The organism is Sphingomonas folli, assembly GCF_019429525.1.
GTDB classification, from domain to species: Bacteria; Pseudomonadota; Alphaproteobacteria; order Sphingomonadales; family Sphingomonadaceae; genus Sphingomonas; species Sphingomonas folii.
Genome location: NZ_JAHXZL010000012.1, coordinates 113,714 through 170,551 on the forward strand (window position 1 = coordinate 113,714; position 56,838 = coordinate 170,551).

General features: G+C 72.7%; 50 protein-coding genes and 1 tRNA gene (2 of these 51 only partly in view). 22 read left to right on the forward strand and 29 right to left on the reverse strand.

Annotated elements, in window-relative coordinates:
• Together KZ813_RS17160 and coaBC are read left to right on the forward strand one after the other, a co-directional pair.
• Positions 1-705: the 3' portion of a hypothetical protein gene (locus KZ813_RS17160; RefSeq protein ID WP_219756206.1), read on the forward strand. The gene continues 342 nt to the left of window position 1, outside the view; the window shows 705 of its 1,047 coding nt (coding positions 343-1,047); its start codon lies off the left edge, out of view; the stop codon is at positions 703-705.
• Positions 702-1,889: a bifunctional phosphopantothenoylcysteine decarboxylase/phosphopantothenate--cysteine ligase CoaBC gene (gene coaBC, locus KZ813_RS17165; RefSeq protein ID WP_219756207.1), complete on the forward strand. Its 1,188-nt coding sequence runs from the start codon at positions 702-704 to the stop codon at positions 1,887-1,889. Before KZ813_RS17160 ends, coaBC begins: the two co-directional genes overlap by 4 nt.
• A gap of 13 nt (positions 1,890-1,902) precedes the next feature.
• Here coaBC and KZ813_RS17170 read toward each other — a convergent pair whose 3' ends face one another.
• Both KZ813_RS17170 and KZ813_RS17175 read right to left on the reverse strand, forming a co-directional pair.
• The gene (locus KZ813_RS17170) at positions 1,903-3,504 is read right to left on the reverse strand and encodes a glycoside hydrolase family 43 protein (protein WP_219756208.1); all 1,602 of its coding nucleotides are present in this window, start codon (positions 3,502-3,504) and stop codon (positions 1,903-1,905) included.
• Positions 3,501-4,742 (reverse strand): MFS transporter, encoded by a 1,242-nt coding sequence (locus KZ813_RS17175; protein ID WP_219756209.1) that lies wholly within the window; start codon positions 4,740-4,742, stop codon positions 3,501-3,503. Before KZ813_RS17175 ends, KZ813_RS17170 begins: the two co-directional genes overlap by 4 nt.
• 218 nt (positions 4,743-4,960) lie before the next feature.
• Here KZ813_RS17175 and KZ813_RS17180 point away from each other — a divergent pair, with 218 nt between their 5' ends.
• The 4 genes from KZ813_RS17180 to KZ813_RS17195 all read left to right on the forward strand — a co-directional run bounded on the left by KZ813_RS17180 (position 4,961) and on the right by KZ813_RS17195 (position 7,998).
• Entirely contained in the window at positions 4,961-5,980 is a 1,020-nt protein-coding gene (locus KZ813_RS17180; protein WP_308461925.1) for a LacI family DNA-binding transcriptional regulator, read from the forward strand.
• Between the two features lie 260 nt (positions 5,981-6,240).
• Positions 6,241-6,756, forward strand: coding sequence for a dUTP diphosphatase (gene dut / locus KZ813_RS17185; RefSeq protein ID WP_219756210.1), 516 nt, complete (start codon positions 6,241-6,243; stop codon positions 6,754-6,756).
• Between the two features lie 121 nt (positions 6,757-6,877).
• Positions 6,878-7,240: a hypothetical protein gene (locus tag KZ813_RS17190; RefSeq protein ID WP_308461926.1), complete on the forward strand. Its 363-nt coding sequence runs from the start codon at positions 6,878-6,880 to the stop codon at positions 7,238-7,240.
• Positions 7,237-7,998, forward strand: a complete 762-nt coding sequence (locus KZ813_RS17195; protein ID WP_219756211.1) for a HesA/MoeB/ThiF family protein — start codon at positions 7,237-7,239, stop codon at positions 7,996-7,998. Before KZ813_RS17190 ends, KZ813_RS17195 begins: the two co-directional genes overlap by 4 nt.
• Before the next feature lie 84 nt (positions 7,999-8,082).
• Here KZ813_RS17195 and galU read toward each other — a convergent pair whose 3' ends face one another.
• Positions 8,083-8,952 carry a UTP--glucose-1-phosphate uridylyltransferase GalU gene (gene galU / locus KZ813_RS17200; RefSeq protein ID WP_219756212.1) on the reverse strand — a complete coding sequence of 290 codons (870 nt, stop codon included), beginning with the start codon at positions 8,950-8,952 and terminating at the stop codon, positions 8,083-8,085.
• Positions 8,953-9,155: 203 nt separating this feature from the next.
• Here galU and KZ813_RS17205 point away from each other — a divergent pair, with 203 nt between their 5' ends.
• Together KZ813_RS17205 and KZ813_RS17210 are read left to right on the forward strand one after the other, a co-directional pair.
• On the forward strand, positions 9,156-9,914 hold the full coding sequence (locus KZ813_RS17205) for a metallophosphoesterase family protein (RefSeq protein ID WP_219756213.1): 759 nt from the start codon (positions 9,156-9,158) through the stop codon (positions 9,912-9,914).
• Between the two features lie 107 nt (positions 9,915-10,021).
• The gene (locus tag KZ813_RS17210; protein WP_219756214.1) at positions 10,022-10,267 is read left to right on the forward strand and encodes a hypothetical protein; all 246 of its coding nucleotides are present in this window, start codon (positions 10,022-10,024) and stop codon (positions 10,265-10,267) included.
• A 663-nt stretch (positions 10,268-10,930) separates the two neighbouring features.
• On the opposite strand, the gene KZ813_RS17215 is transcribed toward KZ813_RS17210, so the two are convergent.
• The 3 genes from KZ813_RS17215 to KZ813_RS17225 form a co-directional block, all read right to left on the reverse strand.
• Positions 10,931-11,482, reverse strand: coding sequence for an FKBP-type peptidyl-prolyl cis-trans isomerase (locus KZ813_RS17215; protein ID WP_219756215.1), 552 nt, complete (start codon positions 11,480-11,482; stop codon positions 10,931-10,933).
• Between the two features lie 128 nt (positions 11,483-11,610).
• Positions 11,611-11,817 carry a 30S ribosomal protein S21 gene (rpsU, locus tag KZ813_RS17220; protein WP_007404630.1) on the reverse strand — a complete coding sequence of 69 codons (207 nt, stop codon included), beginning with the start codon at positions 11,815-11,817 and terminating at the stop codon, positions 11,611-11,613.
• Between the two features lie 105 nt (positions 11,818-11,922).
• The gene (locus tag KZ813_RS17225) at positions 11,923-12,750 is read right to left on the reverse strand and encodes a carbon-nitrogen hydrolase family protein (RefSeq protein WP_219756216.1); all 828 of its coding nucleotides are present in this window, start codon (positions 12,748-12,750) and stop codon (positions 11,923-11,925) included.
• A 138-nt stretch (positions 12,751-12,888) separates the two neighbouring features.
• On the opposite strand from KZ813_RS17225, the gene KZ813_RS17230 reads away from it, so the two are divergent.
• The 7 genes from KZ813_RS17230 to KZ813_RS17260 all read left to right on the forward strand — a co-directional run bounded on the left by KZ813_RS17230 (position 12,889) and on the right by KZ813_RS17260 (position 20,120).
• Positions 12,889-13,653 carry a response regulator gene (locus KZ813_RS17230; protein WP_219756269.1) on the forward strand — a complete coding sequence of 255 codons (765 nt, stop codon included), beginning with the start codon at positions 12,889-12,891 and terminating at the stop codon, positions 13,651-13,653.
• 10 nt (positions 13,654-13,663) lie between these two features.
• Positions 13,664-15,001 carry a sensor histidine kinase gene (locus KZ813_RS17235; protein WP_219756217.1) on the forward strand — a complete coding sequence of 446 codons (1,338 nt, stop codon included), beginning with the start codon at positions 13,664-13,666 and terminating at the stop codon, positions 14,999-15,001.
• Positions 15,002-15,231: 230 nt separating this feature from the next.
• Complete coding sequence (locus tag KZ813_RS17240; RefSeq protein ID WP_219756218.1) at positions 15,232-16,137, forward strand: dioxygenase family protein; 906 nt, start codon at positions 15,232-15,234, stop codon at positions 16,135-16,137.
• A 24-nt stretch (positions 16,138-16,161) separates the two neighbouring features.
• The gene (gene cysS, locus KZ813_RS17245; protein ID WP_219756219.1) at positions 16,162-17,592 is read left to right on the forward strand and encodes a cysteine--tRNA ligase; all 1,431 of its coding nucleotides are present in this window, start codon (positions 16,162-16,164) and stop codon (positions 17,590-17,592) included.
• Between the two features lie 103 nt (positions 17,593-17,695).
• Entirely contained in the window at positions 17,696-18,478 is a 783-nt protein-coding gene (locus tag KZ813_RS17250; protein WP_219756220.1) for an SDR family oxidoreductase, read from the forward strand.
• Between the two features lie 79 nt (positions 18,479-18,557).
• On the forward strand, positions 18,558-19,928 hold the full coding sequence (locus KZ813_RS17255) for a class II 3-deoxy-7-phosphoheptulonate synthase (protein ID WP_219756221.1): 1,371 nt from the start codon (positions 18,558-18,560) through the stop codon (positions 19,926-19,928).
• A 116-nt stretch (positions 19,929-20,044) separates the two neighbouring features.
• Positions 20,045-20,120: transfer RNA gene (locus KZ813_RS17260), tRNA-Glu, on the forward strand.
• 207 nt (positions 20,121-20,327) lie between these two features.
• Here KZ813_RS17260 and KZ813_RS17265 read toward each other — a convergent pair.
• From KZ813_RS17265 to KZ813_RS17300, 8 genes are all read right to left on the reverse strand, one after another.
• A complete protein-coding gene (locus KZ813_RS17265; protein WP_219756222.1) occupies positions 20,328-20,498 on the reverse strand; it encodes a hypothetical protein in 171 nt (56 codons plus the stop codon).
• Positions 20,499-20,625: 127 nt separating this feature from the next.
• A complete protein-coding gene (locus KZ813_RS17270) occupies positions 20,626-21,276 on the reverse strand; it encodes an HAD family hydrolase (protein ID WP_258046904.1) in 651 nt (216 codons plus the stop codon).
• A gap of 34 nt (positions 21,277-21,310) precedes the next feature.
• The gene (locus KZ813_RS17275) at positions 21,311-22,270 is read right to left on the reverse strand and encodes an ATP-grasp domain-containing protein (protein WP_258046905.1); all 960 of its coding nucleotides are present in this window, start codon (positions 22,268-22,270) and stop codon (positions 21,311-21,313) included.
• On the reverse strand, positions 22,270-22,947 hold the full coding sequence (locus KZ813_RS17280) for a PIG-L deacetylase family protein (protein ID WP_258046906.1): 678 nt from the start codon (positions 22,945-22,947) through the stop codon (positions 22,270-22,272). Before KZ813_RS17280 ends, KZ813_RS17275 begins: the two co-directional genes overlap by 1 nt.
• Positions 22,948-22,961: 14 nt before the next feature.
• Positions 22,962-23,876, reverse strand: a complete 915-nt coding sequence (locus KZ813_RS17285) for a methionyl-tRNA formyltransferase (protein ID WP_219756225.1) — start codon at positions 23,874-23,876, stop codon at positions 22,962-22,964.
• On the reverse strand, positions 23,848-24,453 hold the full coding sequence (locus KZ813_RS17290; protein ID WP_219756226.1) for a sugar transferase: 606 nt from the start codon (positions 24,451-24,453) through the stop codon (positions 23,848-23,850). Before KZ813_RS17290 ends, KZ813_RS17285 begins: the two co-directional genes overlap by 29 nt.
• A complete protein-coding gene (locus tag KZ813_RS17295) occupies positions 24,450-25,616 on the reverse strand; it encodes a glycosyltransferase family 4 protein (protein WP_219756227.1) in 1,167 nt (388 codons plus the stop codon). The genes KZ813_RS17290 and KZ813_RS17295 overlap by 4 nt, the downstream gene beginning before the upstream one ends.
• Positions 25,613-26,791 (reverse strand): glycosyltransferase, encoded by a 1,179-nt coding sequence (locus KZ813_RS17300; RefSeq protein ID WP_219756228.1) that lies wholly within the window; start codon positions 26,789-26,791, stop codon positions 25,613-25,615. Before KZ813_RS17300 ends, KZ813_RS17295 begins: the two co-directional genes overlap by 4 nt.
• Positions 26,792-27,092: 301 nt before the next feature.
• Between KZ813_RS17300 and KZ813_RS17305 the strand changes: the two genes are divergently transcribed.
• Genes KZ813_RS17305 through KZ813_RS17325 form a run of 5 tightly spaced genes read left to right on the forward strand, consistent with a single transcriptional unit; the run spans position 27,093 to position 33,046 of the window.
• Positions 27,093-29,102, forward strand: coding sequence for a polysaccharide biosynthesis protein (locus KZ813_RS17305; RefSeq protein ID WP_219756229.1), 2,010 nt, complete (start codon positions 27,093-27,095; stop codon positions 29,100-29,102).
• A complete protein-coding gene (locus KZ813_RS17310) occupies positions 29,099-30,343 on the forward strand; it encodes a DegT/DnrJ/EryC1/StrS family aminotransferase (RefSeq protein WP_219756230.1) in 1,245 nt (414 codons plus the stop codon). The genes KZ813_RS17305 and KZ813_RS17310 overlap by 4 nt, the downstream gene beginning before the upstream one ends.
• Positions 30,336-31,202, forward strand: coding sequence for a sulfotransferase family protein (locus tag KZ813_RS17315; protein WP_219756231.1), 867 nt, complete (start codon positions 30,336-30,338; stop codon positions 31,200-31,202). The genes KZ813_RS17310 and KZ813_RS17315 overlap by 8 nt, the downstream gene beginning before the upstream one ends.
• A gap of 37 nt (positions 31,203-31,239) precedes the next feature.
• Positions 31,240-31,788: a polysaccharide biosynthesis/export family protein gene (locus tag KZ813_RS17320; RefSeq protein WP_219756232.1), complete on the forward strand. Its 549-nt coding sequence runs from the start codon at positions 31,240-31,242 to the stop codon at positions 31,786-31,788.
• A gap of 28 nt (positions 31,789-31,816) precedes the next feature.
• Entirely contained in the window at positions 31,817-33,046 is a 1,230-nt protein-coding gene (locus KZ813_RS17325) for an outer membrane beta-barrel protein (RefSeq protein ID WP_219756233.1), read from the forward strand.
• Here the strand turns inward: KZ813_RS17325 and KZ813_RS20430 are convergent.
• The 8 genes from KZ813_RS20430 to KZ813_RS17365 form a co-directional block, all read right to left on the reverse strand.
• Positions 32,942-34,108 (reverse strand): glycosyltransferase family 4 protein, encoded by a 1,167-nt coding sequence (locus KZ813_RS20430; RefSeq protein ID WP_308461927.1) that lies wholly within the window; start codon positions 34,106-34,108, stop codon positions 32,942-32,944. The genes KZ813_RS17325 and KZ813_RS20430 overlap by 105 nt on opposite strands.
• Before the next feature lie 19 nt (positions 34,109-34,127).
• The gene (locus KZ813_RS17335; RefSeq protein WP_219756235.1) at positions 34,128-38,654 is read right to left on the reverse strand and encodes a beta strand repeat-containing protein; all 4,527 of its coding nucleotides are present in this window, start codon (positions 38,652-38,654) and stop codon (positions 34,128-34,130) included.
• A gap of 271 nt (positions 38,655-38,925) precedes the next feature.
• On the reverse strand, positions 38,926-40,656 hold the full coding sequence (locus KZ813_RS17340) for a hypothetical protein (protein ID WP_219756236.1): 1,731 nt from the start codon (positions 40,654-40,656) through the stop codon (positions 38,926-38,928).
• A 1-nt stretch (position 40,657) separates the two neighbouring features.
• A complete protein-coding gene (locus KZ813_RS20435; protein WP_219756237.1) occupies positions 40,658-41,938 on the reverse strand; it encodes an O-antigen ligase family protein in 1,281 nt (426 codons plus the stop codon).
• Positions 41,935-43,056: an acyltransferase family protein gene (locus KZ813_RS17350; protein ID WP_219756238.1), complete on the reverse strand. Its 1,122-nt coding sequence runs from the start codon at positions 43,054-43,056 to the stop codon at positions 41,935-41,937. The genes KZ813_RS20435 and KZ813_RS17350 overlap by 4 nt, the downstream gene beginning before the upstream one ends.
• Positions 43,057-43,066: 10 nt before the next feature.
• Positions 43,067-44,092: an NAD-dependent epimerase/dehydratase family protein gene (locus KZ813_RS17355; RefSeq protein WP_219756239.1), complete on the reverse strand. Its 1,026-nt coding sequence runs from the start codon at positions 44,090-44,092 to the stop codon at positions 43,067-43,069.
• Positions 44,089-44,457 carry a DMT family transporter gene (locus KZ813_RS17360; RefSeq protein WP_183920954.1) on the reverse strand — a complete coding sequence of 123 codons (369 nt, stop codon included), beginning with the start codon at positions 44,455-44,457 and terminating at the stop codon, positions 44,089-44,091. The genes KZ813_RS17355 and KZ813_RS17360 overlap by 4 nt, the downstream gene beginning before the upstream one ends.
• Positions 44,454-45,935 carry a UbiA family prenyltransferase gene (locus tag KZ813_RS17365; protein WP_219756240.1) on the reverse strand — a complete coding sequence of 494 codons (1,482 nt, stop codon included), beginning with the start codon at positions 45,933-45,935 and terminating at the stop codon, positions 44,454-44,456. Before KZ813_RS17365 ends, KZ813_RS17360 begins: the two co-directional genes overlap by 4 nt.
• Before the next feature lie 371 nt (positions 45,936-46,306).
• Between KZ813_RS17365 and KZ813_RS17370 the strand changes: the two genes are divergently transcribed.
• Positions 46,307-47,905: a hypothetical protein gene (locus KZ813_RS17370; protein WP_219756241.1), complete on the forward strand. Its 1,599-nt coding sequence runs from the start codon at positions 46,307-46,309 to the stop codon at positions 47,903-47,905.
• Here KZ813_RS17370 and KZ813_RS17375 read toward each other — a convergent pair.
• A complete protein-coding gene (locus KZ813_RS17375; protein WP_219756242.1) occupies positions 47,872-49,017 on the reverse strand; it encodes a glycosyltransferase family 4 protein in 1,146 nt (381 codons plus the stop codon). The genes KZ813_RS17370 and KZ813_RS17375 overlap by 34 nt on opposite strands.
• Positions 49,018-49,887, reverse strand: a complete 870-nt coding sequence (locus KZ813_RS17380; RefSeq protein WP_219756243.1) for a hypothetical protein — start codon at positions 49,885-49,887, stop codon at positions 49,018-49,020.
• Positions 49,888-50,025: 138 nt separating this feature from the next.
• Between KZ813_RS17380 and KZ813_RS17385 the strand changes: the two genes are divergently transcribed.
• The gene (locus KZ813_RS17385; RefSeq protein ID WP_308461928.1) at positions 50,026-51,393 is read left to right on the forward strand and encodes a lipopolysaccharide biosynthesis protein; all 1,368 of its coding nucleotides are present in this window, start codon (positions 50,026-50,028) and stop codon (positions 51,391-51,393) included.
• Positions 51,394-51,837: 444 nt separating this feature from the next.
• Here KZ813_RS17385 and KZ813_RS17390 read toward each other — a convergent pair whose 3' ends face one another.
• The 5 genes from KZ813_RS17390 to dhbA form a co-directional block, all read right to left on the reverse strand.
• Positions 51,838-54,150 (reverse strand): GumC family protein, encoded by a 2,313-nt coding sequence (locus KZ813_RS17390; protein ID WP_219756244.1) that lies wholly within the window; start codon positions 54,148-54,150, stop codon positions 51,838-51,840.
• A 20-nt stretch (positions 54,151-54,170) separates the two neighbouring features.
• Positions 54,171-54,899 (reverse strand): LuxR C-terminal-related transcriptional regulator, encoded by a 729-nt coding sequence (locus tag KZ813_RS17395; RefSeq protein WP_219756245.1) that lies wholly within the window; start codon positions 54,897-54,899, stop codon positions 54,171-54,173.
• Positions 54,900-55,215: 316 nt separating this feature from the next.
• The gene (locus KZ813_RS17400; RefSeq protein ID WP_219756246.1) at positions 55,216-55,527 is read right to left on the reverse strand and encodes a hypothetical protein; all 312 of its coding nucleotides are present in this window, start codon (positions 55,525-55,527) and stop codon (positions 55,216-55,218) included.
• A gap of 222 nt (positions 55,528-55,749) precedes the next feature.
• Entirely contained in the window at positions 55,750-56,490 is a 741-nt protein-coding gene (locus tag KZ813_RS17405; protein WP_219756247.1) for a 4'-phosphopantetheinyl transferase family protein, read from the reverse strand.
• On the reverse strand, positions 56,480-56,838 hold the 3' end of the coding sequence (gene dhbA / locus KZ813_RS17410; protein WP_219756248.1) for a 2,3-dihydro-2,3-dihydroxybenzoate dehydrogenase. Its footprint extends 403 nt past the window's final position; only the last 359 of its 762 coding nucleotides appear in the window; the start codon falls outside the window, past its right edge — the gene reads right to left on this strand; it ends in the stop codon at positions 56,480-56,482. The genes KZ813_RS17405 and dhbA overlap by 11 nt, the downstream gene beginning before the upstream one ends.

Sequence of the window (56,838 nt, forward strand, 5' to 3'; positions counted from 1 at the left end):
GTCGGGGTGCAGCGGCTCGCCGCGCTCCTCGCGGGTGCCGCGGGGCAGGTGCTCGCCGCGCTGCTGCTCGTCGCCGGCACCGCCGCCGCCGCGCTGCTGTGGGAGCAGGCGCCCCACGCGGGCTGGGCCGCGCTGCTCGCCGCCTATGCGCTGCTGCTGCGCCGGGCGGACCGCTGGGGCACCGCCGCCGCGCTCGGCTGCGCCGCCGCGGTGATCGATCCCGCCGCCTTGCTGGTGCCCGCGGTGATGGCGGTGCTGGCGCTCCACGACGGCAGCGCGCGCGAGGCGCTCGGCTGGCTCGTCGCCTGCGCGGTCGGCGCCGCGGTGCTGGCCTGCCACCTCTGGACGATCGCGGCGGTCGTGCCCCCGATGCTCGAACCGCTGCCCGAGCTGATCGCCCCGCCCGACGCGCTGGCGCGACTGCTCGGCGCCGCGCTGCCGGGTGTAGCGCCCGGCCCGGCCGCCGCGCTGCTGCTCCTCTCGCTGCTCGGTTGGGCGGCGCTGCCGCGCGCGCTGGGGACTCGCGTGGTCGCGCTCGCGGTGGTGGGCCTCGCCGCCGACGGGCGCGTCGCCGGCCTGCACAGCGCGACGCTCGCCGCCGCGCTGGTCGCCCCCGGGCTCGCCTTCGCGCCCGACGCGATCGCGGACCTGCTGCGCGGCGCACCGGGGCGGCGCCGGATCACGGTGACGAGGGTGACACGATGAGCCGCATCCTGCTGATCGTCGGGGGCGGCATCGCGGCCTACAAGTCGTGCGAGCTGGTGCGCGAGCTGCGCCGCCGCGGCCATCGGGTCCGCTGCGTGCTGACCGAGGGCGGCGCGCATTTCGTCACCGCGATGACGCTCGCCGCGCTCAGCGAGGACAAGGTCTACACCGACCTGTGGGACCTCAAGGACGAGGCCGAGATGGGGCATATCCAGCTCAGCCGAGAGGCCGATCTCGTCGTCGTCGCGCCCGCGACCGCGGACCTGCTCGCGCGCATGGCGGCGGGGCTGGCGAACGACCTCGCCACCACGTTGCTGCTCGCCACCGACAAGCCGGTGCTCGCCGCGCCCGCGATGAACGTGCGCATGTGGCTACACGCCGCGACCCGGCGCAACGTCGCCCAGCTGCGCGCCGACGGCGTCACCGTGATGGAGCCCGACGAGGGCGCGATGGCGTGCGGCGAGTTCGGCCCCGGGCGGCTGCCCGAGCCGCTGGCGATCGCCGAGCGGATCGAGCGCGCGCTCGCGCCCCGCGCCGGGGGGGCGCTGGCCGGGCGGCACGTGCTCGTCACCGCCGGGCCGACGCATGAGCCCATCGACCCGGTGCGCTACATCGCCAACCGTTCCTCGGGCAAACAGGGCTTCGCCGTCGCGGCGGCGCTCGCCGCACTCGGCGCGCGGGTGACGCTGGTGGCCGGGCCGGTCGCGCTCGCCACGCCCGCGGGGGTGGACCGGATCGACGTCGAGACCGCGGAGCAGATGGCGGCGGCGGTCGACGCCGCGCTGCCCGCGGACGCCGCGGTGATGGTCGCCGCGGTGGCCGACTGGCGGGTCGAGCGGGCCTCGGCGCAGAAGCTCAAGAAGGACGGTGCGGCGCCGGCGCCCCTACCGCTGGTGGCCAACCCCGACATCCTCACCGGGCTGGCGCGCGACCCGCGCCGCCCGCGGCTGGTGGTGGGCTTCGCCGCCGAGACCGAGGAGGTGCTCGCGCACGCCGCCGCGAAGCGCGAGCGCAAGGGCGTCGACTGGATCGTCGCCAACGACGTGTCGGGCGACGTGATGGGCGGGGACGACAATGCGGTGCATCTCGTCACCGCGGCGGGTATCGAGAGCTGGGAACGGCTGCCCAAGCTTGCGGTCGCGGATCGGCTGGCGGCGCGGATCGCCGCGGCGCTGGCGGACTGAGCGTCGAGGCGGATCACTCCTCCAGATAGTGGAAGTAGCGGAAGTCGGCCGGCAGCCCCGCACCCGACATGTCCTGGCATGCCATGCCGACGAACGTCCCCGTGAAATTGGGAAAGCCCGGCAGCGTGGCCTCGTCGGAGAGCAGGTCCGCCGCGAAGGTCTCCGACAGCCAGGTCCATTCGTCCTCGTCAGCCCCACGCACCGCGAATCGCAGGCGCTCGTGATCCACCTCGGCACGCAACGTCACGGGGCCGGCGCCGACCGCCACCGGCGCGCTCACCGCGCTCACGCCCTCTCCCAGCGGCAACACCGAGAGCACCTGCGCCAGTCGCTCGCCCGTGTCACCTACGGTGAGATGGAGGAAGTGGAACTTGGTCGCGTTATAATAGCATACCAGCCCCGCCGCCTGCTGGAAGTTGGCGGGCACATAGTCGAGCAGCGTCTCCGCCGCGTAGCGGAAGGCGAGCGGGCGGCGCGCGACCAGCGCCTGAGTGAAGTGGCTGCCGATCGTCTCGCGCCCGTGGAGTCGCAGCCAGCCCGGCCGCTCGACGAGGCTGAAGACCTGCTCCGGATGGGGCGTCCGCAGCCATTGGAACGCGGGTGGCAGCGCGGGGCCGGCGAACTCGTCGCGCTCGCACACCGGCGCCTCCTCACCGGCGGGCGTGCCGACCTCGGCGACGGGTAGCGCGTCGCCCGCGAGCGTCCGCAGCCAGCCGTCCTCACCCCAGCGCATCGGCTGGATCGCGGTCTCGCGGCCCAGCACGCAGCGGTCGCTCGCGGGCAGCGGGCGGCCGCACAGGTAGGTGAGCCAGGTGGTGCCGTCCGGCGCCTCGACCAGGTCGCCGTGGCCGGTCCGCTGCAGCGGCGCGTCCGGCCGATCCTTGGCGGTCAGGACCGGCCCGTCGGGGTGAGTCTCATACGGGCCGAACAGGTCGCGCGACCGCGCCATCACCACCGCGTGGTTGCGCTCGGTGCCGCCCTCCGCGACGAGGAGGTGATACCAGCCGCCGCGCCTGTAGAGGTGCGGCCCCTCGGTGAAGCCCAGCGCCGTGCCCTGGAAGATGACGCGGCGCTCGCCGACCAGGCGGCCGGCGCCGCGGTCCAGCTCCTGCGCGACGATGCCGCCGAAGCGGCCGCGCCCGGGGCGATGGTCCCACAGCATGTTGAGCAGCCAGCTGCGCCCGTCGTCGTCGTGGAACAGCGCGGGATCGAAGCCGCTGCTGTTGAGACGAACCGGATCGGACCAGTCGCCGTCGATCCGATCGCACCACACCCAGTAATTGTGGAAGTCGCGCAGCGACACGCCCGCCGCGCCGCCGACCGTGGTGCGGCCGTAGCGCTTCACGTCGGTGTAGACGAGGTGGAAGCGGCCGTCGGCGTAGCTGAGGTCGGCGGCCCAGACGCCGCAGGAATCCGGGTCGCCGCGCAGGTCGATCTGGCTCGGGCGGTTCAGCGGGCGAGTCACCAGCCGCCAGTCGGCGAGATCGCGCGAGTGGTGGATCTGCACGCCGGGGAACCACTCGAAGGTCGAGGTGGCGAGGTAATAATCCTCGCCGACCCGCACGATGGAGGGGTCGGGATTGAACCCGCGCAGGATGGGGTTGCGGATGGTCATGACGGCTTTCGGATGTTCGTCCAGAGCAGCGCGGCGCCGGCGAGGTCGAGCAGGCCGAGCAGGATGAAGAAGGGCTGGTAGCCGACCTGGTCGACCATCGATCCCAGCACCAGCGTGAAGATGAGCACGCCCAGATTGGCCGCGGTGCCCGAGATCCCGGTCGCGGTCGCCACCTGGTCCTGCGGGAACAGATCGGACACCATCGTGATCACCGTCACCGAGAGCGTCTGATGCGCGAAGCCGCCGAGACACAGCAGCGCCACCGCGGCCACCGGGCTGGTCACGCTGCCGACGAAGATCATGCCCGTCATCAGCACCGCGCCGAGCGTGAAGGCGCCGCGCCGCGCGTCGATCAGCTCCACGCCGCGCCGCTGCAGCCAGGCGACCACCGCCGGCCCGAAGAGGCAGCCGAGGTCGGCGGCGAGGAAAGGCAGCCAGGCGAACAGCGCGATCTGCTTGAGATCGAAGTGGCGCGCCTGGACGAGGTACAAGGGCATCCACAGCGAGAGCATGCCCCAGACCGGATCGGCGAGGAAGCGCGCGGCGGCGATCGCCCAGAGGTTGCGACGGCGCAGCAGCTCACCCAGCGGCGGCCGGCGGCGTCGCTGCGCCAGCGCCGCCTCCTGCCCGTCCGCGATCAGCTGTCGCTCGCGCGCCGAGACCAGCCGGTGGCGCGCGGGCGGCGCGTACCACAGCAGCCAGGCGACGACCCACAATAGCCCCAGCCCGCCCGCGACGAAGAAGGCGGCGCGCCAGCTGTGATGGAAGACCGCCCAGGCGACCAGCGGCGGCGCGAAGACCGCGCCGAAGGAGGCGCCGATCTGGTAGATGCCACCCGCCACGCCGCGCTCGCGCGCGGGGAACCACTCCGCCACCACCTTCATCCCGGCGGGCTGCGCCGAGCCCTCGACGAGCCCGAGCGCGCCGCGAAGGCCGGCGAAGCCGAGCCAACCGGTCGCCAGCCCGTGGCCGACGGTGATCAGCGACCACATCGCGACGAACAACGTGAAGCCGATCTTCAGCCCGATCACGTCGAGCAGATAGCCCGCCACGGGCTGGAACATGATGCCGAGCTGGAAGGCGCCAGTGATCCAGGAATATTGCGCCGAGGAGATCGCCTGCTCGGCCATGATCGCAGGGGCGGCGACGCCCAGCACGCTGCGCGCGAGATAGTTGATCACCATCGCGCCGACGAACAGCGCGATGATCGTCCAGCGCACATAGGGAAACCGCGTCACCCGCCCTCCTCGGTAACGTTACCAGCATCCTCGTACGCCGTCGGAGGCGAGGCTGACAAGCGCTCGCTAGCAGATCGCGGCGCGATCGACGCCATTGACGCGCCCGGCCACCGCGATGCACGTCTCTCGCCGAGAGGTGCCGACGGCGGTCGACGGCGCGGAGACACGGCGCGGAGACAGGTACCGACGTGCCCCAGCCGAGAGGACGTCGCCGCGGGGTGACGATCATCGACGTGGCCAAACAGGCCGGCGTGTCGCCGATGACGGTCTCGCGCGTGATCAACGGCGACCCGGGCGTGCGCGATGAGACCCGCGTGCTGGTCAACGCGACGGTCCGTGAGCTCAACTACACGCCCAATCTCTCGGCGCGCAGCCTCGTCACCTCGCGCGAGCTGCGCATCGGCGTGATCTACGCCAACCCCAGCGCTGCCTTCATGAGCGGCTTCCTCGCCGGCGTGTTCGAGGAGGCGTCGGCGCGCGCGGCGCAGCTGATCCTGCTCAAGGGCAAGCACGGCGGCGTCCCGACGCACGCCGAGATCGAGCAGCTGATCGGCTCCGGGATCGGCGGCGTGATCCTCACCCCGCCGCTCGGCGAGTCGGGGGCGGTGCGGCAGATCCTGCGCGATGCCGGGCTGCCGATGGCGGTGGTGGCGGGGCGCGCGGCCGATGCCATCTCGGTCGGGATCGACGACCGGCGCGCCGCGCACGACATGACGCGCCACCTGATCGCGCTGGGCCATCGGCGGATCGGCTTCATCACCGGCAATCCCGACCAGTCCGCCAGCGCCGAGCGGCTCGCCGGCTTCACCGACGCTTCGAACGACGCCGGGGTCGAGACCTGCGTCGCGCAGGGTGACTTCAGCTACGCCTCCGGGCTGATCGCGGGCGAGAGGTTGCTCGAGACCGCCGCCCCGCCCAGCGCGATCTTCGCGAGCAACGACGACATGGCCGCGGCGGTCGTCTCGGTGGCGCACCGCCGCCACCTCGACGTGCCGCGTGACCTGACGGTCGCGGGCATGGACGACAGCATCGCCGCGACCACCTTGTGGCCGCCGCTGACGACGATCCGCCAGCCAGTGCAGGAGCTGGCGGGCGAGGCGCTGCGGCTGCTGATCGACGAGATGCGCGCGGCGCAGGGGAAAGGCGCGCGCTGCGTCGCGCGCGTCCTCGACCATGTGCTGGTGGAGCGCGAGTCGACCGCGCCGCCGCTGCGGCAGGATCCGGCCAGCGACCGCTGACGCGGGCGCCTCGCTCGTGACCCTGGCCCCTTGCCCGCGCGAAGGCCCGGCCGCGGTCGACCGCACGATGCGGGTCCAGCCACGAGAACGTCAGCGCCCTGGCCGCGTCGGAGCAGCTGAACGACGACCAGCGACCGGCTGTTCAAACATGGTCGCCGCTCCAATCTCGCGGGCACGTCCCGCCCGACCGTCTCGGCCGGTGGCAGCACCGCGGCCGACGCGCTAAGGCGCGGTGAGGCGGACGAAGGATCACGGGGCTGATGACGGAACGGGATAAAACGCGGGCGGTGGAGCTGCGCGTCGTCGACGAGCGGCTTCACGACTGGGGGCTGCCGCGCTACCAGACCGACATGGCGGCGGGGATCGACCTGCACGCCTGCATCGACGCGCCGCTGACGCTCCAGCCGCAGGCGCCCGCGGTGCTGATCCCCTCGGGCATCGCGCTGCTGATGAACGACCCCTATATGGCCGCGATGCTGCTCGCGCGATCCGGTCTCGGTCACAAGAAGGGCCTGATCCTCGGTCAGTCGGTCGGGCTGATCGACGCCGACTACGCCGACCAGATCTACATCAGCGCGTGGCTGCGCACCCCGCCGGGTTCCGAGCCGCTGGTGATCGAGCCGGGCGACCGCGTCGCGCAGCTGGTGTTCGTGCCGATCCTCCGGCCGGCGCTGCGCGTGGTCGAGACCTTCTCGTCCGAAACGGGTCGTGGCCTTGGCGGGTTCGGCTCGACCGGTTACGGTAGCGCCTCGGCACGGTCGCCCGCGAGCGAGTGAAAGGAGCCCGGACGGACATCTCGATGATCGATGGCGACTTGTACCAGCGCCGCGCTCGCGACCTCGTCCGATCGGTCGGGCGGGAGCGTGCCTGTTTCCCGCCCCACGCGATGATCGGCCGGTGAGCGTCGCGCTCGCGCTGCTGCTGCAGGCGTCGCCGCTGGCGCCGCCGACCGACTGGGGCGCGCTCCAGCAGGTGCCTCTGCTGCGCCGCTGGGAACCGGGCGAGCAGGTCATCGCCTTCGTCCGCGGCGAGGTCCGCGCCGGGCGCTGCGCCACGCCCGACACCAACCGGGTCACGGTCGACTTCGTCGTCTTCCTCGGCGCCGAGGGGCAGGTGCGGCGGATCGTGCCGCGCGCGATCGACTGCCCGACGGTGGAGCAATATGCCTCGGGGCTGACACTGCGCGCGATGCGCGGCAACGTCGCCGACGTGCCCGCCGCCGGCTGGTATCGCAGCTCGATCACGTTCGACTGGTCGTGACCCTCACCCCCGACGAACTCGCGCGCTACGCGCGCCACATCGTGCTGCCCGAGGTGGGCGGGGTCGGCCAGCTGCGGCTGCGGCGCGCGCGCGTGGTGGTGATCGGTGCCGGTGGGATCGGCTCGCCCGTGCTCCACTATCTCGGCGCCGCCGGCGTGGGGCAGCTCGACGTGGTCGACGACGATCGGGTCGACGCCAGCAACCTCCAGCGCCAGACGCTCTACACCACCGCCGATCTGGGCGTGCACAAGGCCGAGGCAGCGGTCGCGGCGGTGGCGCGGCTCAACCCGCACGTGATGCTGCGCCCGCTGGTCTCGCGGGTCGACCGCGCCAGCGCGGCGGCGCTGCTCGACGGCGCCGACGCGGTGATCGACGGCAGCGACAATTTCGACACGCGGTTCGCGGTGGCCGACGCCGCGCTGGCGCTGCGCGTGCCGCTCGTCTCGGCCGCGGTCGGGCGGTTCGAGGGCCAGGTCGGCGTGTTCCGCGGCTGGGAGCCGGATCGGCCGTGCTACCGCTGCTTCGTCGGCGGCGCGCCGCAGCGCGACGGGCTCACCTGCGCCGAGGAGGGCGTGCTCGGGCCGGTCACCGGGGTGGTCGGCAGCCTCGCCGCGCTCGAGGTGATCCGCCAGCTGGCACCGTTCGGCGAGGACAGCGCGGGCAAGCTGGTGCTGATCGACCTGCTCGCCCTGCGCTTCCGCACGCTGGCGCTGCCCAAGGATCCCGGCTGCCCGGCGTGCGGGGCGCGCGCCGACTGACCGAGCGGCGTTGCCGCGGGCGCGGGCGCCGGAGGCGGCGCGCCGCGCTCACCGGCCTGTCGCCCGCGCCCGCGGGGCCGAGCCTTACCCCAGCCGCTGCTGCGCGAAGGCGCGCACCGCCGGGCCGATGTCGTCGCGCGCCAGCGCCAGCGCGAGATTGGCCATGATGAAGCCGGTCTTGTCGCCGCAGTCGAAACGCTCGCCGTCGAAGGTGAAGCCGTGGAACGGCTGCTGGCCGATCAGCTTGGCCATCGCGTCGGTGAGCTGGATCTCGCCGCCCGCGCCGGTCTCCTTGGCGTCGAGGATCTGCATCACCTCGGGCTGGAGGATGTAGCGCCCGGGGATCATCAGGTTGGACGGGGCGGAACCGGCGGCGGGCTTCTCGACGAGCGCGGTCACCTCGGTCAGCGCGCCATCGCGCTGCCCCGGCGAAATGATGCCGTATTTGTTGGTCTCCTCGGGGGCGACCTCGAGCGCGCCGATCACATTGCCGCCGACCTGCTGATAGGCGTCGACCATCTGCTTGAGGAAGTTGGGCGAGCCCACCATCAGCTCGTCGGGCAGCAGCACCGCGAACGGCTCGTCGCCGACGATCTCGCGCGCGCACCACACCGCGTGGCCGAGGCCGAGCGGCTCCTGCTGGCGGACATAGACCGGCGAGCCGGGCTGCTGGCGGATCGTCTCGATCACCGCGAGGCTCTTGCCGCGCGCGCGCATCGTCGTCTCGAGCTCGAACGAGACGTCGAAATGATCCTCCAGCGCGCCCTTGCCGCGCCCGGTGACGAAGATCAGCTGCTCGATGCCGGCCTCGAGCGCCTCCTCGACGGCATATTGGATCAGCGGCTTGTCGACGACCGTCAGCATCTCCTTCGGCATCGCCTTGGTCGCGGGGAGGAAGCGCGTCCCCAGTCCGGCGACGGGGAAAATGGCCTTGCGCACGGGCTTGATGGTCATTCGGTCCTCCTGATGGCGCCGGCTGTGTACCGGCCGCCGTGGTTCGCGGCAAACCGTTAGCGTGCGCGTAACGGTGCCTCTAGCCGATTCGTGTTGCGCTGCACCAAATCCGGGCCGTATGGGACGAGGAAGCGCGGTTGCCCCGTGCCGGCGCCGCGCCTATGGCGGCGCGTTTCCGCTCCCGTGCCGGCACTTCCGCGACCATGCTGTCCAAGTTCCTCCGCCCTTCCCGCCCGGCTCCCGCCGCGAGCTTCTCGGTCGCGCCCGGCGAGCGCCTCTACGCGATCGGCGACGTTCACGGCTGCCTCGACGAGTTGGAGCGACTGCTCACGCTGATCGACGCCGACGACGCCGCCCGCTCGCCCGCCCGCACATCGCTGATCTTCCTCGGCGATCTCGTCGATCGAGGGCCCGATTCGGCCGGCGTCGTGGCGCGCCTGCTCGACCGCGCGCGCGAGCGCCCGCCGATCCGCTTCCTCAAAGGGAATCACGAGGAGGTGTTCCTGCTGGCGCTCGCGGGCGATCGCGAGGCGCTGCGGCTGTTCTGCCGCGTCGGCGGCCGCGAGACGCTGATGAGCTACGGCCTGACCCGCAAGGAATATGACGCGCTCGGCTACGATGAGCTGTCGGAGCGCTTGCCCGACCTGGTGCCCCCGTCGCACCGCGATTTTCTCGAGAGCTTCGAGGACCTCATCGTCTCCGGCGACTATGCCTTCGTCCACGCGGGCGTCCGTCCCGAGGTGCCGCTGGAGGAGCAGGTGGCGTCGGACCTGCGCTGGATCCGCGGCAGCTTCCTCGACTATCGCCGCCCGCACCCGAAGATGATCGTCCACGGCCACACGATCACCGAGGATGTCGAGCGCCGCGCCAACCGCATCGGGATCGACACGGGCGCCTATGCCAGCGGCAAGCTCAGCGCGCTGGGGATCGAGGGCGCGGAGAGCTGGACGCTGCAGACCTGATCGCGCCGTGGCCAATATACCATGCGATGACCATAATCGCGCAATCGCCCCCTTGCTTTTCGCCTTCGCCTCGGTAAGTGACAGGCGGAATGCAAAGGGAGTTTGACATGCGTCTTGCCAAGTACATGCTCGCCGCTGCCGCCGCCACGATGGCGGTTGCTCCGGCGGTCGCCGCCCCGGCCAATCCGGCGGCCAGCCTGTCGGTCGCCAAGTCGGCTCGCGCCGGCTCGGCCTCGGCGAAGAAGAACGACGTCGCCGGCGGCGGCATCATCGTCGCGGTCCTCGCGGCCGCCGCGGTGGTCGCGGGTATCGTCGTCGTCGCCGACGAGGACGACAGCTCGGACAGCAACTGAGCTGAACCTTCTCCCTCGGGAGTGAGAGATAGCGGCCTTCGGGCCGCTATTTTTTTTGTGCGTCCGCCGGAGAGAGATGGTGAGACGGCGTCTTCCTCGCCGGGCCGTCGAGCGCATCTCTCCTCGGCACCGGCTGCCCCTCGTCCGCGGCCATGATGCTCCAGCTCCCGTTCCCGGGTCCGCGCGAACCCAGCGATGATCCTTACCGCTTGAACCGCCAGTGTGCTCCTGCACACGCAGGAGTCCAGGGCGACGAAGTCTGTCCTCGCGGCGCTGGGCTCCGGCGGCCACCGACCGGAGCACGGTTCGGCTTCGATGCATCGCATCCCAGCGCTGCGCCTGGATCGCCTAGAGTCTGATCCATCTGGTGTGATCCAGCGTGGTGCTCCTGCGGACGCAGAAGCCAAGAGCAACGGGCGTCACGCCTGCGGCCCTGGTCTCCGGCCTTCGCCGGAGCACGGATCAATGGAGGTGGATCAGCCTCTAGGTCCCGCGCGTGCGGGAACACGTGGTGGCGAAGACACCGGTCGACAGACCGTAGAACGCGCGCCGAGAGCCTCGGCCATGCGGCGTCGTCACCGACCGCCGCCTGAGGCGGCCCGCCAACGACAAAGGGCGACCTCTCGGCCGCCCCTTCATCTCACCCCATGATCGTCGCCGCGATCAGCGGCCGCCCGGTGCTCCGCCCGGCATCCCGGGCATACCGCCGCCGGGCATCCCGCCCATCATCTGCTGCTGCATCTGAAGCTGGCGCAGCGTCGCCTCGGGGATGAAGTCCTGCAGCTCGACGTCGAACACCAGGGTGGAATTGGGCGGGATCGGCCCCGTCGAGCGCTCGCCATAGCCCAGCTCGGGCTTGATCCACAGGCGGTACTTGCCGCCCTTGTGCATCAGCTTCAGCCCCTCGGAGAAGCCCGGCACCACGCCCGAGACCGGCAGCGGCGTCGGCTGCTGCGACTTGTCGAAGACGGTGCCGTCGAGCAGCCGGCCCTCGTAGTTCACCAGCGTGACGTCGGCGTTGGTCGGGCTCGGCCCCTTGGCGTCCCCCGCCTTGAGCACCTTGTAGCGCAGCCCCGACGGCGTGGTGACGATCCCGGTGTCGCCCGCGCGCGCCAGCGCGACGCCCGCGACGAGCGCGATCAGCAGGCCGGCGACCAGCCACAGCACATAGGCGCGCTTGACCGGCTGGAGCGGGACGGCGGTGACGGTCGACATCGGTTCAGGACACCCCGGTTGCGCCACCCCCCGGCGGCGATCAGCTTCGGCAGTCAGGTTCGGCTTCGTCGCGCGAGCGCCACGCGCCCGGCGCAGGTCCCCGCGCCCGAGAGCGCGGGACGAGCCGCTTACCGTGCCCCGTCGCGCTCGGCGCGCTTGCGCTCCAGCTTGCGCGCGCGACGCACCGCGGCGGCGCGCTCGCGCGCGCGCTTCTCCGACGGCTTCTCATAGTGGCGACGCAGCTTCATCTCGCGATACACGCCCTCGCGCTGCAGCTTCTTCTTGAGCGCGCGGAGGGCCTGGTCGACGTTGTTGTCGCGAACGATGATCTGCATAAAACCGATAAACTCCGGATCAAACGGCTAAAGCGGCAGCGGACGAGGTCCGCGCCGAACGCATCGCCCCTAGCAGCATGCGCCCTGCCCCGCAAGCACCGCGGCTCAGCCGATCACCATGGGTGCGGGGATGACGCGGCGATGCTGAAGGGCCGGAACGCGTGCGCGAACGTCGCGCTGTGCCGCCGGGTCGATCTCGGCATAGCCGACCCCCGGCGCCTCGCCCATGTCGAGCAGCACCTCACCCCAGGGATCGACCACCAGCGAGTGGCCGTAGGTGGCGCGCCCGTCCTCGTGCACCCCACTCTGCGCCGCGGCGACGACGTAGCAGGCCGCCTCGATCGCGCGCGCGCGCAGCAGCACGTGCCAGTGCGCCTCGCCGGTCGGCCGCGTGAACGAGGCGGGCACCGACAGGACCGTCGCGCCGGTGTCCGACAACGCGCGGTACAGATCGGGGAAGCGCATGTCGTAGCAGATCGACAGGCCCATGCGCCCCAGCGGCGTCGCCGCCAGCACCGGCCGGTCGCCCGCGGCGTAGGCGGCTGATTCGCGCCAGCTCTCGCCGCTCGGCAGGTCGACGTCGAACAGGTGCATCTTGTCGTACCGCGCGCGGATATTGCCCTGGGAGTCGATGACGAAGCTGCGATTGGCGTAGCGCGAGTCGTGTCGGCGCAGCGCGAGCGAGCCGAGCTGCACCCACACGCCCGCCCGCGCGGCGGCCTCCCGCACCGCGACCAGCACCTGATCCTCACCCTCGCGCACGATCGACTGCGCGGCACGCGCGCGATCGCGGTCGAGCACGCCCGACATCTCGGGCGTGAAGACCATCTCGGCGCCGCGCGCGCCGGCCTCCTCGATCGCCGCGGCCAGCGCGGCGGCGTTGCGCGCGGGATCGATCCCGCTGGTGGTCTGGACGACCGCGATCTTGCTCAAACCCTACTCCTTACCAGCTCCCCAAGAGCAACGCGGTGCCGCGCGCAAGTGTTGCACGCGCGCCACAACCGTGACGCGAAAGCGCTTTGTTGCAGCGGCGTCATCCGCGCGATACGCGTGGTGATCAGTCGGGTGGGCATGCCCGACGCCTCGCTCGCCCTCGCTCCGGACCCCGCCGTGGACCTCGCCACTCGCATCCTCATCGTCGACGACGATCCCGGCATCCGCGAGCTCACCGCCGCTTTCCTGAGCGGCCACGGCTATCTCGTCGACGTCGCCGCGGACGGCGTCGAGATGCGCGCGCGGCTGGAGCAGGAGTGCTACGCGCTGATCGTGCTCGACGTGATGATGCCGGGCGAGGACGGGCTCTCGATCCTGCGCTCGCTCGACCGCTCGACCAGCCCGGCGGTGATCATCATGTCGGTGATCAGCGAGGAGGTCGACCGGATCGTCGGGCTCGAGATGGGCGCGGACGATTATGTCGCCAAGCCCGCGAACCCGCGCGAGCTGCTGGCGCGGATCCGCTCGGTGCTCCGCCGCAACCAGGCCGCCGCGAGCGCGACGCCGACGTCGGGTCGGCCGTACCTGCGGTTCGCCGGGTGGCGGCTCGACCCGGTCGGCCGCCAGCTGTTCGACCCCGATCAGGTCGTCATCAACCTGTCCGACGGCGAGTTCCGCCTGCTGCTCGCCTTCGCCGAGCACCCGCGCCGCGTGCTGACGCGCGACCAGCTGCTCGACCTGTCGCGCGGGCTGAACGCCGAGCATTTCGACCGCGCGATCGACGTCCAGGTCAGCCGGCTGCGGCGCAAGCTGACGCGCGACGACGCGCCCGGTGGCGACGAGCTGATCCGGACGGTGCGCAACGAGGGCTATATGTTCACCAGCGACGTCGAGCGGCGCTGAGGCGCCGGCGATGACGCGACCGTACCGGCGAGCGCACTCGATCGCGCAGCCGATCTTCGCGCTGGTGATCGCCTCGGTGGTCGCCGCCACCGCGATCCTGTTCTTCGTCACCTTCAGCGGGCCGCCGCCGCGCGTGCCGCCCCGCCCGCTCGAGGCGATCACCGCCGCGCTGCGCGGGCTGCCGCCGCCGCCGCTGCCGCCCGAGTTCCGCCGCTTCCGCCCGCCCGGCGGCCGCTTCCGCGAGTGGCGGATCGAGCCGCTGGTGACGCTCACCCTGCGTGGGGCGCCGACGCCGCGCTGGCGCGAGAAGCCCGACTCACTGACCCAGGCGCGCATCGCCGCGCTGCTCCGCGTCGAGCCGCGCGCGGTGCTCGCCTTCACCGAGTTGAGCCCGCGCGGCGGCGGGCGCGAGCTGTTCGGCTCCTTCACCGTCGCCTGGCACCTGCCGCAGGGCTGGCGCGTGGTGCGCAGCCCCACGCTGCCGCTGTTCACGCGCTGGCACCTCAACACGCTGATCGCGATGGTGGTCGCCATCCTGGCGCTGTCGATCCCGGCGTGGATGCTGTCGCGCGCGATCTCGCGCCCGCTCGCACGCCTCGCCGCCGCGGCCGATCGCGCGGGCACCGGCGCCCCGCTGCCGCCGCTACCCGAGGGCGGACGCGAGGTGCGCGAGCTGGCGCACGCGGTCTCCACCATGCACGCGCGGCTCGCCGGGCACGCGGAGTCGCGCACCGCGATGCTCGCCGCGATCGCGCATGACCTCGGCACGCCGTTGTCGCGCCTCGCCTTTTGGGTCGAGCAGCTGCCCGAGGACGCGCGCGACCGCGCCGTCGCCGACATCGACGAGATGCGCGCGATGATCGCCGAGGTGCTCCGCTTCGCGCGCCACGACGTCGGCCGGCGCGAGCAGACGCTGGTCGAGCTCTCCAGCCTGCTCGACAGTCTCGCCGAGGACATGGCGGTGGGCGGTGCTGCCGTCACGGTCGCGGCGGGCCCGCGCGCGGTGGTGAGCGGCGACCCGAGCGGGCTGCGCCGCCTGTTCGCCAACCTGATCGGCAACGCGCTGCGCTACGGCGATGTCGCCGAGCTGGCGTGGCAGATCGAGGATGGGCGCGTCACCGTGACCGTCGCCGACCGCGGGCCCGGCATCGACCCGGCGCAGGCCGAGCGGCTGTTCGAACCGTTCGTGCGCGGCGACCCGTCGCGCAACCGCTCGACCGGCGGCACCGGGCTGGGGCTGGCGATCGTCCGCTCGATCGCGGCGCGCCATGGTGGCACCGCGACGCTCGCCAACCGCGACGACGCGGCGGGCGCGGTCGCGACGGTGACACTCCCGCTGGCGCGCTGACACAATCGGCAACATCGCGGTCGCGCGTCGACATCGCGCCATGCGGTGCGGGCGGCAGGAAGATGGCGACGTTCGGGAGCGTCGCTTCCTTCCCGTCATGCCGGACCTCATCGGGCATCCATCGTCCCGGGTCCGCCGCGATCGTGGCGGGCGCGGCGGCATGGACCCCGGCGCAGGGCCGGTGTGGCGACGAGGCGAGTGGCGGTCCCCCACAGTGAAAGGGACCCTGGATGAACCACGACGACCACGACCACGACCTCGGCCTGGCGCACGACCTGCGGGTGATGGAGCGGATGGTGCAGCGCCGTCGCGCGCTCCGATGGTTCGCCGGGGCGGGGACGCTGGCGCTGGTGGCGGGCTGCGGCAGCGGCTCGGGTGACGCCGAGACCGACGTGACGGCGACGACCACCGCGACGCCGACCCCCTCGCCCACGCCGACCCCCACCCCGAGCGCGACCAGCACGAGCAGCGCCACCACCGGCTGCGTGCTCAACCCGACCGAGACCGGCGGTCCCTACCCCGCCGACGGCACCAACTCGGCGAGCGGGTCGACCTCCAACGTGCTCACCGCGACCGGGATCGTGCGCAGCGACATCCGCGCCAGCTTCCTCAGCAGCAGCACCGTCGCGACCGGCGTGCAGGTGACGCTGACGCTCACGCTCGTCGACGTCAACCAGTCGTGCGCGCCGCTCGCCGGCTACGCCATCTACCTGTGGCACTGCGACCGCGAGGGTCATTACTCGCTCTACACCGCCGCGGCGGAGAGCTACCTGCGCGGCGTGCAGGTGACCGACAGCAACGGCCAGGTGACCTTCACCACGATCTTCCCGGGATGCTACGACGGGCGCTGGCCGCACATCCACTTCGAGGTCTTCTCCAGCCTCGCCAATGCGCTGGGCGGACGCTACGCGACGCTCACCTCGCAGCTGGCTTTGCCGTCCTCGACCTGCGCGACCGTCTATGCCGACACCACCACCTACCCGTCGAGCGCGAGCAACTTCGCGCGCGTCGCGCTGTCGAGCGACAATGTCTTCGGCGACAACACCACCCAGCAGAACACGCAGATGACCCCGACCTTCACCGGCACGCCGACCGCCGGCTATGCCGCCACCGCGGTGATCGGCTTGGCGCGCTGAGCCGGGCTGGCTAAGAGGCGCGCCATGACCGGCGCGCCTCTGATCCTCTACAACAGCCTGACCCGCGAGACGGAGACCTTCCGCCCGCTCGATCCCGCAAACGTGCGCGTCTACTCGTGCGGGCCGACGGTCTATCACTATGCGCATATCGGCAACCTGCGCGCCTATGTCTTCACCGACACGCTCGCGCGCGTGATCCGCTGGAAGGGCTGGCCGCTCACCCACGTCATCAACATCACCGACGTCGGCCATCTCACCTCCGACGCCGACGCCGGCGACGACAAGATGGAGGCCGCCGCGCGCGCCTCGGGCCGCGGCATTTGGGCGATCGCGCGCCACTATACCGAGGCGTTCGAGCGCAACCTCGCCGAGCTCAACATCGTGCCGCCGACCCACCTGCCGCGTGCGACGGACCATGTCGCCGAGATGATCGCCTGGGGCGAGGCGATCGCCGACCGCCACTGCTACCTGCTCGACGACGGCCTCTACTTCGACACCGGCACGGTGCCCGATTACGGTCGGCTCGCCGGCGGGCAGGACGACGCCGCGCACGCCCGGATCGAGGCGGTGGCAGGGAAACGCCATCCGCAGGACTTCGCGATCTGGCGCCGCACGCCGCGGGGCGAGACGCGCCAGATGGAATGGGACTCGCCCTGGGGCCGCGGCGCGCCGGGCTGGCACCTCGAATGCTCGGTGATGAGCCGGCGCTATCTCGGCGCCGCCTTCGACATCCACACCGGCGGTATCGACCACCGCGAGATCCACCATCCCAACGAGATCGCGCAGAACCAGGCCTATTGCGGCTGCGCCGACACCGGCGCGCAGGTGTGGATGCACAACAATTTCGTGGTCGACCGTGGCGGCAAGATGAGCAAGTCGTCGGGCGAGTTCATGACGCTCGACCGGCTCGTCGAGCGCGGCTTCCACCCGCTCGCCTATCGGCTGATGTGCCTCCAGGCGCATTATCGCAGCGAGCTCGACTTCTCCTGGGACAATCTCGCGGCGGCGCAGGTGCGGCTCAAGCGGCTGGTCCACGCGGTCGCGGCACTGCGCGCGCGGGACCCGGGCGTCTCCAAGGGCGCACCGGTGGGGTATCGCGACCAGCTCGACGCCGCGCTGAGCGACGACCTCAACACGCCGCGCGCGCTGCCGGTGGTGGACGCCCTGCTCGCCGACAAGAGACTGTCCGCGGCGGATCGGCTCGCGCTGCTCGGCGAGGTGGACGCGCTGCTCGGGCTCGGGCTGGCGACCCTGACGCGCGAGGCGCTGCGCGTCCGCCCCGCGAGCGCGACGGTCGAGGAGGCCGAGATCGTTGCCGCGCTCGAGCAGCGCCGCGCCGCGCGGGCGGAGAAGGACTTCGCGCGCTCGGACTCGATCCGCGACGAACTCGCCGCGGCGGGGGTCGAGGTGATGGACGGCGACCCGCTGGGATGGGACTGGAAGGTGTCGGCGTAGCCGGCCGCGTTATTCTCCGCTGACACCACCCCGGCGTTCGCCGGGACGGTGACGAGGCGATGACGTGGATCCGCTCCACCGACCAACTGAGGAGGAACCGCACATGCAGCTCGGGATCGAGGGGCGTCGCGCCATCGTCTGCGCGTCGAGCCGGGGGCTCGGCCGCGCCTGCGCCGAGGCGCTCGCCGCCGCGGGCTGCGCGCTCGTGCTCAACGGCCGCGACGCCGCCGCGCTCGCCGCCACAGCGGACTCGCTCCGCGCCGCGTACGACGTCGCGGTCGAGACCGTCGCGGGCGACGTCGCCGACGAGCAGGTCCAGGCCGCCCTCGTCGACGCGGCCGGCGGCACGCCCGACATCCTCGTCAACAACAACGGCGGCCCGCCGCTGCGCGACTTCCGCGCGATCGATCGCGACGCGCTGCGCGCCGGGGTCGAGGCGAACATGATCACGCCGATCCGCCTCACCCAGCGCGTGATCGACGGCATGGTCGAGCGCGGCTTCGGCCGGATCGTCTGCGTCACCTCGGCCTCGGTGAAGGCGCCGCTCGCCGGGCTCGACCTGTCGAGCGGCGCGCGCGCCGGGCTCACCGGCTTCCTCGCCGGCGTGGCGCGCCAGGTCGCGCACGCCGACGTGACGATCAACTTCCTCCTCCCCGGCCAGTTCGCGACGCGGCGGCTCGACAGCGTTCACGCCGCCGCGGCGGAGAAGCAGGGTGTCGATGTCGCCGAGGCGGCGCGGCGCGGGGCCGAGCGCATCCCGGCCCACCGCTACGGCGACCCCGCGGAGTTCGGTGCCGCCTGCGCCTTCCTCTGCTCGTCCAAGGCAGGCTATATCACCGGGCAGAGCCTCTTGATCGACGGCGGCGCCTATCCTGGTATCCTATGAGGCTGGATCGACACCGGTGAAGTTGCGAGTCGCGCACGTTTCGTTCAAGGCGCGCGGCTGAATAGAAGGAAGATTACCGATGGCCATGTCATGGGCCCCCGACAGCTGGATCAAGGCCGAGGCGCGCCAGCTCCCCGACTATCCGGACCACGCCGCGCTGGAGACCGCCACGCGCCGCCTCGCCAACTTCCCGCCGCTGGTCTTCGCCGGCGAGGCGCGCAACCTCACCGCCGATCTCGCCAAGGTCGCCGAGGGCAAGGCCTTCCTGCTCCAGGGCGGCGACTGCGCCGAGAGCTTCGCCGAGTTCCATCCCAACAACATTCGCGACACCTTCCGCGTCATCCTCCAGATGGCGGTGGTGCTCACCTTCGCGTCGAAGCTGCCCGTGGTGAAGGTCGGGCGCATGGCGGGCCAGTTCGCCAAGCCGCGCTCGACCGCGACCGAGGTGATCGACGGGGTCGAGCTGCCGAGCTACCGCGGCGACAACGTCAACGACATCGCCTTCACCCCCGAGTCGCGCCTGCCCGATCCCGAGCGGATGGTGCGCGCCTACGCGCAGTCCGCGGCGACGCTCAACCTGCTGCGCGCCTTCGCGCAGGGCGGTTACGCCAACCTCCACCAGGTGCACCGCTGGACCCACGACTTCATGGGCCGCAGTCCCTGGGCGAAGAAATATGCCGAGACCGCCGATCGCATCGGCGAGGCGCTCGATTTCATGGAGGCCTGCGGGATCAGCCCCGACACGGTGCCCCAGCTGTCGCAGACCACCTTCTACACCAGCCACGAGGCGCTGCTCCTCCCGTTCGAGCAGGCGCTGGCGCGACAGGACTCGCTCACCGGCGACTGGTACGACACCTCGGCGCATTTCCTCTGGATCGGCGACCGCACGCGCTTCGAGGGCTCGGCGCATGTCGAGTTCCTGCGCGGCATCGGCAACCCGATCGGGGTGAAGTGCGGACCGTCGCTCGATCCCGACGCGCTGCTGCGCATGCTCGACACGCTCAACCCTCGCCGCGTGCCCGGGCGGATGACGCTGATCACGCGCTACGGCTATGACAAGATCGAGGCGCATCTGCCGCGCCTGGTGCGCGCGGTGACGCGCGAGGGCCATCCGGTGGTGTGGAGCTGCGACCCGATGCACGGCAACACCGTCAAGGCGGCGAGCGGCTACAAGACGCGCCCGTTCGATCGGATCCTGGCGGAGGTTCGCGGCTTCTTCGCGGTGCATCGCGCCGAGGGCACGCACGCCGGCGGCATCCACGCCGAGATGACCGGGCAGAACGTCACCGAGTGCACCGGCGGCGCGATCGACGTGACCGAGCAGAGCCTCGCCGACCGCTATCACACCCACTGCGACCCGCGGCTCAACGCCGGGCAGAGCCTCGAGCTGGCGTTCCTGCTGGCCGAGATGCTCAACGCCGAGATGGCGGAGCGGCGCAAGGCGGCGTGACGGAGGCGGCGGATCGGGCGGCGCGGAGATCAAGCGCCACCTTCCGCCCCGCATGGAGAAAAGTTGCTTGACGGGTGTGGCGGCGCCTCCTAACAGCGCGCCTCCACACCGCGCACGGCCCCTTCGTCTAGCGGTCTAGGACGTCGCCCTCTCACGGCGAAAACACGGGTTCGAGTCCCGTAGGGGTCACCATTTCCGAGCGTCTGCGACGGAATTGGCGGTGAAAGTACGGTCTAGTGAGGCGCTGTTCCTCCCGTACGACCGACGAGGTCCGAGGTGATCGGGCCCACCCTTTCTCTCCGCGATCTCGACAGTGCCACGGGTCTGGTCGCGCCGATGATCAGGGCGCGCGCGCGACGGTCACGGCGGCCGACCTGGACGTCCAGGTCCAGCCAAGCGTCAGCGCGCGCCGCGGGCTTCGGCGCGGCGCAGGCAGTCGGCGGCCTCGTCGCGATAGGCGCGCATCAGCGCGGGGTCCTGCGCCTGCTCGGCGAGCAGCGCGTAGCGGCGCGCGCGCTGGAGCAGCTTGAGCCGCGTCTCGCCGTCGAGCGCGGGTGGGGTCGGCGGCATGCGTCACTCCGGCAAGCGGCGCGAACCGTCACGCGCCCGTGACGATCGTGAGGGCGGGCGGAACGAGCGGCAACGTCTCTTCCTGATATACCCCTATGGCGCGACCGCGACCCGATCGGGCGGCGGCTCAGTCGATCGAGTCGAGGTCGTACACCACCCGCTCGGCCTCGTCGGCGGCGCGGGCGGCGCGCGCCTCGGCATGGAGCCCGCCGGCGCGCACGATCCGCACCGTCCGCCACCCGAGCTGACGCGGCGCGACGAAGTCTTTCGAGGGGTTGTCCGCGACATAGGTGAAAAGTGCGCCGCTCAGCCCGAAGGCCGCCTCGAGATGGTCGAAGGCGCGGCGGCTCGGCTTCCACGCCTCGCGCCCCCAGCGATCGGTGCAGACCGCCTGGCGCACGCCGCGGCGGAACAGGTCGAGCGCGCGCAGCTTGCGGCGCTGCGCGTCGAGGAAGCCGTCGGTGACGATCGCCACCGCCGTGCCCGTGTCGCGCCGCGCGAGATAGCGCGCGGCGTCCGGCGCGAGCGCGATGCGCGGGCGGTGCTGGCGGTAGACCGCGAGCAGCCGCGCCACCAGCGCGGGGCTGGCCGGTTGGCGCAGCGCGGCGAGCGTGTCGTCGAAGATCCGCTGGCGCGCGCCCGCCTCGAAGCGCTCCACCATCATCGGCCCGAGCCGGTCGAGCCCCAGCCGCGCGCGCGCCCAGTCGCCCGCCGCGGTGAGCCCGCTGATGACATAGTCGCGCTCGAGATAGAGCGTGTCGTCGAGGTCGAACACCATGACCCGCTCGGGTCGGCCCGCGAGGGGCCGGGGCTCAGAGGAAGACGGCATCGTCGTAACGCAGCATCGTCACGCCCGCGTCCCAATCGTCCTCCGCCGCCGACTCGCGACCGAGTCGCTCCTCCAGCAGCCAGCGCGCGAAGGTCGCGCCGGCGCGATGCGCCAGCGGGTAGCCACCGCCGAAGCGGGCGTTGATCTCGAACACCGAGGGCGCGCCGTCGGCGTCGACGAACGCCTGGAAGCACCAGGCGCCGCGCACCCGGCCCTGCACCGCCGCACCGATCCGCCGCGCCACCGCGAGCAGCGCATCGTGGCGCTCGGTCACACCCTTCTCCACCTCGCCCGCGCGCACCGCGACGCGGCGGTGCGGCACCGCGCAGCGCAGCGTGCCGGCGGCGTCGAAGAACAGGTTGACGGTATATTCCTGCCCGCCGAGCAGCTGCTGGACGATGTAGGGCTCGGGCCGCGGCAGCGCCGCCAGCTCGGCGAGCGAGCCGAGCCGCGCCAGGCCGCGGCTGGAGCTGCCGTGGCGCGGCTTGGCGATGGCGGGCCAGCCCCAGTCGGCGCCGGCCGCCTCGGCCGCCGCGGTCGGCGGGGTCGGCACGCCGGCGCGGTCCAGGAAGCGCGCGGTCTCGAGCTTGTCGCGCGCCATCGCCACCAGCTCGGCGTCAGCCACCGCGACGTGCGTCCCGATAGCGGCGAAGCGATCTCGCGCGAGCGCCAGCGCGTGGAGCTCGGTGTCGATCGTCGGCACCAGCAGGTCGATCCGCGCGCGCGCGCAGATCGCCAGCGTCTCCTCGACATAGGCCTGGGTCGTCGCCGCGGGCACCGCGTGGGCGGCGTCGGCCGAGGCACAGGCCGCGCTCCACTCGGGTGCGAGATCGGTGGCGTGGACCTCGAGGGTCGCGCCCAGCGCCGCGGCCGATGCACGGAAGCAGCGCAGCAGCGCGACTCGGCGCCCGGCCGAGCCGAGCAGCAGGCGCAGGTCGGCCATCACCCTACCTCGCGGATCAGCACGAACGCCTCGGCGGCGTGGCGCCCCACGCACGAGCCGCGCACCATGGCCAGCGCGCGCAGCGTCTCGATCGAGCGCTCGTCGGGGAAGGCGTGGCACTGCGACTCGAAACAGCGGAAGGCGTCCAGCTTGATCTCGAGCGTGTCGGCGACGTCGACGAACACGTTGGGCTGGAACGATGGCGCCAGATAGGGCGCGGCCCAGTTGGTCTCCGACACCGTCTCATAGGCGAGCACCCGCGCGGGATAGTCGCCGCCGCGCGGCCGCGCCGCCACCATCGCCGCGTCGAAGATCAGCTGGTGGTCGCGGTGGAGGTCGCCGACGAAGGGGATGAAGAGCGTGTCCGCGCGCGACGCCACCAGCGCGGCGCGGATCGCGGCGTTGATGTCGGCCTGCGCGACCCGGTCGAGCTCGACCGCGGGCAGGTCGAGGTAGTGCGTCGCCGCGACGCCGAGCCGCGCGTGCGCCGCGGCCGCCTCGCGCCGCACCACCGCGACCTGCTCGGCGTCGAAACGCGGCGCGGTGCCGCGCGTGACCACCGCCACCTCGACGTGGCGCCCCAGCGCGGTGAGCCGCGCGATCGTGCCGCCGCAGCCGAGCACCTCGTCGTCGGGATGGGGCGCGAGCACCAGCGCGCGCTCGATCCGGTCCAGCATCATTCCCCCTCTGCTCAAGCCTGTTGCCCCAGCCGCGCGTGGAGCGGCGGCGGACCAGGTCGGTCGCGCTGCCAGCGGGTCACGCGCAGCAGCTCGCCGTCGCCGCAGCGCACCGTGAAGCTGGCCTCGTCGCGCGCCACCACCTGCCCTGGGAGCGCGGCGTCGTGGCCGCGGCCGGGCCGTCGCTCGGCGGCAAGGATCGTCACCATGCCGCCCGTCGAGCCGGTGCGCGCGCCCGGATAGGGCTCACCGCAGGCGCGGATCAGCCGGTCGATCGTCGCGACGTCGTCGCGCCAGTCGATCTCGGCGTCCTCCGGGCGGCGGCGCGCGGCGTAGGTCGCGTAGCGCTCGTCCTGCGGCGCCCCGGCGGCGTCACCCGCGGCGAGCCGCGTCAGCAGCGGCGGCAGCATCGTCGCGAGCGCGGCCATGTGCTTGTCGTAGAGCGTCTGCGCGGTCTCGTCGCGCGCGACGTGGAGGAAGTGCTGCGCCAGGATGGGACCGCTGTCGGTGCCCTCGTCGATCACGAACAGGCTGCCCGCGGTGATCGGCTCATCGAGCAGGATCGTCCAGGGGATCACGCCGCGCCCGCGCAGCCGCGGCAGCGGCGCCGGATGGTAGCCGACCGTGCCCAAGGGCGCGATCGCGCGGAAGTCGGCGCCGCACAGCTGCGACCAGCCGATCACCAGGATCACGTCGGGCGCGAGCGCGCGCAGTCGGTCCAGCACCGCCGGCTCGTTGCACTGCGCGGCGTGGACGACCTCCGCGCCGAGCGCCCGCGCCTCCTCGCCCAGGTCGACGAAGTCGGAGTGGCGCGCGCTGAGCTCGGGCGGTAGCGTGACCAACGCGGCGAGCGTCCAGTCGGGCGCCGCCGCGAGCGCGCGCAGCGCCACGCTTGTGCTCTCAACCGCGCCGACGAGGATCGCCCGCATAGGCACTCCGTATGGCGTCCGCGTTGCGCCGCTCACCGCCGCCCCCGGCGATGAGCAGGGTGCGGACCAGGATCTCGAGGTCGAGCCGCAGCCCACGATGCTCGATGTACCACAGGTCGAGCGCCAGCTTCTCCGCTTCGCTCAACCGCGTGTTGCCGTTGACCTGCGCCCAGCCGGTGAGGCCGGGGCGGACGCGCGCGCGCGCCGTGCCGCGCTCGCCCGCCCCGGCGATCGTGTCGGGCAGCAGCGGGCGCGGGCCGATCAGGCTCATCTCGCCGCGCAGCACGTTCCACAGCTGCGGCAGCTCGTCCATGCGCGTGGCACGCAGCAGGCGCGCGGTCGGCAGCAGCCGCTCCGCGTCGGGGAGCAGCGCGCCGGACACGTCGCGCCGGTCGTTCATCGTGCGGAACTTACGGAGCCGGAACGGCCGCTGCGCCAGGCCCGAGCGGGTCTGCACGAACAGGATCGGCCGCCCCGCGACCGCCGCCTGCACCAGCGCGAGCAGCAGCAGCAGCGGCGCGACGAGCAGCAGCCCGACGGCCGCGACCGCGATGTCCGTCGTGCGCCGCGCCGTCACGCCGCCACCTCCGCCGGCACCGGGGCCGGTCGCGCCGTCGCGGCGGGGCGCGACAACTCCATGGTATCGAGGAGCATCCGGTTGACCCGCTCCACCGCGTAGCGCTCGCTGGCGACGCGCCGCGCCGCCGCGCCCATCTCCGCCGCCAGCGCGGGATCGGCGCAGAAGCGCGCCATCGCGGCGGCGAGCGCGTCGGGGTCGCGCGCGGGGACGATCAGGCCGTTCTCACCCTGGTCGATCGGGTCGCGGCAGCCGGGGCGGTCGGTGGTGATCACCGCGCGCCCGCTCGCCATCGCCTCCAGGATCGTGCGCGGCAGCCCCTCGCGATACCAGCTCGGCAGCACGAACACGCTCGCCCCGACGAGGAACGGGCGGACGTCGCGCGTCTCGCCGAGATAGTCGATCACGCCCTCCTCGCCCCAGCGCGCGATCTCGGACGCGGGCACGCCGTCGGGGCCGGGGTCGGTCGGCCCGAGCAGGCGGAAGCGCGCGCCCGGGTAGCGCGCGCGCACCGCCCGCGCCGCCGCGACATAATCGTCGACGCCCTTGGCGCGGAGCAGCCGCGCGATCATCAGGAACACCGGCCCGGGCGGCGGCGGCGTGGGCGCGAAGCGGGTGACGTCGACGCCCGACCCCGGCACCTGGATGACGCGGGCGTCCGGCGCGACGATGGCGTGGCGCCGCATCTCGGCGCGGTCGTCGCGGTTGAACACGAACACCGCGCGCGCCTCGCGCACCGCGGCGCGGTAGAGCAGCGACACGCCGCGGCGCAGCAGCCGCATCCGCGCCGACGCGTCCTCGCCGTAGACGTGGCCGAGCCCGCTCACCATCGCGTAGAAGCGCGTGCGCGTCAGCCGCGCCGCCAACCCGGCGTAGATGATCGGCTTCTGCGTATAGGCGAGCACCAGGTCCGGCCGCTCGGCGCGCAGCAGCGCCACCAGCGCGCGCAGCGTGCCGAGGTCGACCAACGGGTTGAGCCCGACCCGCGCCATCGGCACGCGGCGCAGCGCCACGCCCATCTCCGCGAGGCGCGCGCGCACCTGCGGGTCGTCGTCGGGTGCACAGGCGATCACCTCATGGCCCGCGGCGACCATGTCGGCGAGCAGTTGCCCACGAAAGTTGACGAGCGAGTAAGCGAGGCTCGCCACCACCACGACCCTCACGCCCGCGCCCTCGCCCAGTCGCGCGACGCCTCGGCCGAGCGCGCCGCGTCGCGGTAGAGCGCGGCGTAGCGATCGACCACGTCGCGGATGTCGTGGCGCGCGCGGACGCGCTCGCGCGCGCGCTCGCCGAGCGCCTCGCGCCGCGCCGTCGGCAGCGCGCCGAGCCGCACCAGCGCACCCGCCAGAGCGGCGGGGTCGCGCGGCGGCACCACCGCGCCGGTGTCGCCGATCAGCGCGGCCGAGTCGCCCACGTCGGTGGCGACGCAGGGGACGCCTGCCAGCATCGCCTCCCCGACGACGTTGGGGAAACCTTCCCCCCAGGCGGAGGGGAGCGCGAGCAGGTCGAGCCCGCCGAGCCACTCGGCCACGTCGGCGCGATGGCCGCGCCGGATCACGCTGTCCGCGGGCAGCCCGTAGGCGGCCGGCGCCAGCGCGGGATCCTCGTCCATCCCCTTGCCCACCAGCAGCGCGCGCGCGGCGAGCCCCTGCGCGCGCGCCAGCGCGACCGCGCGCAGCAGGTTGGGCGCATCCTTCATCGGCGCCGCGCGCGCGACCATGCCGATCAGGAGGCCGTCACCGTCGCCATCGACCCCTAGCCGCTCGCGCAGCAGCGCGCGCGCCGCCGCTCGGGGCTGGGGCGCGACCAGGTCGAAGCCGTTGGGGATCACGCGCTGGTCTCGCGCGCGAAAGCCGAGCCGGCGGTACTGATCGGCCGCGGCATGCGAGTTGTAGACGATCGCGCGCGCGCCGCCCGACAGCGCGGCCTGTGCCCGCAGCACCAGCCGGGTCAGCGGCTTCTCCTCGGCGAGGTCCGCGACCGAGTGGCGCACGTTCCAGATCACGGGCACGCGCAGCCACGGCCGCGCCAGCGCGGCGGCGAGCGTCGCGGCGAGCTGGGCGTGGTGCATCCAGGCAAGGATCACGTCGGGCCGCCGCACCGCGATCGCGCGCGCCAGCGAGAGCAACGCGCGCGGCGACGGCATGCCCGCGGCCATGCCGAGGTCCCCCATCGGTGTGCCGGTGGCGGCGATCCGCTCCCCGCCCCGACCCGGCGTGATCAGCGAGAGCACCTCGGCACACAGGTGCGGGTGGCGACGCCCGTGCTCGAGCAGCCGCGCCAGCATCGTCTCCGCGCCGCCGACGTCCAGCCCGGTGATGACGTGCAGCACCCTCACCGGCCGCACCGCCCGCTTCGTCTTCCCACCACCCCGTTACACTCCCCCGTATGCCGCGCATCCTAGCCTCGGCCGAGGCGGAGCCGCGGTGGCGATTGGGCATATCACCCCTTCGAGGGAGCCGGGGGCGACCGGAAGGTCAGTCGAGTTGGCCTTCCGGGCCGGACGGTGGCGCGAAGGAGTGTTCGCACCGCGCCGGAATCGACGGCGCGCATCGCCCGATGCGCCCCAGCATGCTGCGCCGCACCCAGCTACTGTCGCTCGGTCGCGTCCGGCGCCTGGGGGCAGGCAGGGGGAGCTTATGCCGCGGATCTTGAACTACCAGCATTACTCGCGGCGCGTGCGCCGCACCGCCAACCAGCTGTTCGACGCCGTCGCGATCGTCGCCTCGCTCGCGATCGCGCTGCTGCTGAGGATGAGCGGCGCGGTGCCCGCGACGATGTGGGAGGGCCTAGCCTGGAGCGCGCCGGTGTTCATCGCGGTCGGCTTCCTGGTGTTCAACGCTACCGGCATCTACCGCCGCGTCTGGCGCCTCGCCTCGCTGCCCGACGCGCTGCTGCTGATGAGCGCCGCCGCGCTGGCGGTGACGCTCTCGGTCGGGCTGCTCTCGGTCACCGGCCACGCCTATTGGCTGCCGCTGTCGGTGCCGGTGATCCACTGGTTCGTGCTCTCCGCGGTGATGGCGGGCGCACGGCTGTGGCGCCGCGTGGCGAGCGAGCTGCCGCGCCGCGCCCGCGCCGCCTCGGCCGCGCCGCGCGGCGCCGGGCCGATCGTCAGCCAGCAGCGCGCGCTGCTGGTCGGACGGCCCGAGGACGTCGAGGTGCTGCTGCGCCAGATCGAGCAGGAGGAGAGCCCCGCCTATCTGCCCGTCGGCATCCTCGACCTCGACAGCCACGATGCCACGCTGCGGCTGCGCGGCGTGCCGATCCTGGGCATGGTCGACGCGATCGACCATGCCGTCGATACGCTCACCGCGCGCGACGAGCGCCCCAGCGTCGTCATCATCGCCGAGGGCCGCAACGGCGCCGGCGGGCTGCCCGGCGCGCGGCGCGTCCAGCTGGTCAACGCGGCGCAGGCGCTCCACCTCTCGGTACGCAGCGCGACCCCCGACGCGAGCGTGCGCCAGTCGCTCGACGCCGAGTCGATCGACCTCGCCGACCTGCTCGAGCGCCCCGCCACCGATCTCGACGCCGCGGTCGCGGCGCGCGCGATCGAGGGCCGGCGCGTGCTCGTCACCGGCGCGGGCGGCACGATCGGGCGCGAGCTGACGCGCCAGATCGCGGCGATGCGGCCGTCCGACATCGTGCTGGTCGACTGCGGCGAGTACAACCTCTACCTCGTCGAGATGGAGCTGCGGGAGAATTACCCGCAGGTGCCGTGCACCGCGGTGCTGTGCTCGATCCGCCAGCGCCAGCACGTGATGGCCGTGTTCGAGCAGTATATGCCCGACTATGTGTTCCACGCCGCGGCGCTGAAGCACGTGCCGCTCGTCGAGCTCAACGTGTGCGCCGGGATCATGACCAACGTGATCGGCACGCGCAACGTCGCCGACGCCGCGCTTCGCTTCGGCGCGCGCGCCTTCGTCCAGGTGTCGACCGACAAGGCGGTCAACCCCGTCAGCGTGATGGGCGCGACCAAGCGGCTGGGCGAGCTCTATGTCCAGGCGATGGACCTGCAGGGTGCCGAGCGCCCCGGCAGTCCGCGCTTCATGACGGTGCGCTTCGGCAACGTGCTGGGCTCCAGCGGCTCGCTGATCCCGCTGTTTCAGCGCCAGCTCGCGCGACGCGCGCCGCTGACCGTGACCCACCCGGAGATCACGCGCTTCTTCATGACGGTGCACGAGGCGGTGCAGCTGATCCTGCACAGCACCGCGCGCACGATGGAGCGCAACGTCCAGCGCGGCCGGATCGTGGTGCTCGACATGGGTGAGCCGATCCGCATCCTCGACATCGCGCGGCGCATGATCAAGCTCGCCGGGCTGGTGCCCGACCGCGACGTGCCGATCCACATCGTCGGGCTGCGCCCGGGCGAGAAGCTCTACGAGGAGCTGTTCGACGCGCGCGAGGAGCGGCTGCCCTCGGCGATCGAGGGCGTGTTCGAGGCCGAGCCGATCGCGGTGCCCCTGCCCGCGCTCCAGGCGCAGTTCACGCGGCTGGCCGAGGCGGTCGGCGAGCATGACCAGGACCTCGCCCGCGCGCTGCTGTTCGAGCTGCTCGACCCCGATCGGATCGTCGGCAGCAAGGGCGGGGACGATCACGCCGGCGCGGTCGTGCGCTCGCTTCACGGCAATCGCGAAGGCGCCGCGGCATGAGCGGCGCGCTGCACCACGCCGCCGCGGCACCCGCCCCGCTGCTTCACGCCGTACCCGCGCCGATCGCGAGCCGCTGGCCGCGCTACGAGGTCGACGAGATCGCCGCCGTGGAGGCGGTGCTGCGCTCGGGCCGGGTCAACGCGCTCCACCACGGCACGCACAACGCGCTGCTGCAGGACGGCTTCGCCGCGCTCTGCGCCATGCCGCACGCGATCGCGCTGGCGAATGGCACCTTGGCCCTGGAGCTGGCGCTTCACGCGCTCGACATCGGCATGGGCGACGAGGTGATCGTGCCCGCGCGCAGCTTCGTCGCCTCGGCGAGCTGCGTGGTCACGCGCGGTGCCACCCCGGTGTTCGCCGACGTCGACGCCGACACGCAGGCGCTCTCGGCCGAGACGATCTCGGCGCAGCTCACGCGGCGCACCAGGGCGATCATCGTCGTCCATCTCGGTGGACGGCCGGCGGACATGGCGCCGATCGTCGCGCTGGCGCGCGCGCACGGCCTCGTGCTGATCGAGGATTGCGCGCAGGCACATGGCGCGACGATCGACGGCCGGGCGGTCGGCGGCTTCGGCGACGCCGCGGCCTTCTCCTTCTGTACCGACAAGATCATGTCGACCGGCGGCGAGGGCGGGCTGCTGCTGCTGCGCGACGAGGCGGCCTGGCGCCGCGCGTGGTCGATGAAGGACCATGGCAAGGACGTGCGCGACCTCGGCGGCGGGGGCGGCGGCACGGGCTTCCGCTGGCTCCACCACGAGGTGGGCAGCAACTATCGCCTGACCGAGATGCAGGCCGCGATCGGCGTCGCGCAGCTCGCCAAGCTGCCGACGTGGCTCGACGCGCGCCGGCGCAACGCCGCGGCGCTCCTCGAACCTATGCGCGGTCTCGCCGCCGTCCGCTTGGCCGAGCCGCCCGCGGGCGTCGGCCACGCTTATTACAAATTCTACGCCTTCGTCCGGCCCGAGGCGCTGGCGCCGGGCTGGACGCGCGACCGGATCGTCCGCGAGGCGGTCGCGCGCGGGATGCCCTGCCTCACCGGCAGCTGCCCCGAGATCTACCGCGAGCGCGCCTTCGCCGAGCGCGGGCTCGGCCGCGACACGCCGCTGCCGGTGGCGAAGATGCTGGGCGAGACCAGCCTGATGCTCCCGGTCGACCCCACGCTCGACGAGGAGGAATGCCGCTACATGGGCGAGACGTTGCGCGCGATCGCGCTCGAGGCGACGGCGCGGGCGCATGGCTGAGGGTCTGCCCACTTTCCTGGTGATCGGCGCGGTCAAGGCGGCGACGACCTGGATCTCGCATCAGCTGCGCTGTCACCCCGACCTATGGCTGCCGGACGCCGAGCCGCATTTCTTCAGCAGCGAATATGAGCGCGGGCTGGACCATTACCGCTCGCTGTTCGCGCCCGCGCCGGCGGGGCGGCGGGTCGGCGAGAAGTCGGCCGACTATCTCGCGCACCCCGAGGCCGCGGCGCGGATCGCCGCGGTGCTGCCCGGCGTGCCGATGGTGGTACAGCTGCGCGATCCGGTCGAGCGCGCCTATTCGGACTATTGCATGCTCTACCGCCGCGGCCTGGTCGCCGGCGATCCGCGGCGCTACCTCGAGAAGCGCGACCCGGCCGGCGCGCGCTTCCTCGACGGCGGGCTCTACGCCAAGCATCTCGCCCGCTACCACGCGCATCACGCGCGCGAACGGATCGCGGTGTTCCTCTACGAGGACGTGGTCGACCAGCCCGAGCGCGTGATCGCGCGCGTGTGCGAGCATATCGGGGTCGCACCCCATATCGAGCCCGACGCGGTGGCGAGTCGGCGCAACGACGGCGCCGCGGCGATGCTGCCGCTGCCGGTGCGCCGCGTGCTGCGCCCGATGCGGCCGCTGCTCGACCCGCTGCGGAGCAACGCTCTGCTGGCGCGGCTGCGCGGGACGATGGCGCGGCCGGTGCGCTACCCGCCGCTGACGGTCGAGCTGCGCGCGCTGCTGCGCGACTATTACCGCGAGGACGTGCTACGACTGGAGACGATGATCGGGCGCGACCTGTCGCGCTGGCGGGTGGGCGCCGCGGCGGGGGCCAACGACGATCGGGTGACGGCGGCGTCCTGACCGGACGACCGACCGAGTGACGCGTGAGGGGGGAAGGATGATGCGGACGTTAGTGGCGCTGGCGGCCATGGGGCTGTCGCTGGCGGGATGTGCGAGCGAGTATCGCGGGCTGGCGCCGCTGCCCGAGGTGGCGGCGAGCGACTATCGGCTCGGGCCCGGCGACGAGCTGCGCGTCAGCGTGTTCGGGCTCGACGCGGTCAACAACACCTATATCGTCAGCGACACCGGCGCGATCGCGCTGCCGCTGCTCGACCCAATCAGTGTGAGCGGCGAGACGGTGCGCGAGGCCGAGCGCGCCATCGCCGCCGAGATCGGCCGACGCCAGCTGGTCAACCAGCCGCGCGTCAGCGCGCAGGTGCAGACCTACCGCCCCTTCTTCATCACCGGCCAGGTGCAGAAGCCCGGCCAGTACGCCTATGTCCCGGGCATGACGCTGATGACCGCGGTGTCGATCGCGGGCGGGTACACCTTCCGCGCCGACACCGACCGCGCGGTCGTCCGCCGCGGCGCCAGCAAGGGAGTCGCGCAACCCGACGCGCGCATCCTACCCGGCGACGTCGTCACCGTGGCCGAGAGCACGCTGTGACCGCATCGTGCATGGCGGGGGCGCCGCCGTGTCGCTAAGGCTGCTGCGCTGCGTGCTGCTCACCGCCGGCGGCGCGATGTGCTGCGCCCAGTCGCCCGCCGACCCGCAGCGCTCCACCGCGATCGCCGACCTGCCCCGCCCCGGCTACGAGCCGCGCACGGTGACGCTCGGCGGGATCGTGGTGACGCCGCGGCTCGACCTCGGCGCGACCTACAATGACAACATCTTCGCGACCCGCAGCGGCGATATCGGCGACGTCGTCTTCAACCTCCAGCCCGCGCTCGAGGGACGACGCCAGACGACGAGCAGCGACCTGCGCCTCGCCACCAACGCCAACCTGATCCGCTACGCGCGCTATGACCGCGAGAACGTCACCACCTTCCGCGGCCTGGCCGACTGGCGCGGCGACGTCGGCCCGCGCCAGTCGGTCCGCGCGCGCGCCTCGTTCGACCGCAGCTATCAGCGGCGCAGCGACCCCGAGGCGGACTTCGGTGTCGGCCGACGGCCGACGCTGATCGACGTCGCCGAGGCCGGGCTCGACTATCGCTACACCGGCGCGCGCCTCGGCATGCTCGCGAGCGCGACCGCGACCGACTATAACTTCCTTCCCGCCGCCGACGCGGACCGCGACCTCGCGGTGTACCGCGTCGCGCTGCGCGGCTCCTACGCGGTGAGCGGGCGCACGAGCGTCTACCTGCAAGGCTATGCGGTGCGGCGCGACGCTCGGCTGCGCGTCGACCGCTACGGCATCGACCGCGACGCCGCGACCGCGGGCGCGCTGGCGGGCGTGTCGTTCGACGTGAGCTCGCGCGTGCAGGGCGAGATCGGCGTCGGCGCGTTCCGCTCCGACCCGTCCGACCCTACGCTGCGCGCCTTCTCCGGCCTGGCCGCGAGCGGGCAGCTCACCTGGCAGCCGCGCGTGCGCACCGCGGTCACGCTCGATGCCTTCCGCGGCGACGTCGCGACGATCCGCGCCGGCGCGATCGGCCGCGTCGACACGCGGCTCGGCCTCGCGGTCGACCAGGAGCTGCGCCACGACATCCTCGCGCGCGCCGCGGTGGGGATCCGCGACGTCGCCTATCGCGGCGCGATCGACCGCGACCAGCGCTTCCGCTTCGCCGAGCTGGAGGGCACCTACCTGCTCAACCGCCACCTAGCCGTGCTGGGCAACGGCAGCTTCACCAGGCGCGACGCCGACCAGCCGATCGAGCGGTTCAGCCGCTGGACCGCGACGCTCGGGCTTCGGCTCACCTACTGAGCCGCGCGCGCCGAGCAGCGAGTCGAGCAGCGCGCGCCACTCGGCGGTGATCGCGGCCGGGGCGTAGCGTGCCGAGGCCGCGCGCGCGGCGGCGCCGATCCGCTCGCGCGTGGCGGCATCGGCCACCAGCGCCTCGATCGCGTCGGCGAGCGCGACGACGTCGCCGGCGGGGACGAGCAGCCCCGTCTCGCCATGCGCGATCATCTCGTCGGGACCGAAGGCGCAGGCGAAGACGGCCGCGGGGACACCGGCCGCCATCGCCTCGCCGAGCACGTTGGGCATGCCCTCGTAGCGCGACGACAGCACGAACACGCCGGCCCGGTCGAGCCAGCCGCCCGGCACCGCGCTGTTGCCGGGTAGTGTCGCGCGATCCGCGAGACTGAGCGCGGCGATCCGCGCCTCGAGCGCCGGCCGCTCGGGCCCCTCGCCCCAGATCATCAGGTCCCAGTCGGGACGCGCCGGCGCGACCCGCGCGAACGCGTCGATCAGCAGGTCGAAGCCCTTCTGGCGATCGAGCCGGCCCACGCCGACGATGGTCTTGCCCGGCCGACGCTCGCGCGGTGGGGCGGACATCGGGTTGGCGATCACGCGCGCGCGGCGCCGGGCGCGCGGGTCGAGCAGCGTGAGGCTCGCGCGCGTCTGCATCACGATCGCGTCGGCGCGCGGCAGCAGCGCGCGCAGCAACATGCCCCAGCCGCGGCTCGCCGGCTGCGCGCGCGGGTTGTTGCGCTCCGACACGATCAGCCGGTGCCGCCGGCCGAGCGAGGCGAGCAGCGTCACTACGTTGATCTTGGTGAGGAAGGACACGACCGCGTCGGGCCGCAACTCGCTCAACGCGCCGCGCAGCGCGGCGACCCGACGCGCCACCAGCAGCGGCCCCGGCGCCGCGCCCGGCGGCAGCCCGAGCCGCACCAGCGTCACTCCCGCGGGAAAGGCGTGGAAGACCGGATCGGCGGGACGATCGAAGCTGACGACGGTCACCTCGTCGCCGCCGCGCACCAGCGCCGCCGCGATCAGGCTGACGACCCGCTCGGCCCCGCCGGCGCCCAGCCCGGCGAGCACGAAGACGATCGCGCGCGGCTCAGGCGATGTGGAAATCGCTCGCCCCCAGCACCGGCCTGGTCGACAGCAGCGCGATCTGCACCATCGCCGCGCCGCCCGCGCCGTCGGCGTCATAGTAGAGCGCGCCGGTGGTCGGATTGTAGACGAGATGCTGGTCAGCGGTCGTCGCCGCGCCCCCGATCGCCAGCTCCGACGCCGCGATCGGCCCCGTCCGCCCCGCGAAGGCGGTGAAGACCGCGCCCGAGAGCACCAGCTTGTCCTCGCCCGCCACGAAATCCTTGACCGTGTCGCGCTCGGCGGCCGGCCCGAGATAGTCGAACACGAAGCGGTCCGCCCCCGCGCCGCCGATCAGCTCGTCGCTTCCGGCCCCCCCGACCAACGTGTCCGCGCCCGCGCCGCCCTGAAGATAATCGCCGCCGGCCTCGCCGTAGAGCGTGTCGGCGCCGTCCATGCCGACCAGCAGGTCGCCGCCCAGCCCGCCGCGGAGGATGTTGTCACCGGCGTTGCCCGTCATCGTGTTGGCAAAGTCGTTGCCGGTGGCGGCGAGGTTGCCGCTGCCCAGCATGGTGAGCTGCTCGACGTTCGCCTCCAGCGTGAAGTCGACGCTGGTGTAAACCAGGTCGGTGCCCTCGCCGTAATATTCGATCACGTGATCGTCGACGTTGTCGACGTAGAAGGTGTCCGAACCGATCCCGCCGTACATCATGTCGGCGCCGCCGGCACCGTCGAGCACGTCGTTGTTGGCGTCGCCGTACAGCACGTCCGAGCTGGCGTTGCCGGTGAGTATGTCGTTGCCGCCGAGCCCGTGGATCGTCCACAGGTCGTTGGTCGGCGCGACGAAGGTGTTCGCGCTGTTGGTACCGGTATAGCTCTTCGGCTCGGGCAGGTTGTTGAGCGATATGGTGAAGCTGGCGTCGAAGGTCGCGCCCGCCGCGTCGGTGACTTGGGCCTTGATCTGGTGCGACGTGGCGGTCTCATAGTCGAGCAGTGCGCCGTTGGCGACGCTGATCACCCCGCTCGCCGCGTCCACCGTGAAGCGGCCGCCGGCGTCGTCGATCAGCCGGTAGCGCAGCGTCTCGTCGTGGTCGACGTCATAGCCGCTGAGCGTGCCGACGAGCGTTCCCGCGGCAGCATTCTCGTCGACCCGCGCGCGGTCGAGCGTCAGCGCGGTCGGCGCGTCGTTGGCGCCGACGAAGGTGAGCGTCACGGCGGCGGTCGAGCTCGCGCCCGCCCGGTCGGCGACGGTATAGTCGAAGTGATCGACCACCGTCTCGCCCGCGCGCAGCGCCTGGTAGCTCGCCGGTGTCGCCACCTGGACCGTCGTGCCCGCGAGCGTCAGCGCCAGACCGTTGGCGGTGGTACCCGCCACCGCGGCGACGCGCAGCGTGTCGCCGGGATCGATGTCGCGGTCGTTGGCGAGCAGCGCCGCGACCGACAGGCTGGTCGCGCCCTCGTCGAGCGAGAGCAGGTCCGCCACCGCCACCGGCGCGTCGTTGACGTTGGCGACCTGGACGTTGACCCGCCCGATCGCGGTCTCGCCGCCGGTGTCGGCGATCGTGTAGGTTAGCAGCGCGGTGCCCGCGTAATCCGCCAGGGGTGTGAAGACCACGTCGCCGGCGGCGTTGATCGACGCGCTGCCGCCCGACAGCGCCGCCACCCCGGTCAGCGCGAAGGGCGCCCCGTTCGAGTCGGTGTCGTTGGCGAGCAGCGCGGCGGCCCTGATGATCGCCACCTGGTCCTCGGTCGCGGTGACCGTGTCGGCGCGCGCGATCAGCACCGGCGGCGTACCCTGCGAGGCGAGCGGGTCGAACAGGCGGTATTTCACGCCGGTCTGCTGGTCGTCACCGCCCTGCCCGCCATAGTCGGTCCAGCCCACCAGGAAGCCGCCGTCACCGGTGCCGGTGATGGCGGGATCGACCTGGCTGCCGAGCGTCTGATGGTTCACCAGGAACTCGCCGCCGACCGCGGCGCCGTCGCTGGCGAAGACCTGCGCCTTGATCCCGGCGGTGCCGCCCTCGGCGCCGACCCCACTATAGTCCGCCCAGCTGATCGCGAAGTTCCCGCCCGCGAGCGCGGTGATGCTCGGCGCGAGCTGGCCCGCCAGCGTGGTCGTGTTGGCGAGCGTCTCGCCGCCGACGCGCCCGCCGCCGGCGTCGTACAGTTGGAAGCGGATGCCGAAATAATCCGCGTCGGGCCCGCGCGAGCTGTTGTCCGCCCAGGCGATGGCGAAGCCGCCGGTCGACAGGGCCGCCACCACCGGCGCCTGCTGCGAGCCGGCGGTCTCGGTGTTGACCAGGAACTCGCCGCCGATCTTGCCGCCGTCGCTGCCGAACAGCTGCGCTTTCACCGCGTCCTTGCTGGCGTCACCGCCCTGCAGGCTGCCGTCGCGCCACGTCACGACGAAGCCGCCGCCCTGCAGCCCGGTCACCGCCGACGAATCCTGCGCGCCGTTGGTGGCGGTGTTGACGAGCAACTCGCCGCCGACATGGTTGCCCGCGGCGTCGTACACCTGCGCCTTCACGCTGGTGACGCTGGCGTCGCCGCCCTGGAGGCTGGCGTCGGTCCAGGAGACGACGAAGCCGCCGCTGGCCAAGGACGCGATCACCGGCGCCTTCTGCGCGTTCAGCGTGGCGGTGTTGACCAGCAGCTCGCCGCCCACCGCCGCGCCGCTGGCGTCGTACAGTTGCGCCTTGACCGAGCTGGCCGAGCCGTCGCTGGCCGCGTTGGCGTCGGCCCAGGTCACCGCGAAGCCGCCGGAGGCGAGCGCGGTCACCGCGGGCGCGTCCTGCGCGTTCAGCGTCTGCGCGTTGACGCGGAACTCCCCGCCGATCTTGCTGCCGTCCGCCGCGATCAGCTGCGCCTTGATGCCGAACGAGCTGGCGTCACCGCCGACGCCGCTGCCGTCGGTCCAGACGATCACCGAGCGGCCGTCCGCGAGCGTTGCCACCGCGGGGGCGAGCTGGCTCGCCGCGATGCTGGTGTTGGCGAGTACCTCGGGCGCGCCCGAGTAGCGATACTCGTTGACCGCGTCGGTCAGCCCGAAGGTGAAGGTCTTGTCGAACGTGTCCCCGAACGTGTCGGTGGCGCGCACGGTGATCGACACGACCGGGTTGGTCTCATAGTCGAGCGCGAGACTGTCCTCGACGATCAGCTTGTTGCCGTCGATCGCGAAGGCGCCGCCGGTGGAATCGTCGACGAGCCGATAGCTGTAGCTCGCGTTCAGCGCCCCCACGCCCGAGAAGACCGCGACGATGCTGTTCTCCACCTCCGTCTCGGACAAAGCGTTGCGCGACACCGCGATGTCGGTGATCGCCGGCGGCGTCGGCGCGAACAGTCGCGCCTTGAGCCCGCCGTCCACGTCGCCCGAGGCGGTGCTGTAATCGGTCCAGCCGACCAGCAACGCGCCCGAGGCGAGCACGGTCACCGCGGGCATCTCCTGGTTGCCGCTCACCACCTCGTTGGCCTGGAACTCGCCGCCGAGTTTCTGGCCGGCCGCGTCGAACAGCTGGGTCTTGATGCCGAAGCCGCTGGCGTCGGCGGCGATGTTGCTGTTGTCGCGCCAGCTCACCGCGAACCCACCGTCGCCGGTCGCGGCGATGCTCGGCTGGTCCTGCGCGTTGAAGGTGGTGGTGTTGACGCGGAACTCGCCGCCCGTCCTCGCCCCGGTGGCATCGTAGATCTGACCGAGCAGGCCCGAGGCGCTGGTGTCGCCCAGCCCGCTGCTGTCGCGCCACACGATCGCGAAGCCGCCGCCGGCCAGCGCGGTGATCACCGGCTGGTCCTGCGCGCCCAGCGTCGTGCTGTTGACGAGCAGCTCGCCGCCCAGCTTGCCACCGCTGCTGGAGAAGAGCTGCGCCTTGATCGAGGTGCCGCTCGAGTCGCCGCCGAGTCCGCTATAGTCGATCCAGGTCGCGACGAACCCGCCCGAGGCGAGCCCCGCGAGCGCGGGCGCCACCTGGCTGCCGGTGATCGTGCTGTTGACCAGGAACTCGCCGCCGATCTTGCCGCCCGAGGCGGAGAACAACTGCGCGCGCACGCCGCTGCCCTTGGCGTCGGGCGCGGTGGCGCTGGCGTCGACCCAGCTGACGATGAAATTGCCGCCAGCGAGGGCGGTGATCGTCGAGTCGGACTGGCCCCCCGCGGTGGTGGTGTTGGCGAGAAACTCGCTTCCCACCCGCGCCCCCGCGGCGTCGTAGATCTGCGCCTTGACCGAGCCGCGATCGGCGTCGCCGCCGAGCCCGCTGGCGTCGCTCCACGTCACCACGAAGCCGCCGGTCTTGAGCGCGGTGACGTTGGCGCGGTCCTGATTGTTGCCGGTGGCGCTATCGATCAGGAACTCGGCGCCGACCATCGCGCCGGTCGAGTCGAAGCGCTGCGCCTTGACGCTCGTCCCCGAGGCGTCCCCGCCGGTGCCGCTCGAGTCGGTCCAGATCGCGACGAAGCCGCCGTCCGCCAGAGCGGCGAAGGACAGGTCGGTCTGCACCCCCGTCCAGGTCGAGTTGACGCGGAACTCGCTGCCCGCGCTCGTGAACGCGCCGTTCGCCATACGCCCCTCCCCCGAAAAGCGCCGTTCGCCCCCAGCGTGACCGGCCGTGCGACACTAGGTCCGAAGCGGTACGGCCGGTAGTGGGGCATCGGTGACCGCCGCGGCTCGGAAGGGGTAGTTCCTCGCCCTTCCGTCACGCCGCATCTGACGCGCGTCCGTGGCACCGCGCGCGTCGCGCGGCCGCCGCTCGGCCGGAGGGATGAATTGGCCCCCGGACCGGGTGTCGCGCGCGAGAATGCACCCTTCGTCGCGGCTCGTCGCCGCGCGCTCGCTACCGCACCGTCACCAGTGCCGAGTCGATCGCGTCGCCCCCGTAGCGACCGATACAGTCGATCTCATAGGCGCGCGTCGCCGCCACGCGCACCGCGCGCGTGCCGGTCGCGCCCGCGGTGGCGCCGTCGAGCTTGCACGAGCGGATGTTCTCGCCGACCCAGCGCAAGGTCGCCGCGCCGCCCGGCGCGACCTGCGCGGGATCGACGCTCAGCGCGATCGACGGCAGCGGACCCGGATCGGAGATCGCACGCCCGCAGGTGGGGCGCGGCACCAGCGACGGCTGCACCGCCACGGTCGCGCGATCGCCGGCCAGCTCGGAGAGATAGGCCTCCAGCTTCGTGTAGCCGTCGCCGCCCAGCATGTTGCGGTCGTTCGGGTCGGACGGCGAGAGGCCGTGCGCCACCTCCCAATCGTCCGCCATGCCGTCGCCGTCGCGGTCGGCCGGCGCGGCGCCGCCGCTGAGCACGGGCCAGCCGCCCACCTGCGCCGGGTCGTCGAGCACCGCGCCACGGCACGCCACCAGCCCGGCGACCACGCGCGCGTCGGCGGCGTCGCGGCGCGGCCGGGTCGCGCCCACCGCGGCGACGACTCGGCGGTAGGCGGTGCCGGCGTCGTCGATCTCGCCCGCCGCCATCGACAGCGCCCCGACCGGTGCCGCCGAGACATAGCCCCAGTCGCCCGGCTCGAGCGCCAGCCGCTCGTCGCCGCGGTCCTCGGGGCGGTGGACGTCGAGGTTGCCGCGCAGGTGGATCCGGAAGCGCGCCGGATAGTCGCGGAAATAATTGAGCAGGTAGAGCTGCGTCGTCGCCTCGGACGAGGGCCCCATGATCGCGCTGTTGCCGATCGCGTTGACGTCGAGGTCGCCGAAGCGCGTGTACAGCTCGGCGTTGTAGCTCACCGAGTTGAAGATCACGTTGTCGATCATGTCGAACTGCCCGCGCAGGTTGACCAGCGGGTTGCGCCGCACGTTGCTGGCGATGAGATTGTGGTGGAAGGTCACCGCGTGCGCGCCGTAGCCGAAATAGGTGCCGCGGCTGTGCGGCCCGCGGTTGGCGCGGTTGAGACCCTCGGCCAGGATCGACCATTGCACCGTCACGTTCCGGGTCTGGCCGCAGCGCCCGGTCTCGTGCCCGGCGCCGACGATGTTGATGCCCTCGTCGGTCGGCCAGGACGTCGAGAGATGGTCGAGCATCACGTCGTGCGCGCCGCCGCTGATCTGGATCGTGTCGACGTTGTCGGACGAGCGCGGCGAGGCGCCGGGGCGCAGCCGGAAGTGCCGCAGCACCACGTCGTGCGTGCGCACCAGCATCGGCGCGTTGCCCGAGGCGCCGTTGCGCAAGGCGATCCCGCCGGGCGAGGTCTGGCCCGCGATGGTCAGGAACGGCGCCGTAACCTTGATCCAGTCGCGCAGCACGATCGTGCCGCTGACGCGGAACACGCAGGTGCGCGCGCCGCTGGCCTCGGCGCAGTCGCGCAGCGAGCCGGGGCCCGCGTCGGCGAGTGTCGTCACCGCGATCACGCGCCCGCCGCGGCCGCCGCGCGCGTAGCGGCCGAAGCCCTGCGCGCCGGGGAAGGCCGGTAGCGCGTGCGGCGCGTCGCCCGGGTCGCAGTCGACCGGGAAGCTCTCCTCCGCCGCGGCGGGCTCGGCCACGCCGCCCTCGATCGCGGGGAGCAGCAGCGCGCCGAGCAATAGCGCCGCGGCGATGAGCAGGAGGCGCGCCCGCCTCATCTCACGCCTCGGCGCGCCGCGCGACCAACGCCGCCAGCGCGCGCGGCGGGCGCCGTGCCGCGCCGCCGTGCGCCATCGCGAGCGACAGGATCACGGGCACCGACCACAGTCGCGCGTACATGTGGGGGCTGGCGGCGGAGAAGATCAGGAAGGTCACCAGCACCGCCAGCACCAGCCCGGCGACATCGCGCTCGCGCCTGAGCGTCGACAGCGCCACCATCACCAGCACCACCAGCATGCCGAGCCAGCCGAGCAGCGCGACCAGCCCGCCCTCCACCCACACCAGCAGGTACATGTTGTGGACCGGCGCCTTGAGCTTGCTGATCACGCGGTGCTGGTCGACGCCGACGCCGCTGAACGGGTGCTGCTCGATCATCGACCAGGCGTCGTCGATCAGCGCGACCCGGCCGGTGAAGGTCCCCGCCTCGCTGATGTCGCCGTTCTCGATCGCCCCGGCGACCCGCTTGTTGAAGGTCTCGGGCAGCATCAGCCCGGTCTGGCTCACCACCAGAGCGGCGGCGAACAGGCCGCCGACCACCCAGCGCGGCAGCCGGATCCCCGCGATCACGCCGAACACGGCCAGGCCGATCGCGGCGCTGGAGAAAGCGGTGAAGGAGGCCGTCAGCAGCAACGACACCAGTAGCACCGCGAACGCCGCCAACATCGCCGCCGTGCGCAGCCGCCCGGCGCGCCACAGGAACAGCACGAAGGGCAAGGTCATCGCGATCGCGGCGCCGTTCCAGTTGGCGTCGGTCGCGAACACGCCGAGCCGACGGTTGCCCGAGAGGAAATCGAGCCCCAGCACCTTGCGCGCCACCTCGAACGAGGCCTGGAAGCTGACGTAGATGAGGATGCCGAACGCCTCCATCGCCACCATGCCGGCGACCAGGGCACGCGCCAGCACCGTGGCATAGGCGCGGCCGTGGCCGGCGATGGCGAAGGGCAGCACCACCCAGGCGAAGGCATATTGCATCGCCACGATCAGCCAGCGCGACGGGTCGCGCGCGCCGAGCGACGCCACCAGCAGACCACCCATCATCACCGTGAACGACATCAGCCACGCCGGTTGGAGCGCGCCGAACGGCTGCAGCGGCAGGCGGTGACGCGACGCGAGCAGGCCCAGGCCGAGCAGGAACAGCACGTCGCTCAGCGTGAACATGATGTCGAGCGAGGGCCGCCACGACAGATAGGAGGACAGCGCCACCGCCAGGATGATCGGCCGCGGCACCTCGGCGCCGACGGCAACCCGCGCGCGCGGGTTCGGGAGCACGGCGGCGGTCACGCGCGCTGCGCCGTCATCGTGGCGTCGCTCGCCGGATCGTCGCGCGCGATCCGATCGGCGCGGTAGATGCGCTGGCGGAAGAAGCGCTCGTACGGCCAGCGCTCGAGCCAGAGATGGACGACATGACTCGCCACCAGCGACCCGGCCGCGACGAGCAGCGCGAAGGGCAGCATCGAGTGGAGCAGGTCGTCGGTGAACAAGCCGTGGCGCACGAACAGCTTGCGTAGCGCGAGATAGATGTACGGGTGGACCAGGTAGAGGCTGTAGCTGATCGTGCCCAGATAGGCGAACACGCGGTTGCCGAGCAGCCGCTCGGTCCAGCTGCCGGGCGCCACCGCGCAGTAGAAATAAGCGGCGGTCGAGAGGATCAGCGGCACCACCACGGGGTCGCGGAAGTCGCGCCACCAATATTCGTAGTGCGCGTGGCTGGCGAGAACGGTCATCGCCGCGAAGGCGAGCAGCTCGGCCCAGGGCGTCCCGCGGCCACCCTCGGGGTAACGCCAGCGCAGCAGCCGGATCGCCACGCCGGCGACGAAGTAGAGCGCGATCGGGAAGGCCAGCACGAAGGCCAGGGCCGCCGCCGCCGCCAGCGCCCCGGTCAGCCGGTCGCGCCGCTTCACCGCCAGCGTCACCACCGCGCAGGTGAGCGCATAGAACATCACCTCGTAGCTCAGGCTCCAGGCGTTGGGGGTGAGCTGGTCGGTGCCGGTGAACAGGTTGGTGAAGGTGAAGCCCGACACGACAGCCAGCGGTGTGTTGATCTTCGGATAGGCGTTCGTCACCGCGTTGAGCGCGACGAACAGCACCGACAGGACCGCGAAGAGCGGATAGAGCCGCAGCCCGCGGCGCAGCGCGAACTCGCCGGGGCCGTAGCGAAGCGCGCTCGGCAGGATGACGAAGCCGCTGATGACGAAGAACAGCATCACGCCGAAGGTGGCGAGATGCCAGGGCGCGCGGGTGAGCGCGACATAGGCGGCGTTGTCGGCGTAGACGTGGCGCGCCGGGCCGCCGATGATATGCGCGAACACCACCATCGCCGAGGCGAGCCCGCGCAGCCCGTGCGCCGCGACGACATGCTCCCCGCCTGCCCCTTTTCCCGCTGCCGACGCCGAACTCACGCGCGCGCTCCTAACTGGCGCCGCGGCTGGGCGCGGCGAGCGACACCGGCGAGGCGTCGCGCGCGCGCACGGGCTGCGAGCGGAAATGATGGTAGGCGTCGAACAGGATGTCGGCGTCGCGTCGGCTCGGCGACCAGTCGAGCGCGGCGCGCGTCGCCGCGGTGTTTAGCACGTAATCGGCGTCGGCGATCGCGAACTGCTCGGGATAGAGCAGCGGTACGCCGGCGCGATCCATCGTCGCCAGCGTACGCTGCACCAGTCCCGCCGGGGTCGGCAGCACGACCGAGCGCGAGCCGGCGCGCGCGATCAGCGAGCGCAGCAGCGCGCGCACCGTCGGCGGCTCGCTCGAGCCGAGATTGAACGGCCCGGGCGGCAACCCGCGGTCGGCGGCGCGGATCAGCGCGGTGACGCAATCCTCCACCGCGATCATCTGATAGCGGTTGCGCCCGCTCCCGATCATCGGCACGGGCAGCCCCAGCGCGATCAGCCGGAACAGCTTGGCGAGGATGCCCAGCCGCCCCGCGCCGGCGATCAGCCGCGGGCGGAAGACGGTGGCGCGCAGCCCGAACTCGTCCGCCGCGGCGGCGATCAGCCGCTCCGCTCCCACCTTGCTGCGGCCGTAGGGGCCGATCGGCACCTGCGGGTGGGTCGGCGGCACGGGCGTGTGGACCGGCACGCCGTAGGTCATGTCCGTCGAGACGAACAGCAGCTGGCGCGCGCCGGCGGCACGCATCGCGGCGAGCAGGGCGCGCGTGCCCTCGACGTTGACCGCGGCGAACCAGCCGTCGCGGTCGTGCCGCGGCACCGCGCCGTGGAACTGGCGGGCGGCGAGGTGGTGGACGACGTCGTCGCGGCCGAGCCGCAGCCGGGCGAGGTCGTCGCCGGACGCGACGTCGCCGAGCACCACCTCGTCGATGGCGACGCGCGGCGCGACCTGGTCGAACACGGTGACCCGCTCGCCCCGTGCCGCCAGCGCGGCGGCGAGCCGCTCGCCCAGGAAGCCGGCGCCGCCGGTGATGACGTGGCGGCGGCTCACGCGGTCTTCCCCACGACGAGTACGCCCAGGCAGATCAGCGCGATGCCCGCGGCACGCGCCGGCCCCACGGTCTCGCTGAGGAACAGCACGCCCAGCACCGCGGCGAGGACATAGCCCATCGACAGCATCGGATAGGCGACGCTCACCTGGGTCCGGCTCAGCACCACCAGCCACAGGCCGATGCTGGCGGCGTAGCAGGCCATCCCGGCCCACAGCCACGGGTTGGCGACCAGGCTGGTGCCGAGCGCGATCGGCTCGGACAGCGCGGGCAGCGCGCGGAAGGTCATCGCCTTGCGCAGCGCGACCTGCGCCAGCGCGTTGAGCGAGACGCTGACGACGATCAGGGCGAAGAGCGCGAGCGTCATGCCACCCGCCCACCCACGGCGATGAGCCACAGCCCCGCGACCGCGCCGGCGTGCCACCAGCTGACGCGGTCGCGCAGCGCGAAGATCACCGGGTCGTCGTCGAGCGCGCCGCGATGCGCCAGCAGCCAGACGCGCATCACCCAGAGGCACAGCACCGCGGGGATCACGTAGAGCGCGCCGTCGAGCGCGTAGAGCCCGCTCGGCATCGCGTCGACCGACATGTACATCACCATCACCAGCACCGAGACGATCCCGGCGGCGACGCCGAGCGCGAGCGTCAGCGGCTCGTCGCCGGGCAGGTAACCGCGGCCGTGGACCGGCCGCCCGCTGCGCGCCGCCTGGACCAGCTCGGCCGAGCGCTTGGCCAGCGCCAGCGAGAGGAACAGCGTCGCGGTGAAGGTCGCCAGCCACAGCGAGATCGGATGGCCGATCACCACCATGCCGGCGACGACCCGCAGCGTGAACAGCGCGGCGATCGCGGCGACGTCGATCAGCGGCTCGCGCTTGAGCCGGAAGGAGTAGAGCAGCGTCAGCGCGGCATAGCAGGACAGGGTCGCGCCGAACGCCGGGGCGAGCAGCCAGCCGCCGACGAGCCCAATGGTCAGTAGCATCGCGGCGAGCGGCGCCGCGGTGGCGAGCGGGATCAGCCCCGCGGCGAGCGCGCGATAGCGCTTGCTCGGGTGGCGACGGTCGGCCGAGAGATCGGCGAGGTCGTTGATCAGATAGGTCGCCGAGGCGACCACGCCGAAGAGCGCGAAGGCGGCGAGCGCCTGGAGCAGCAGCGCGGGCGCGAGGAACTCGTGGCTCAGCACGATCGGCGCGAGCACGAGCAGGTTCTTGCTCCATTGGTGCAGCCGCAGCGCCTTGACCCAGTCGCGCGCGCGGACCGCGCGACGCGGCAGCACCTCGGGCGCGATCCCCTCGCGCGCCAGCAGGCGCGCCACGCGCGGCCGCTCGCCCGCGAGCAGCGCACCCGTGGCGCGGCGCCACACCGGCACGTCCGCGACGCTGTCGCCGACATAGTCGAAGCCCTCGGGGAAGCGCCGCGCCAGCGCCTCGGCCTTGGCTGCGGCCTTGAGGTTGGTGGCGCCGTCGCTGCCCGTCGCGCTGTCGAACAGGCCGGTGGCGCTGGCGACGCCGTCGGCGATGAACTGGTCCGCGGCGGTGACGAGGTGCACCGTCCCGCCCGCGCTCCGACGCCGCGAAATCGCGGCGAGCACCCCCGGGTCGAGCGGCAGCGCCTCGCAGTCCAGGCCGGCGTGGAGCATCGCGGCGCGCTTGAACGCCGCACGTCCCCGCGCGAGCGCGCCCGCCACCGCCGGCACCCGGCGGGGATGGCGGAACGCGAGCGTCACCAGGCATTCGTGCAGCGTGTCGGTGCACACCAGGCTATGGTCGAGGTCGACGACGAGCGGGCGGCATCGTGCCGGGGCATCGCCCGGCATCTCCGCCAACGCCAGAGTCGTCACGTCGTCCATCGGCTGCCCCCACCCCTCGGCCCCGCGGCGAGGATGCGAGATCGCGCCGAGGATGTCGCACGGTCAGGTGGGTAGCGCGCGGGCGCAACCGGGCTAATGCGATCGACGCCGGCTACCCCCAATGATCGCGCCCCCGCTTCGCCCGCGCGCTTCGTCCCGCGGCGGTATCGGATAGGATCGGGTTCGTCACGATCGCCGATGGAGGTCGCCCAGACCGTCATGCCGGGCGCGACTCGGCCTCGATGGACCCGCCCCGCGCCTCAGCCGACGCGCTCGCTGGCCCATGGATCCGGGCCGGGAGGCCGGGGTGACGGCGGGGCAACGAGCGACGTGGCGGTCGATGACGGACAGGGGGCAGACGGATGGCGAGTGTGGCGACGACGATCGTACCGACGCGGGCGGGCGGGGCGGCGCGGTCGCGCGCGCTGCCGGTCGCCTTGGTCGCGCTCGGGCTGGCGCTGGCGGGGCTGTTCGGGCGGCTGATGACCTATCCGCTGCGCCACGACGAGCAGATGTACCTGCCGATCGCCACCATGTTGGCGCGCGGCCGGCTCTACGACGATTACGGCTTCAACAACCTGCCCAACCTGCCGCTGCTGATGCACGCGGTGCTCCGCGTGACCGGCGCGGAGCAGGTGCTGCTCGCCGGGCGGCTGACGATCTTCGCCGGCTGGCTGGTGGCGGCCGCGGCGATGCTGCTGCTGGTGCGGCGCCTCACCCGTTCCTGGCCGCTCGGCGCGCTCGCCGCGCTGCTGCTGCTGACCCACCCGCTGCTGCTCGGCCCGGCCGGAATGTTGGTGACCAACAATTTCCTGCCGCTCGCCTTCGCGCTGATGGCGACCTACCTGCTGGTCGAGGGGGCCGACCGCGAGGCGCCCGCGCCGCTGCTGGTCGCGGCGAGCGGCCTGTGCCTCGGCGTGGCCGCCGGCTTCAAGGCCAATTACGTCTTCGCGCTGCCGCCTTTCGCGCTCGCCGCGCTGCTCGCGCCCGCGCGGCTGGCGCCCGCGACGCGGCTGCGGCGCGTGACCCTGCCCTTCGTCGCGGGCGGGCTCGTCGGCGCGCTGCCGCCGCTGATCTATCTGCTGCGCGACCCGAGCGGCTTCGTCACTCACGTGCTCGGCTATCACAGCGGCCCGCACGTGGCGTATTGGACCGCCAACGCCGACCTGGACGGTGCCAAGATCCTCGACCTGCCGGGCAAGCTCGTCCTCGCCGCCAAGGTGTGGCTGATCTCGCCCGCGGGCCTGATCGCCGCCGCGCTGGCGCTCGCCGGCACGACGGCGTGGCGGCTGCGCGGCTATGGCGCGGCGCGGGCGCGCTGGCCGCACCGGCTGATCGTCGCGCTGCTGCTCGGCGGGCTGCTCGTCTCGTTCGTGCCGAGCCCCGCCTTCCCGCAATATTACGCCCCGCCGGTCCCCTTCGCGATCGCGCTGGCGGTGACCTTGGCGGCGCGTATCCGAGGCCAAGCGCGTGCCGCCGCGCTGCTGCTGCTGCTCGGCGCGCTGCTGCTGTCGGCACCGCGGCTCGCGCTCGGCTGGCCGGACGCGGTGCGCAGCGCGCGCTGGACCGGCACGGTGACGCACAACCAGGGCCAGCGGCTCGCCGCGCTGCTCCGCGCCGAGCACCGCGGCGGCACGATCGCGACGCTGGCGCCGCTCTACGCGGTCGAGGGCGGGCTGACGGTCCCGCCCGCGCTCGCCACCGGGCCGCTGGTCTATCGCGTCGGCGACTATGTGCCGCTCCGCCAGCGCCGCCACTATGCCCATTGGGTGTCGCCCACGACCATCGACGAACTGCTCGCCGCCGCGCCGCCGAGTGCGGTGCTGGTCGGGTTCGAGGGCAAGCTGGACGGCCCGCTCGCCTCGTTCGCGCGGTCGCGCCGCTACCGGCGGGTCGTGCTGCCGTGGCTGCGCGACCGCTACGGCAGCGGCACGCTCTATCTCGCGCCGGCGCCGAGCATCTCGTCGTAGAGCGCCATGATCGCGTCGGCGTGCGCCTGCTCGCCGAAGCGCGCGCGCGCGTCCGCCGCGGCGTCGCGCGCGATCCGCGCCGACAGCGCCGCGTCGTCCAGCACGCGCGCGCAGCCCTCGGCCAGCGCCGCGGCGTCCTCGGGCGGCACCAGCAGCCCGATGCGCTCGTGCGCGATCGCCTCGACGTTGCCGCCCGAGCGCGTCGCCACCACCGGCGTGCCGACCAGCATCGCCTCCACCAGGGTGCGCCCGAACGGCTCGTCGACCGCGGGGACCATCAGCACGTCGCTCGCCGCCAGCCAATAGCCACCCGGGGTGCGATGGCCGAGCAGATGCACCCGATCCGCGACTCCCGCCGCCGCGGCGCGCGCGCGGACCTGCTCGCCCATGCCGTCGAGCGCCTCGCCGAACATCACGCCCGCGACGTCGAGCTCGGGCCGGCGCGCGTGGAGCGCCGCGATCGCGTCGACGAACAGCAGCGGACGCTTCCGCTCGATCATCACGCCGGCGTAGGCGACGTAGCGGCTGCCCCCGCCTGGCGGCACCAGCGCGGCGAGCGCGTCACGCGCCGCGGCGCGGTCGTGGCGCATGTCATGGTCGAACGGGCTGCGGATCACGCGCGTGCGCGCCGCGGCCGAGTATCGCCCCGGGCGCGGCGCGGAGAAGGACGAGACCGACACTACGCGGTCGGCGAGCAGCGGCGCGACCATGCGCAGCCCCATCGCATCGGGCGCGCCGCGATGATGCCACAGCAGCCGCGCGCGCGCGAGCTTGGCGGCCAGCCCCCAGGTAGCGTGACTCCGCCCGTCGTTGCTGTGCACGATGCCGATCCCGCGCGCGCGCAGATAGTCGCGCAGCCGCAGCGAGGTCGCCACCAGGCGCGCCGCACCGGCGAGGGAGACCGCGCGGCCGTGCGCCATCTCGGGCGACAGCGGCGCCGGCTCGGTCGCGATCCCGGCGTCGGCGAAGAAACGCGCCATCGCGCCGTCGGGGTGCTGCAGCAGCACCAGCGGCGTGTAGCGGGCGCGGTCGAGCCGGCTTATCAGCCCCGCCGCGGAGACGTGGCTGCCGCCGATCAGGTCACCCACGAAGGGGAAACAGACGGTCGTCACTCAGTCGTTCCAGGCCGGCAGCGGCGCCTCCAGCGCGAGCCACTCGGCCTCGGCGCCGCCGTTGAAGCGGTCGGCGATCTCGAGCCGCGCGCCGTCGTCGGAGACGCGGAACAGCGTCGCGACGTGGCGCCGCTTGAGCGTGCGCGCGAGCAGCAGCCACGCGCCCGGGCCCGACAGGTAACTCACCGTATGGGCGATACCGAGGCGGAGCTGCTCGACGCTGAAATAGCCCGGGTGAAGCAGGTTGGCGACGCGCACCAGGTCGAAGCGGCGGTGATAGGCCGGGGTCGGCGCGAAGATATCGTTGCACTCGATCGTCACGCGCGGCCGCTCGGCCAGTCGCGGGCTCACCAGCCGGACTGCGCTGGCACCCGAGGCGCCCGCGGCGACCAGCCGGCGCGCGCGCCCGCCCAGCGTGGCGTTGAGCGCGCTCCGTACGCCGCGCATGCCGGTGTAGCGGTCGGCGCGGCGGAACCACGGCCGTACCGGGAGGCCGAACAGGTCGTGCTGGATCGGCGCCCCGCCGTCGTCGAGCAGGGTGCGCACGCCCGGCAGCACGCGGACGAGATGACCGCTCACCGAGCGGTCGGTCCCCGTCACGCGCGCGTCGATCTCCGCCTCGCGGAGGCGGTCGTACAGCGCCAGCGTGGTCGTACCCGACGACACGCCGACGTCGAGCACCTCGCGGATCGGCCGCGCCGACTGGCGCAGCAGCGCGACGCAGGCGGCGTCGAGATCGGCGAAGCGATCGTGCGCGGTCGTCTTGTAGGTCGCGTTGCTGGTGCGCAGCTCGTTGAAGAAGCTGTCCTCCTGCGCGGGCCATATCTCCTTCGGATCGGCCGCGAAGAAGCGCGCTGCGGTCATCGGCATGTCGTATCCCCCCGAACGCCGCGATCTTAGCAAAGCCGCCGCGGCGATCGGGCGGCGATTCGGGATTACGCCCGCGGGTCGCCGCCGCGACCGCCCGCTTAGGCTAGAAAGGGGCGCGACGATCGGGGGAGTGAGCGCGTGGCGGACGGCAGGGTGCGGGCGATGGCGCGACGGGCGCTGACACCGGCGCGATGGCGCGCGCTGCTCGGCGAGCGGCGCGTCCGCGCGGTGGGTCACCTCCTGACCGGCACCGCGGCGACGGTGGCGATCACGCTGGTGACGGTCGGACTCGCCGCGCGCGCGCTGGGACCGGCAGGCTATGGCGTGCTCGCGCTGATCCTGACGCTCGGCCAAGCGTGCGAGCGGCTGCTGAGCTTCCAATCGTGGCAGCCGCTGATCCGCTACGGCGCCGCGCTCGACGCGCCCGAGCACGAGCGCGACTATCGCAGCCTGCTCAAGTTCGGGCTGCTGCTCGATCTGGGCGGCGGCGCGCTCGCCTGGGCGGTGGCGAGCCTGCTGGTGCTCGCGGGCAAGCTGCTGTTCCACCTCGACGCCGGCACGGTGCTCCTGGCATCGGCCTATATGGTGTCGCTGCTGTTCAACCTGAACGGGATCAGCACCGCGATCTTCCGGCTGACCGGCCAGTTCCGGCTGGTCGCACGGGTGCAGGTGATCAACGCGCTGGTGCGGCTCGCTTGCGTCGCCGTCGCCTTCGCCGCGGGCGCCGGCCTGGCGAGCTTCGTGCTGATCTGGGCGGCGACGCAAGCGCTGGGCTCGCTGACGAACTTCGCGGTGGCGTGGTGGCTGCTGCGCCGTGCCGGGCGGCATCGGCTGTGGCGCGCCTCGCTGGCGGGGCTGCGCGAGCGCTTCCCCGGGCTGTGGCGATTCGCGCTCGGCTCGAACCTGTCGCTCAGCCTGTGGGCGAGCGCGCAGCAGGTCGACACCTTGCTGGTCGGCTGGCTCGCCGACCCGGTCTCGGCCGGCCTGTTCCACATCGCCAAACGGATCAGCCGCGTCGTCCAGCAGGTCGGCAGCCAGGTCGAGTCGGTTGTCTACCCCGATCTCAGCCGGCTCGCCGCGGCGGGCGAGCAGCGCCAGTTCAACCGGGTATTGTGGCAGACCGAGGCGATCCTGGCGGCGTTCGGCGGCGCCTGCTTTCTGGGCGCGCTGCTGCTCGCCCCGACGCTGCTGCGGCTCGCCGCCGGGCCGGGCTTCGCCGCCGCGGCGCCGCTGCTGACGGTGCAGATCCTGGCGGTGTCGCTGACGATCAGCGGCGCGGCGAGCCGCGCGGCACTGCTCGCCAAGGGGGCGCAGTCGGCGGTGCTGCGCGTGGTCGGCGCGGCGACCGCGACCTTCTATCTCACCGCGCCTTTCCTGGTGCTCTGGATCGGCGCGATGGGCGCCAATATCGCGCACGTGCTGTTCGGCACCGTGTGGCTCGCCGGGCTGACGCTGTCGCTGCGCCGCCTGCCGCGCCGCGCCGTGGGCGCGGCGGCGGTGGCGTGACCGGCTGGATACGGGCCGGGTGATCCCACGTCCCTGTGCGCCCGTCGCGGCAGAGAGACCTGATCCCTCTTAGAGTCTGATCCACCTCCATCGATCCGTGCTCCGACGTCCGCAGGAGCACCCCGGTGGCCCACATCAGATGGATCAGCCTCTGGCGCGAAGGGCGTCGTCATCCCGGGCCAGACCCGGGATCTACGGTGCCGTCGCCGCATCAGCCATCGCTCGCGCTCGGCGATGGACCCCGGGCGAGGCCGGGATGACGGCGGTCGCATGTCGCACGGAGCTTCCCCGCGCTTCGGGAACATCTGCGGGGGCCTGGCCCCACACGCCGCCGCCTTCGGCTTCACCCGGCCATCCCGGCGCGCGGACGGGACAGCGGGGCCGCCAGACAGGCCGGGAGGGCCCCCGCCGTCGCGGGAGCCCCCTCACCTCGCCGACCCCCGCTCAGTTCAGGTGCAGCGTCGTCGCCGCATTGGCCGCGAGGCGGCGCGCGCCGCCGCTCACCCGGCGCCAGCCGCGGCGCGGCATCGCGCGGTCATAGTAGCTCGACGAGCGCGCGACATGGTGGATCATGTCGCCGTAGCGCCGCCCGGCGTGCGCGGCGACGTCGACCATGTTGATCACCGCACCGGTGATCGAGCGCCCGAACACCTGCACCGCCACCCGCGCCGCCTCGGGGTCGGTCTTGCCCCAGCGCAGCACCAGCAACGTCGAGTCCGCCACGTCCGCCAGCATCTTGGCGTCGCGTACCGGCAGGATCGGCGGGGCGTTGAGGATCACCAGGCTGTAGCGCTCGCGCAATTGCGCGATCAGCCGCGGCAGCCGCGGCGAGCTGAGCAGCGCGCCCGGGTCGAACGGCGCCTGACCGGCGCCCAGCGAGGCGAACGGCTGGCCGTCGTGCGACACGGTGAGCTGGTCGAACGAGGCATCGCCGGCGAGATAGGCGACCACGCCGGTCTGCGGCACCTCGCCCGGCGCGGCACTGCCGAGCGCGAGCTCGGGGCGGCGCAGGTCGAAGTCGACCACCACCACGCGCTGGTCGACCCGAGTCGCGGTCGCGGCGAGGCTCTTGGCGATCGTATTCTTGCCCTCGGCCTCCAGCGGCGAGGTGATCACCACCACGTGGGACTGGCTGGTGCGTCGGCCCTCCAGCTCGATCAGCAGGTTGCGCATCGCTTCAGCGAAGCGCGAGCGCGGCCGCTCGTTGACCAGTTCGTGGCTCGCCGCGCCCGAGCCGTCCTCCAGCCGCGTGTCGGGCACCATCGCCAGCGTGCGCACGCCGAGCAGTCGCTCGACCTGCTCGGCGGTGCGCAGCTTGATGTCCATCATCTCGACGACCAGCGCCAGCACCGCGCCCAGCGCCGCCGAGGCGAGCAGCGCGATGCCCAGCGCCTGCTTGGGCAGCGGCGAGCTCGGTGTGTCGGGGATCGGCGCGCGCGACACCACCGAGATATCGGCCTTGGTCTGCGGGTCGAGGCTGAGCTTGGCGTTGAGCAGGGCCGCGACCGAGCTGTACAGCGCGTTGGCGGTCTCGGCGCGGCGCTCCAACTCACGCAGCTGCACCGCGGCCGCACCCTGCGCCAGCGCCGCGCCGCGGATGCCCGAGGCGCTCGCCGCCATCGCCGCGGCGCGCGCCTGACTCGCGCCCGCCTGCGCGGCGAGGTCGGTCCGGATACGCGCGCTCTCCTGGTCGATCCGCGTGCGCAACGCGGCGATCTCGGCGTTGACCTTGGCTACCTCGGGATAACCCGGGCCGTAGAAGCCGGCGAGCTCGCTCTGCCGCCGCGCCAGCGTCGCCTCCTGCTCGCGCAGCCCGGCGAGCAGCGGCGAGGTGGCCGAACCGCCCGCCTGCGCGCGGCGCGCCTCCGCGATCCCGTCGGCGCGGGTCTGGCCGACCAGCCCGGCGAGCTGCGAGGCGCTCGCCGCGGCGCCGATCTCGGGCTGCGAGACGAGAAGGCCGTGCGATCTGCGGAAGGCGGCCACCTCGCGATCGGCGGCGACCGCGGCGTCGCGCGACTGTGACAGCCGCGCGCCGAGATCGTCGATCGTGGCGACGCGCGAGTCGTTCGACTCCGCCATCTGCGACTTGATGTAGGTGTCCGCGACCCGGTTGGCGATCAGCGCGGCCTTGCGCGGGTCGGCCGAGGAGGCGGTGATGTTGATCATGCTCGAGCGCGCCACGCGGCTGACGTCGAGCCGCTCGATCAGCCGGTCGACCACCTCCTCGTTGCGTGCGCGCTCGATCGCCTGGGGCGTGAGCGTCGCGGGGACCGTCGGCGGGTTGATCCAGGCGAGCACGCGGTCGACCAGACCGGGCCTGGCGTCGCGCGGCGGCGCGAACTCGGGATCGTCGCCCAGGCGCAGCGTGGCGGCGACCTCGCGCGCGAGGTTGCGCGACTGAAGCAGCTCGACCTTGGTCTCGATCGCGGTCTCCTGGCTCGGGCTGACGATGGCGGTCGGCAGCGCGGCGACCGTGGTGTTGGCGTCGTCGGGCTTGACGATGATGGTCGCGGTCGCGCTGTACACCGGCGTGGTGCGCAGCACGACGAACAGCGCCGCCGCGACGCCGAGCAGCACCACCAGCCCGATCAGCGCGGCGCGCCGGTACAGGATGCGCACCACCGAGGCGAGGTTGAGATAACCCGACCGGGTGCCGGGATGCGCCGAGCGCATGTCGCTCCCATCCCGGTCAGCCAGGTCCATGTCGCCGTGACGCATCGGCGCCGGCGCCGCGCCGGGCGTGCTGAGTTCGAGCATCGGGAGCCCCCTTCGGCTGCTTAGAGGTGCATCTCACGCGACGCCGCGCGGTCGCGGCCGCCCGGCCCGGTGGCCGCGGCGGCGACGCGTGCCGAGACCGCGCCGTCGGTCGGCTGTGCCAGTCCGCGGCTCAGCGCCCAGACCGCTGCCTGGGTGCGGTTGAGCACGTGCAGCTTGCGCAGGATCGACTTGACGTGGACCTTGACGGTCGCCTCGGTGATCGAGAGCCGCCGCGAGATCACCTTGTTGGGCTCGCCCTGGATGAGCCCCTGCAGGATCTCGAGCTCGCGCTCGGACACGTTCACGTCGCCCAGGTCGATCTCGGGCTCGGCGGCGCCGGTCTCGAGCCGCAGCGAGGCGAGTTCGTTCACCACCTGCGACGGCACCAGTTTCTCGCCCAGCACGATGAGCTTGAGCATCTCGGTCAGCCCGGCGACCGAGGTCTCGATGCTGAGATAGCCGTCCGCGCCCGCCTGGATCGCCTCGGCGACCGCGGCGCTCTCGCACGCGCGCGCCATCACGGCGAGCCGGACCTGCGGCCAGCGCGCGCGCGCCTCACGGCACATCCCCGTCGCCTCGCCGGGCGGCGCGCGCAGCAGCACCAGGTCCGGGACGGCGGCATCGCACGCTGCCTCGCAGCTGCGTGCCACCCCGATCACGTCGAACCGCTCGCCCCCGAGCAGTCGACGAAGTCCCTCGCCCTCGATCTCATTCGGCGACACAATCAACAGGCCGATACGTCCGCTCATCTGCTCCCCCCACGAGCCGATCGTCCGGTGTCTCCGCACCGCCCCCACGATCACTGTACGTAATGTCGCGCCCCGTTCCCGGTAATATAATTCGAGCGAGATCAAGTGAATGGCGACAAAATTACAATTGACCCAAAACAGGACAAGAGGAGTAATCCCCACGTCGTAACGGGTCCGATACGTCTTTCTTTGTACTTCGCATGGGGATCATAGTTCGCGTTAGTTAGGCGGCAGACGAGGGGCCTATGCTTTTGGCCTGATCGGGTAGTACTCCGAAAGTAGTACGTCTCTTAGCTGGTGTTCGGCTTCGCCGAAGCTAATGGAGAGCGCGTGTCGCCACGTCGTGCCGAGTAGACGCCCGAGAGGCGCCTTGTCCGCGCAGGAGCGTCCGCCCCGATTGGGCGAGGCGACAGATGAACCAGCAGCGCGCGTGGAACAATGTGGCGAAAGCCAACCCCTCGTCCCCGCTGAGGTAGCCGAACGCCTCGGCGATCACCCAGCGCGCCTCGCTCCCGCCGGGCGACGCGTCACGTCGCAGGATCGCGATCGTCCACTCGCCCGCGCGGACCACCGTCGTTCGTGGCGCGCCCGGCGCGACGGTCGCGGCGGAATCGAAGCTGATGATCATCGCCTCTGCCCCGATGCGGTGGACCCAGCGGACGCCGCGTCGGACCGAACGGCACGGATGGCGACGCACCGGCGCGGCTCGATCGATCGTGGATGGTCTGGCGCGTGCATACCCCGCCGCGGTCCGGTGAGACGAGCGCGCAGGCTGCGCCGCTCGCCGTTGACCGTCAACGGCTACAATCGATTAACCCTTTGGAACGGGGATCGGCCGAGCGGCGCGTGATCACCTCGCCGCATCTGAGCGCATCATCCACGTCTCGCGCGCGACCCAGGCGAGGCATAAGCATCGCGCGACATCGCGTCGCCACAGGCCGGGCAGGCAGGCACCCGCGGTCCAGCGCCGGTCGAGCGAGCGGACCAGCCGGACGGTCACTGCGCCTTGGGCACCGAGTTCGATCAGCTCCACGTCCTCGGGCTCGAAGCGGACGCGTGTCAGCGGCCAGAGCGCCTTGAACACCGCCTCCTTGATCGAGAACGCCAGCGTGACGAGGTGGACGACATCGTGGCGGGCGAAGCGGTCGCGCTCCGCGGGAGTCAGCACCAGCGGCGCGAGATCCGCCTCCAGCGCGGCCGACAGCGGCTGCTCGACGTCGATCCCGAGCGAGGCGTATGCCGCGCGCCGCGCCGCCACCGCCACAGCGTACCCCGCCGTATGGGAGATCGAGCCGGCATACCCCTCCGGCCAGTCGGCCGTCGCGTCGTCACGGCGGGACGGCATATGGTCGATCCCGAGGCGAGCGAGCGCCCGGCGCGCGCAGAGCCGCCCCGCGACGTAATGCGCGCGCCGGATCGGCCGCGCGTCCGCTATCGCCGGCGGAAGCGGCACGCCCGTCGCCTCGGCCGACCCGAGGACCGCGGTCTCCGGCAGGTCGAGCCCCGCGAGCGCGATATCGTGCGGCATCGCCGGCCAAGGCACGCCATCGTCCCAGGCCTGACGCGGGATCGCGACCGGCTCAGGCGCCAAGCGCGGCGCCGCCGTCGACCACGAGGTCGTGCAGGGTGATCTGTCCCGCCTGGTCGGACGCGAGGAACAGGATCGCCGCCGCGATGTCGCTCGGCGCGGCCACCTTGCCGAGCGGGATGGCGAGGCGGAAACGCCCCGGATCGCCCGCGACCGCGAGCGCCACGGCATCCTGCCCGTCCGCCGCGATCCCGCGCAGCATCGGGGTGTCGGTCGAGCCCGGCGACACCAGGTTGCAGCGCACGCCGAGCGGGGCAAGCTCGAGCCCGACGCTCCGCACCAGGCTGGCGAGCGCCGCCTTGGAGGCGCCGTACGCCGCCATGCCGACGCGCGGCACGTGGGCGGCGTTGG

What these genes read in the sequence shown, in the direction of transcription:
- KZ813_RS17205 (WP_219756213.1), top strand. Translation starts at nt 9,156, where the DNA reads ATGCTGTCCAAGTTCCTCCGCCCTTCCCGCCCGGCTCCCGCCGCGAGC.
- galU (WP_219756212.1), bottom strand. Translation starts at nt 8,952, where the DNA reads ATGACCATCAAGCCCGTGCGCAAGGCCATTTTCCCCGTCGCCGGACTG.
- KZ813_RS17170 (WP_219756208.1), bottom strand. Translation starts at nt 3,504, where the DNA reads ATGACCATCCGCAACCCCATCCTGCGCGGGTTCAATCCCGACCCCTCC.
- coaBC (WP_219756207.1), top strand. Translation starts at nt 702, where the DNA reads ATGAGCCGCATCCTGCTGATCGTCGGGGGCGGCATCGCGGCCTACAAG.
- KZ813_RS17210 (WP_219756214.1), top strand. Translation starts at nt 10,022, where the DNA reads ATGCGTCTTGCCAAGTACATGCTCGCCGCTGCCGCCGCCACGATGGCG.
- KZ813_RS17320 (WP_219756232.1), top strand. Translation starts at nt 31,240, where the DNA reads ATGATGCGGACGTTAGTGGCGCTGGCGGCCATGGGGCTGTCGCTGGCG.
- KZ813_RS17280 (WP_258046906.1), bottom strand. Translation starts at nt 22,947, where the DNA reads ATGCTGGACCGGATCGAGCGCGCGCTGGTGCTCGCGCCCCATCCCGAC.
- dut (WP_219756210.1), top strand. Translation starts at nt 6,241, where the DNA reads ATGACGGAACGGGATAAAACGCGGGCGGTGGAGCTGCGCGTCGTCGAC.
- cysS (WP_219756219.1), top strand. Translation starts at nt 16,162, where the DNA reads ATGACCGGCGCGCCTCTGATCCTCTACAACAGCCTGACCCGCGAGACG.
- rpsU (WP_007404630.1), bottom strand. Translation starts at nt 11,817, where the DNA reads ATGCAGATCATCGTTCGCGACAACAACGTCGACCAGGCCCTCCGCGCG.
- KZ813_RS17250 (WP_219756220.1), top strand. Translation starts at nt 17,696, where the DNA reads ATGCAGCTCGGGATCGAGGGGCGTCGCGCCATCGTCTGCGCGTCGAGC.
- KZ813_RS17255 (WP_219756221.1), top strand. Translation starts at nt 18,558, where the DNA reads ATGGCCATGTCATGGGCCCCCGACAGCTGGATCAAGGCCGAGGCGCGC.
- KZ813_RS17270 (WP_258046904.1), bottom strand. Translation starts at nt 21,276, where the DNA reads ATGGTGTTCGACCTCGACGACACGCTCTATCTCGAGCGCGACTATGTC.
- KZ813_RS17340 (WP_219756236.1), bottom strand. Translation starts at nt 40,656, where the DNA reads ATGAGGCGGGCGCGCCTCCTGCTCATCGCCGCGGCGCTATTGCTCGGC.
- KZ813_RS17215 (WP_219756215.1), bottom strand. Translation starts at nt 11,482, where the DNA reads ATGTCGACCGTCACCGCCGTCCCGCTCCAGCCGGTCAAGCGCGCCTAT.
- KZ813_RS17240 (WP_219756218.1), top strand. Translation starts at nt 15,232, where the DNA reads ATGAACCACGACGACCACGACCACGACCTCGGCCTGGCGCACGACCTG.
- KZ813_RS17395 (WP_219756245.1), bottom strand. Translation starts at nt 54,899, where the DNA reads ATGAGCGGACGTATCGGCCTGTTGATTGTGTCGCCGAATGAGATCGAG.
- KZ813_RS17275 (WP_258046905.1), bottom strand. Translation starts at nt 22,270, where the DNA reads ATGGCCGACCTGCGCCTGCTGCTCGGCTCGGCCGGGCGCCGAGTCGCG.
- KZ813_RS17400 (WP_219756246.1), bottom strand. Translation starts at nt 55,527, where the DNA reads ATGATCATCAGCTTCGATTCCGCCGCGACCGTCGCGCCGGGCGCGCCA.
- KZ813_RS17365 (WP_219756240.1), bottom strand. Translation starts at nt 45,935, where the DNA reads ATGGACGACGTGACGACTCTGGCGTTGGCGGAGATGCCGGGCGATGCC.
- KZ813_RS17310 (WP_219756230.1), top strand. Translation starts at nt 29,099, where the DNA reads ATGAGCGGCGCGCTGCACCACGCCGCCGCGGCACCCGCCCCGCTGCTT.
- KZ813_RS17285 (WP_219756225.1), bottom strand. Translation starts at nt 23,876, where the DNA reads ATGCGGGCGATCCTCGTCGGCGCGGTTGAGAGCACAAGCGTGGCGCTG.
- KZ813_RS17390 (WP_219756244.1), bottom strand. Translation starts at nt 54,150, where the DNA reads ATGCTCGAACTCAGCACGCCCGGCGCGGCGCCGGCGCCGATGCGTCAC.
- KZ813_RS17380 (WP_219756243.1), bottom strand. Translation starts at nt 49,887, where the DNA reads ATGCCGATGACCGCAGCGCGCTTCTTCGCGGCCGATCCGAAGGAGATA.
- KZ813_RS17305 (WP_219756229.1), top strand. Translation starts at nt 27,093, where the DNA reads ATGCCGCGGATCTTGAACTACCAGCATTACTCGCGGCGCGTGCGCCGC.
- KZ813_RS17265 (WP_219756222.1), bottom strand. Translation starts at nt 20,498, where the DNA reads ATGCCGCCGACCCCACCCGCGCTCGACGGCGAGACGCGGCTCAAGCTG.
- KZ813_RS17235 (WP_219756217.1), top strand. Translation starts at nt 13,664, where the DNA reads ATGACGCGACCGTACCGGCGAGCGCACTCGATCGCGCAGCCGATCTTC.
- KZ813_RS17360 (WP_183920954.1), bottom strand. Translation starts at nt 44,457, where the DNA reads ATGACGCTCGCGCTCTTCGCCCTGATCGTCGTCAGCGTCTCGCTCAAC.
- KZ813_RS17335 (WP_219756235.1), bottom strand. Translation starts at nt 38,654, where the DNA reads ATGGCGAACGGCGCGTTCACGAGCGCGGGCAGCGAGTTCCGCGTCAAC.
- KZ813_RS17230 (WP_219756269.1), top strand. Translation starts at nt 12,889, where the DNA reads ATGCCCGACGCCTCGCTCGCCCTCGCTCCGGACCCCGCCGTGGACCTC.
- KZ813_RS17315 (WP_219756231.1), top strand. Translation starts at nt 30,336, where the DNA reads ATGGCTGAGGGTCTGCCCACTTTCCTGGTGATCGGCGCGGTCAAGGCG.